Raw genomic sequence first — 57,671 nt, forward strand, 5'->3', positions numbered from 1 at the left:
TCTTCCGTTACGTGCCAGATACGCTCACACTCTGTAGCGATAGAAGGGACTAGTAGTACTTCCATTGGATAGGGTGAAGGAATGCCGGTAACTTCTCTCAATGCATACCAGATAGCATTATTCCATGCGTCCCTGAAACGAAAGTTTTGCGTCATCAGTGCAATGATACGGGCGAGATTTTGGGTATCTTTGCTGCTGAACTTTTCGTGAGCTTCGGGTTGGTATTTTGGTGCAGAATGTAGCTCTGCTTCCATGCGGTTGAATGCATTTATGTAATTGACTTTCCATTGTAATGCTTTCTTTCCCGTAAAACCCATTGCTAGTAATACAAAACCATCACGTGTAAGTTCAAACATTGGCATTTTACGTACCGCTCCATCACCACCAATAACGTCCCTGACCACCTCGTTAAAATTAACGAGGTGGTAATTTTTATCGCAGTCAGTAATAACTGACCGTATTTTTTTGAGTACGTTGTCATGTGTTTTTTGAAAGTAATTAGCTATAGCAACAGACGTTGTTACAACCTTACCGTTATGGATTACTACTTCTGGATGGAATAAAGAAAGTTGGTTGTTCATTTTTTGTCCTCTTAGATTGTTGAACCCATTAAGTATGGGTGATCGGGTGCTTCAACACCGCTAAGAGACGGCCCGTAGTTTTTCCGTAAGGTATTGTATGTTCTACACGCCACCCGATCATAAATCTAGGACATAAAAAAGCCGCATGGCTATCGGGTGCGGTATCCGCTCTTAGATGGTATGTTGAGTACCTTGTAAGAACTATAGCGCATGATTTGTTCTTTCGTCAATGGGTATTTCATATTCGTAGTTAAACGAATGATCAAGGTTATTTGGGAATTAAAAAAGAGGGTGAATTTAAACTGAGATTTCAGTCAAAATTAGGTAAAATTGGAACTCACTATGAGCGGTAACTAATTGATTTATAGTGAGTGAAATCGCTTGTTTTTACGTGTAAATGCGTATATTAAGTGAGCTATATATTTATAAGTAACTGATTTTTAGTTATTATTTATTTTTAAACCCACTATTATGTTGATTGTAGGTATGATGCCCTTTGCATTAGCATTACAAAAAACCGGTGGGATCGATTTGATTGTTAATTTACTCATGGATATTGCTGGTAGCATGGGACCAAGGATAATGCTGCTTTGCTTATTTATTGTTTGTGCAGTGACTGGATTATTTATTTCTAATACCGCAACAGCAATATTAATGGCACCGATTGCTATTGCTGTCGCTAATCATATGAATGTTTCGCCGATACCTTTTGCTATGGTGGTCAGTGTTGCTGCTTCTGCCGCGTTTATGACCCCAGTTTCTTCACCGGTTAATACCTTAATTTTGGCGCCTGGTGGCTATAAATTTAGCGATTTTGTTAAATTTGGTGTCCCTTTTACTTTTTTAGTTATGGCTATCACTATTGTTATTGTTCCTGTATTGTTTCCATTTTGACATTATCACCTATAATATGTAACAAATGGTAAGATAATGATACTGTTCATATTTTGTATGTTCTGTTAACTACTAATTTCATCTAAAGATAGACTAAATCCAGGAACAAAAACTTCAATAAAGTATTGCATTTCTTCGCTATAACGTTCAGAAAGCGTTTTTTCCAGTCGCGTTTTAGCTAAATTAAATTCGGTGTTACCCGCAGATAGCTCTTCTAAGCATTTTAAATAGGCACAAAGTGCATCAGCTTGTTTAACGATAGCCCGTTCTTCCTCAGTATGGTATTGATCATCCAAAATCGGCTGAAAATCTTGTTGTAATTCTTTTGGTAGCATAGCGATAAGTTTTTGTTGGGCGAATTTTTCAATTTTTTTATATTCGTTCGCAATTTGCGGGTTATGATATTTTATCGGTGTTGGCAAATCACCAGTGATCACTTCACTGGCGTCATGATACATGGCAAGTAATGCGATACGTTCAGGATTAATTTGACCATTAAATTTCCGATTTTTAATGCAAGCCAGTGCATGAGCGACAAAGGCAACTTGTAAACTATGCTCTGAAATATTTTCTGAACGTACATTGCGCATCAATGGCCAACGATTAATTAATTTCATACGAGAAAGATGGGCAAAAAAATAACTCATAAACTTTCCTCATGCGATTGTTATAGTGCTAAGCATTGTGAATTTATTAGATAAATAAGTAAATAATTAAATAACAAAATAGAACATCCTTAAGTAAATTAAGGATGTTCTATGGTTGGGCAACTATTGGCGATAGTTTAGCAGGAATTGGCTAAATTTATTAATTGCAGCTTCAAGCTGGCCAACATAAGGTAGGGTAACAATTCTGACGTGATCAGGCTCAGGCCAATTAAAAGCAGTTCCCTGCACTAATAAAACTTTTTCCTGTAATAGTAAATCAAGTACCATTTTTTGGTCGTTTGAGATATTGAACTTTTTAATATTAATTTTGGGAAACATATATAAAGCACCTTGCGGTTTAACACATGATACCCCAGGAATTTCATTAATTAGTTCCCAGGCCCGATTACGTTGTTCATATAATCGTCCACCGGGACAGATAAATTCGTTAATACTTTGATAACCGCCAAACGCAGTTTGGATCGCATGTTGCATAGGAACGTTAGCACAAAGCCGCATGGAAGCTAATATTTCTAAGCCTTCTATATAACTTTTGGCATTATCTTTCGGGCCACTTAGCACCATCCATCCCTGACGAAAACCAGCAACCCGATAAGTTTTTGATAAACCATTGAAAGTGATAGTTAATAGATCCGGTGCTAGTGCGGCAATTGAATGGTGCTGTGCATCATCGTAAAGTATTTTATCGTAGATCTCATCGGCAAAAATAATCAGTTGATGCTGACGGGCGATTTCGACAATCTCCATCAATAATGCTTTGCTGTAAACAGAACCAGTAGGATTATTAGGGTTAATGATGACAATGCCCCGTGTGCGCGGCGTAATTTTTTTGCGAATATCATTTAGATCGGGAAACCAGTTTTGTTCTTCATCACATCTATAGTGCACCGCTTTGCCGCCGGAAAGCGATACCGCAGCAGTCCATAACGGATAGTCAGGGGCAGGAACTAACATTTCATCGTTATTATTCAATAAGGCTTGCATTGATTGCACGATAAGTTCAGAAACACCATTACCAATAAAGATATCTTCAATATTAATGTCAAGCATTCCTCTTGCTTGATAGTGTTGCATGATTGCTTTACGAGCGGAGTAAATTCCTTTTGAATCACTGTAACCTTGTGAGTGAGTAAGGTTGCGTAGAACATCAAATAAAATTTCATCTGGCGCTTCGAAACCAAAAGGTGCAGGATTCCCGATATGAAGTTTAAGAACTTTATGGCCTTCTTCTTCAAGACGCTTGGCTTCTTTAAGAACTGGCCCTCTTATGTCGTAACATACGTTATCCAATTTATTGGATTTAGTGATTGTATTCATTTACTCGGTTTAAACCTCAATGTTAATAGTATATGAGGAAATTTTTCTGCATATTTATGTTCACACTCTACTCTTAGTTGGAAAATTTTTGAAGATACCGCTTTATCTTTGGTAGAAAAGATTGACTTGAATAATTAAACAAGGTCAAAAAAACTTTTCATCTAACTTAGTTAGATAAATAAATTCAAAAATATTATATAGGTTAGTCTTATATTTTAAACATGCGCTGATTTTTAGTAAACAAAAAATAAATCAATTAGTGTTAATGGTTTGGTAATGCATTTTTTGTTACAAACCATTGGTGGTTTCATGATAGAAATATTGTTTTTATAACATATAATTAAAGTTAATATGTTATCGCCGTATCTGAGCAAATAAAGTTTTGCTGCTGATTATCAATTTATATTTTTCCAAGCTGCATTATCTTTGACGGTTATTTTGTTGACAATAACGTATTTTTTCCCTGTTTGGAAAATCGTTATTTTGGCATAGATTTGGAATTAAAAATTATTCTAATAAAAACGAGAAGAGGAACATTCTCATTGGCATTTTGTTTATCAATATGTAAAACATGCTTATTATTAAACAATTTAAGTTAATAAAAGTGCATACACAGTAATAAATACTGCATTAATAGAAATAAATTTTAATTTGTAAGGTTTTATCTTTTATTTCTTTAACTATCAATGATTTTAATATCTATTGAATTCGTAAAAACACCAGGAATGATATAAGAGAACAAAATGATAAATTCAAATCGCCCAATTATGAATCTCGATCTTGATTTACTTAGAACTTTTGTTGCAGTTGCCGATCTTAATACATTTGCTGCAGCCGCTGCGGCTGTTTGTCGTACTCAATCAGCTGTTAGCCAACAAATGCAGCGTTTAGAGCAGTTAGTTGGCCGTGAGCTCTTTGAGCGCCATGGCCGTAATAAATTATTAACGGATCATGGTTTGCAGTTATTAGGTTATGCGCGGCAAATATTACGTGCTAATGATGATGCTTCAGCTTCACTAACGTATAATGATGCAAAAGGCGAGTTGCGAGTAGGTGTTTCTGATGACACTACCAATACTCTATTGCCATTTCTGCTTAATCGTATTGCATCAGTATATCCACGTATGGCTGTCGATATTTATATAAAACGCGCTCATCTGATTAAAAATATGTTGGATAATGGTGAAATTGATTTAGCACTCCTACCGACAGAATTGAGTCAATATCCAAGTACTCTTTTACGTTCTGCGCCAATTCTTTGGCATTGTGCACCTGATTTTCAGCATCAATTGAATGAGCCAATTCCGTTGGTTGTAATGGATGAAACCAATCCTTTTCGTGAAATAGCAATAAGTACCTTAAATGCTGCGGGTATCAAATGGCGTATTGCTTATGAAGCCGCTTCGTTATCAGCAGTGCTTGCAGCAGTTAATGCTGAAGTCGGTATCACTGCGCGTCCGTTGGAAATGCAAAATGGCGATCTAAAAATTCTAAGTGAAAGTGATGGTTTACCTCGTTTACCTGAAATTCGTTATTGGTTTTACCGTAATATTGATGAACAAAATGAGGCTATTTTAACTGTATTTGGTGCAATTAAAAATAAGAAAACACCTTATATAGTACAGCCGGTTAGCGAGATAATTAATAAAGAAATATTATAAATCTGAAGGTTAGAAAATTACGCTTTAGTCTAGGTTGTTATTTAAGTTAAATATCGCGAGCGATTCTATTATTCCAGCACTGTTTCTCTATTTTTAAATAGTTATAACAGTGCATTTTTTATTTCCCATAAAAAAGCTTATTTTATTTCGCTGACAATAGCCCAAAATATTAGTACATAAAATATTCTTTATTATTGCAATAAGGAAGGCATTGATTAACAAAAATTATTTAAATATTCTTATCAATAGTACTAAATTTTATTTTGGCAAAAATTTATTCTGCCTTAAAGAGTTTTGATTTTATCTAAAAATTAGGCTTATTTATTGATTTGTGAAAAATGATAGTCGTTAATATAATCATATAAAGTTGATTGTTTTTTGAACAACTGTATTTTTTCAACAGAATTGTGCGCATGATCAAAAAATAGCGGAAGTGATGCTGTTTTAAAACAGGTTTTTCCTGAGATAATGGTGTAGAAAAAACGAAATATCAGTTACACTAGTTACTAGCTGTGAGTATTAGTTGAATGAGCTGTCCCGTTTTAGCTAGCGATGTTTTTAATTTATAGTTTACGGTAAAAGGTACAAACAGAGCATTATTATATAAACAAAATAGTGATGAGAGGGGCAAAGTTGAAGAAAATGGATGTTTGTCTGTCTATTTTGATTTTTTCTTCTCATCTAATTATGGTTAGTGTGGTGTAATATTGCGCTAATTCAAGAGCAAAGCAATGACACCGTTTTTATTTATAATGAGTAAGCAGCGAGTATGTCTACATCTATTGAAGTATTTGCTCATCATTGGGCTTTTGCAATCTATCTTATCGGTGCTCTTGGTCTGTGTTCCTTAATGTTACTTGGTGCCTATTACCTTGGTGGTAGATCCCAAGCCAGAGCAAAGCATATCCCTTATGAATCGGGTATTAATTCTGTTGGTAGTGCCCGTTTGCGTATATCAGCCAAATTTTACTTGGTTGCAATGTTTTTTGTTATTTTCGATGTTGAAGCGTTATTCCTTTATGCGTGGGCAGTCTCAATTAAAGAAAATGGTTGGTTAGGCTTTATTGAGGCAAGTATTTTTATTTTGGTGTTATTGGTGGGCTTATTCTACTTGGTTCGTATTGGGGCACTTAATTGGACGCCAGTGCGTTCACGTCGCCATGTTACAAAACCGAGGGAAGTAATTAAAACCAACAATCGTCACCCCTAGTAAAATTGAGGCATTTAAAGATGGATTATACGCTCACTCGCATTGACTTAAATGGTGAGAATGACCGTTATCCCTTGCAAACACAACAAGTTGTCGGGGATCCATTAGAGCAGCATGTTCATCGTAGTGTTTATATGGGTAAATTAGAGCATGCTTTACATAATATGGTAAATTGGGGCAGAAAAAATTCTCTCTGGCCGTACAATTTTGGCCTTTCCTGTTGTTATGTTGAAATGGTGACCTCTTTCACGGCTGTGCATGATGTTGCTCGGTTTGGTGCTGAGGTACTACGGGCATCACCGCGACAAGCTGATTTTATGGTTGTTGCCGGAACCTGTTTTACTAAGATGGCACCTGTTATTCAACGACTTTATGATCAAATGTTAGCGCCTAAATGGGTGATTTCGATGGGAGCTTGTGCTAACTCGGGGGGTATGTACGATATTTATTCTGTTGTTCAGGGCGTTGATAAATTTCTTCCTGTTGACGTCTATATACCTGGTTGTCCACCACGCCCGGAAGCTTATATGCAAGCTTTATTATTATTACAAGAATCTATTGGTAAAGAACGTCGCCCATTATCATGGGTAGTCGGTGACCAGGGTGTTTATCGCGCGAATATGCAATCTGAAAAAGAGAGTAAACGTGGTGAAAGGATAGCGGTCAAAACGCTACGAACACCCGATGAAATATAAGGCTTTAAAATAAGCTATTCAGCGTAACAGAAGCAATGTGTTGCGGTCGTAATAAACCTGATCAAGCGTTGTGGTGCAGAATGATAACAGATCAGATAACGCAAGAGAGTGTCAGGCCAGTATGGCAAACTTATGATCATTGCGATGATCCCATAATTTTGGCACTGCGTAACCAATTTAGTCCTGATGCTTTCACCATTCAATCAACTCGTACGGGAATGTTGGTCATCTGGATCAAACGTGAACAACTTCTTGCCGTAGTTGAGTTTTTGAAAAAGCAGCCTAAACCTTATGTGATGCTGTTTGACTTACATGGGGTTGATGAGCGGCAAAGAGTATATCGGCAAGGTTTACCTGAAGCTGATTTTTCCGTTTTTTACCATCTCATTTCCATTGAGCGTAACCGCGATATTATGTTGAAAGTGGCGCTTAGTGAGAAAGATCTTAATATTCCATCTCTAGTGTCTTTATTTCCCAATGCTAATTGGTATGAACGTGAAGTATGGGATATGTTTGGCATAACATTCAATGGCCATCCAAATTTGCGCCGGTTATTAATGCCAATGACCTGGCAAGGACACCCGTTATGTAAAGATTATCCGGCCAGAGCCACTGAATTTGATCCTTTTGTTTTAACCAAACAAAAACTTGATTTAGAGATGGAGTCACTGACCTTTAAACCAGAAGAATGGGGGATGACGAGAGGCAATGAACATGAGGATTTTATGTTCTTGAATCTGGGTCCTAATCATCCTTCATCTCATGGCGCTTTTCGGATTGTACTGCAACTAGATGGTGAAGAGATTATCGACTGTGTACCGGATATTGGTTACCACCATCGGGGTGCAGAGAAAATGGGCGAGCGCCAATCCTGGCACAGTTATATTCCTTACACTGACCGCATTGAGTATTTAGGTGGTTGTGTTAATGAAATGCCTTATGTCTTAGCGGTAGAAAAGCTGGCAGGTATTGATGTACCTGATCGCGTTAAGACTATCCGTGTCATGTTGTCAGAGTTATTTCGTATTAACAGCCATTTACTCTATATCAGTACTTTTATTCAGGATGTCGGTGCAATGACACCGGTTTTCTTTGCTTTTACTGATCGGCAAAAAATATATGACATTATTGAAGCGATCACCGGTTTCCGTATGCATCCAGCTTGGTTTCGAATCGGAGGTGTTGCCCATGATTTACCACAAGGTTGGCAGAAACTGTTGCAGGAATTTCTTGATTGGATGCCAAAGCGTCTCGATTCTTATGTAAAGGCTGCATTGCAAAATAGTATTCTTAAAGGGCGTTCAGTGGGTGTAGCCGCTTATACAACTAAAGAAGCATTAGATTGGGGGGTTACAGGCGCTGGATTAAGGGCGACGGGCCTTAATTTCGACATCCGTAAATGGCGACCCTATTCAGGTTATGAAAACTTTGAATTTGAGGTTCCAATCGGCAACAACGGCGATTGTTATGATCGTGTGATGTTAAAAGTAGAAGAGCTACGGCAAAGCCTGCATATTCTTAAGCAATGCTTAAATAATATGCCGACCGGACCATTTAAAGCCGATCATCCACTCACGACTCCGCCACCGAAAGAGCGCACATTACAACATATTGAAACCATGATTAACCATTTTCTACAAGTTTCATGGGGGCCAGTTATGCCTGCAAATGAGGCTTTTCAGATGATTGAAGCAACAAAAGGGATCAATAGTTACTATCTTACCAGTGATGGTAATACGATGAGCTATCGCACACGCGTTCGCACACCAAGTTTTGCTCATTTACAGCAAATTCCTGCGGTGATCAGAGGCAGCCTGGTGTCTGATCTTATTGTCTACCTTGGTAGTATTGATTTTGTCATGTCAGATGTGGATCGTTAATAATGCAAGATGAATTTAATCCAAATCAACAGCAGAAGCGGCTCGATGTCGCTAATAGGATAGAGTCTCACACCAAATATGATTTTGCTTTGACCGAAGAAGAGCAAGAAGCGATTGAGCAAGAAAAACATCACTATGAAGATCCCAGAGCCGCTTCAATTGAAGCATTGAAAATTGTGCAAAATAAGCGCGGTTGGGTGGAAGATGGTGCTATTTATGCAATTGCCAATCTGTTAGGTATTCCTGCTAGTGATGTAGAAGGCGTAGCGACCTTCTACAGTCAAATTTATCGTCAACCTGTTGGTCGCCATATTATCCGTTATTGTGACAGCGTGGTTTGTCATATTACCGGTTATCAAGGTATTGAGAGTGAAATTATCAAGTTATTACAGATTGCGCCCGGACAAACAACCGCCGATGGCCGTTTTACCTTATTACCAACTTGTTGTCTGGGTAACTGTGACAAAGGTCCTACTATGATGATTGATGAGGATACGCATAGTCATGTCAAGCCATCTGATATTCAACGGTTATTGGAGCAGTATCCATGACAACCCAGCGACAAATTACCCGTAATAAGCAGACCCATCCATTAACTTGGCGTTTACGTGAAGATCAGCAGCCCGTCTGGTTAGAGGAATACTTAAGTAAAAATGGTTACCAAGGCGCTAAAAACGCCCTGTCAAGCATGTCGCCAGATCAGGTGGTTAGCTTGGTTAAAGATGCTGGTCTTAAAGGTCGTGGTGGTGCTGGCTTTTCTACCGGTCTTAAATGGAGTTTAATGCCGAAAGATGACAGCATGAATATCCGTTATCTACTTTGCAATGCTGATGAAATGGAGCCAGGAACTTATAAAGATCGTCTTTTAATGGAACAGCTACCGCATTTGTTGATCGAGGGAATGCTAATTGGCGCTTATGCATTGAAAGCATATCGTGGTTATATTTTTTTACGTGGTGAGTATATTGAGGCAGCCAAACATTTACGTAAAGCGATTGAGGAGGCGAAAGCAGCGGGTTTATTAGGTAAAAATATTCTGGCTAGCGGTTTTGATTTTGAGCTTTTTGTGCATACCGGTGCTGGGCGTTATATTTGTGGTGAAGAAACAGCGCTAATTAATTCCCTTGAAGGACGCCGAGCAAATCCGCGTTCAAAACCGCCTTTTCCGGCAACATCCGGTGTTTGGGGTAAACCAACTTGCGTCAATAATGTGGAAACGCTCTGTAATGTGCCGGCGATTATTACACATGGTAAAGAGTGGTATCTGGGCCTTAGCGAAGGTAAAAGCAAAGATGCTGGAACGAAGCTGATGGGATTTTCTGGCCGGGTCAATAATCCCGGCTTGTGGGAATTACCTTTTGGTATCACTGCACGTGAAATCCTAGAAGATTATGCAGGTGGCATGCGTGCAGGTTTAACGCTTAAAGCCTGGCAACCAGGCGGAGCAGGTACCGATTTTCTAACGGAAGCGCATCTTGATTTAGCCATGGATTTCGACACTATTGCTAAAGCTGGCAGCCGTTTAGGTACCGCACTGGCCATGGCGGTTGATCATGAAATTAATATGGTTGCTTTAACCCGCAATCTAGAGCAATTTTTTGCCCGCGAATCGTGTGGTTGGTGTACACCGTGTCGTGATGGCCTACCTTGGAGTGTAAAAATTTTACAGGCGTTAGAGCGTGGTGAGGGGCAACCAGGTGATATTGAAACATTAGAGCAACTTTGTCGTTTTCTTGGGCCAGGTAAAACTTTTTGTGCCCATGCCCCCGGTGCGGTTGAACCTTTGCAGAGTGCTATCAAATATTTTCGTGCTGAATTTGAAGCTGGCATCAGCCAACAAAATTTGGCCAACTTGAGTCCAATTGCAGGTATTCAGCCAAATTTGTTAAAGCAGCGTTGGTGATAACCTACGCTAAGCTAAATAAAAAAGTATTTAAGTCGACTGAATTTTTGATTAACGCCTGCTAACAAGCAGGCCATTAGGAAGCATGCTGACTATGGCTACAATATATGTAGACGGCAAACGATATGATGTTAATGGGGCTGAAAATCTATTACAGGCCTGTCTCTCTCTGGGGCTGGATATCCCTTACTTTTGCTGGCATCCAGCGTTAGGCAGTGTTGGTGCTTGCCGTCAATGTGCAGTTAAGCAATATCAAAATGCAGACGACACCCCTGGTCGTCTAGTAATGTCCTGTATGACACCGGCTTCTGATGGAACCTATATTTCCATTGACGATGATGAAGCCAAGCAGTTTCGTGCAAGTGTTGTTGAGTGGTTGATGACAAACCATCCACATGATTGCCCGGTTTGTGAGGAAGGCGGCAATTGTCATTTACAAGATATGACAGTGATGACTGGTCATACCATGCGTAAATATCGTTTTACCAAACGAACCCATCATAATCAGGATCTAGGCCCATTTATTGGTCACGAAATGAATCGCTGTATTGCTTGCTATCGCTGTGTCCGTTATTACAAAGATTATGCTGATGGCACGGATCTAGGTGTTTATAGCGCACATAATCATGTCTATTTCGGCCGCGTAGAAGACGGTACGTTAGAGAGTGAATTTGCGGGTAATTTAGTTGAGATCTGTCCTACGGGTGTTTTTACTGATAAAACCCATTCTGAACGTTACAATCGCAAGTGGGATATGCAATTTGCACCAGGAATATGTCAACAGTGTAGTATCGGTTGTAACACTAGCCCTGGTGAACGTTATGGTGAATTACGTCGGATTGAAAACCGTTACAACGGTATGATCAATCACTATTTTTTATGTGATCGTGGCCGTTTTGGTTATGGTTATGTTAATCGTAAAGATCGTCCCCGCCAGCCTCAATTAGCTAAAAAAGGAAAACGACACACTATTTCGGCAGTAGAGGCGATGCAAACGGGGGCGAAAATTTTACGCCAAGCAAAAAAGACTATTGGTATTGGGTCGCCACGAGCCAGTATCGAGAGCAATTATGCATTGCGAGCACTGGTTGGCGAAGAAAACTTTTATTCCGGTATTTCCACAGCACAGCAGCGTCGTCTCGAATTAATGGTCAACATTTTGCAAAAGGGTGGCGTCTATACGCCGACATTGCGCGAAATTGAAAATTACGATGCGGTGCTGGTTTTGGGAGAAGATTTAACTCAAACTGGGGCGCGTATTGCATTAGCGGTTCGTCAGGCGGTGAAAGGTAAAGCCAAAGCAATGGCTGCAGCACAAAAAGTGGCAGATTGGCAAATCGCCGCCGTGTTAAATATAGGCCAACATGCTAAATATCCCCTATTTATCACCAGTATAGATGATAGCCGGTTAGATGATGTTGCGGCATTTAGTTATCGGGCACCGGTTGATGACCAAGCTCGCTTTGGTTTTGCTATTGCTCACGCTTTGGACAGTAAAGCGCCAGCCGTCAGTGATTTGCCGGCGGATCTCAAAACGAAAGCAAAATTAGTTGCTGCAGCTTTATTGCAGGCCAAAAAGCCGCTTATTATTAGTGGCAGCAATGCCGGTTGTGATGCACTTATTCAGGCCGCGGCTAATATTGCCTTTGCATTAACAATGAATAATGTGGCAGCAGGAATTACCTATATTGCCGCTGAAGCGAATAGTTTTGGCTTGGCTTTGATGAATGCTAAGCCGTTAGATATGGCAATCGAGCGTATTGCATCCGGTGAGGTTGATACCGCCGTTGTTATGGAAAATGATCTTTATCGCCATAGTGATGTTGACAGCGTTAATAATGCTTTGGGTAAGCTTAATAAATTGATTGTCGCAGATCATCAGCGTACCGCTATTATGGATCATGCCGATCTTATTTTACCCGCCGCCAGTTTTGCTGAAAGCTCTGGAACGTTAATTAATAATGAAGGCCGTGCACAACGTTATTTTCAGGTGTTTGATCCGACTTATTATCAACCTAATATTGCCATCAATGAAAGTTGGCGTTGGTTCCATTCATTGCAGGCAGAGTTTGAAACACGTCAGATAGACTGGTCACAATTAGATCACGTGATCAAAGCCTGTGTAACAGCTATGCCTCAGTTTACTGCGATTGTTGATGCGGCACCTAATGCGACATTTCGTATTCGGGGGCAAAAACTAGCGCGCTCTCCTCAACGTTATAGTGGCCGTACCGCAATATTGGCTGATATTTCAGTTAGTGAACCTGGTCAGCCACGTGATATTGATACGCCATTTGCTTTTTCGATGGAAGGTAATAACAGCCCCATGGCTAAACGCCAACAAATTCCATTTGCTTGGTCGCCAGGCTGGAATTCACCTCAAGCATGGAATAAGTTTCAAGCTGAAGTCGGCGGGCCATTACGTTTTGGTGATCCGGGTATCCGATTATTTAATTCGACCGATAGCCGCCTAGATTATTTTACTGCTATTCCGCTGGCGTGGCAGCGGCAAGATAACCAATGGACGGTTGCCCCTTACTATCATTTATTTGGTAGTGATGAAACCTCACAGCGCGCGGAGGCAATACAACAACGTATGCTAGAGGCTTATATTATGCTCAATATTCAAGATGCTGAAAATCTAGCGGTGAAAGTTGGTGCCATGCTTGAATTCAGTTATGGTGAGCAAGTTTATCGATTGCCAGTTCGTCTCAGCTATCATTTGGCTCCAGGGCAGATTGGCTTACCGCTTGGTATGCCCGGCATTGCGCCAACGATGGCAGGTGTTGCTGTGAAAAATTTACGGAGGGCAACATAATGACGCTGTTTTCTGCCGAAATCACTGCTGCGATTATTGCTGTTATACAAGCAATAGTTATTTTGCTGGTAGTGGTTATCTGTGGCGCTTTAATGAGTTTTGGCGAACGTCGCTTATTGGCACTGTTCCAGAATCGATATGGACCTAATCGGGTAGGGTGGGGTGGTTCATTACAGATTGTGGCTGATATGATAAAAATGCTATTTAAAGAAGATTGGATCCCACAATTTTCAGATAAGCGCATTTTCATGTTGGCACCGGTAATTGCTTTTTGCTCCATGTTATTGGTGTTTGCTATTATTCCAGTTAGCGCAACTTGGTATGTTGCCGATCTTAACATCGGTCTGCTGTTTTTTTTCATGATGGCTGGATTAGCGGTTTATTCAGTACTATTTGCGGGTTGGGCAAGTAATAATAAATACTCTTTATTAGGCGCGATGCGCGCTTCTGCTCAGACCTTAAGTTATGAAGTCTTTTTGGGACTTTCATTAATGGGAGTCGTCGCTCGCGCCGGCTCCTTTAACTTAATGGATATTGTCAATTCACAAGTAGGACTATGGAATATTATTCCACAATTTTTCGGCTTTTTAACCTTTGTCATTGCTGGCGTTGCAGTTTGTCACCGTCATCCATTTGATCAACCTGAATCAGAGCAAGAACTGGCTGATGGCTATCATATTGAATATTCTGGTATGAAATTTGGTCTATTTTTCGTCGGTGAATATATCAGTATTGTCACGGTTTCCGCATTAATTGTGACCTTATTTTTTGGCGGCTGGCTTGGCCCATTTTTACCTGGTTTTATTTGGTTAGCCTTAAAAACCGCCTTCTTCATGGTGATGTTTATTCTGGTTCGCGCCTCGTTACCACGTCCGCGTTATGATCAAGTGATGGCTTTTGGTTGGAAAGTGTGTTTGCCATTGACGTTGATCAATCTGTTAGTAACCGCAGCGGTTATTCTATGCAACGCTTAATAAGGGAGGATTGAGCCATGACATTAAAAGAGTTAGTGGTTGGTTTAGCCACCCAGATACGTAGTATTTGTATGATTGGCCTACATGCTTTTCATAAACGTGAAACCAAAATGTATCCGGAAGAACCGGTTTATTTACCTCCCCGCTATCGTGGGCGAATTGTATTAACCCGTGATCCTGATGGTAAAGAGCGTTGTGTGGCTTGCAATTTATGTGCGGTAGTTTGTCCAGTAGGTTGCATTTCACTACAAAAAGCGGAACAGCCAGATGGCCGTTGGTATCCAGAATTTTTCCAGATTAATTTTTCCCGTTGTATTTTTTGCGGTTTATGTGAAGAGGCTTGTCCGACTACTGCTATCCAGCTAACGCCGGATTTTGAAATGGGCGAATATAAACGCCAAGATTTGGTTTATGAAAAACAGGATTTGTTGATTTCAGGGCCAGGTAAATATCCAGATTATAATTTTTATCACAAAACGGGTATGGCGATTAATGGTAAAGATAAAGGTGAAGCAGATAATGAAGTTAAGCCAATTAATGTCAAAGATTTGTTGCCTTAAGGAGCGATGTTTATGGAGTTTACATTTTATGTCGCCGGATTGGTTGCTATTTTGGCGACGCTAAGGGTAATAACACATACCAATCCAGTTCATGCGCTGTTGTATCTGATCGTTTCCCTGTTAGCTTTATCAATTGTTTTCTTCTCGGTTGGATCCTATTTTGCTGGTGCCTTAGAGATTATCGTTTATGCCGGTGCGATCATGGTGCTGTTTGTGTTTGTTGTCATGATGCTCAATTTAGGTAAATCAGTCGTTGAGCAGGAGCGTGCCTGGCTACAACCCAAAGCATGGCTTGGCCCAGCTATTCTTTCAGCCATTTTACTTGGCGTTATTGTTTATGCCATCGTGGCCATAAAACATAGCCAGATCAAAGGCGAGATGATCAGCGCTATGGCGGTTGGCATAAGTTTATTTGGTCCTTATGTGTTAGCTGTTGAACTGGTTTCTTTATTGTTAATGGCGGGTCTTGTCGTGGCATTTCATATCGGGCGTGAAAAGCGGCTTCATGCTGTTGATAGTCATTCTGAGGTGGAGGAACAAGTATGATCCTTCTGCAACATGGTTTAATTTTAGCGGCGATTTTATTTGTTTTAGGTTTAACTTGTTTGCTGATCCGGCGCAATCTTCTCTTTATGTTAATTGGATTAGAAATAATGATTAATTCAGCTGCATTGGCTTTTGTGGTGGCTGGTAGTTATTGGGGACAAGCTGATGGCCAAGTGATGTATATTCTAACAATTAGTTTGGCTGCCGCAGAAGCAAGTATAGGATTGGCGTTGTTATTGCAACTTCATCGTCATCGCCAGAACCTTAATATTGATGAAGTCAGTGAGATGCGCGGATGAATTTACTCTATTTAACCATTTTGCTGCCACTATTGGGATTTCTACTGCTCGCATTTTCTCGCGGACGTTGGTCAGAAAATTTGTCCGCTACCATCGGGGTTGGTTCGATAGGTTTGGCAGCATTGATAACATTTTGGCTAGCGATTGATTTTTATGCTAATAATGCTGATGGTGGCTATGTTTATCGTCAGACGTTGTGGAATTGGATAGCAGTAGGTAACTTCAACATTCCTATTACACTGGTGCTTGATGGTTTATCATTAACCATGTTAGCGGTTGTGACCGGCGTCGGCTTTTTAATTCATCTATACGCCTCTTGGTATATGCGTGGTGAAGAAGGTTATTCACGCTTTTTTGCTTATACCAATTTGTTTATTGCAAGTATGGTTGTTCTCGTGTTGGCTGACAACATGATGCTAATGTATCTTGGTTGGGAAGGCGTCGGTTTATGCAGTTATTTGCTAATTGGTTTTTATTATACCAATCCAGAAAATGGCAAAGCAGCTATGAAGGCTTTTTTTGTCACACGTATTGGTGATGTATTTTTAGCCATTGGCATGTTTATTCTCTATAACCAATTTGGCACACTGAATTTCCAGCAATTAAGCATATTAGTACCACAGCAAATTAGCGCTGGTTCGCCCCTTATCAATTGGGCAACCTTAATGATCCTTGGCGGTGCTGTTGGTAAATCTGCTCAATTACCTTTGCAGACTTGGTTAGCCGATGCAATGGCCGGTCCAACCCCAGTATCGGCACTTATTCATGCAGCAACCATGGTCACTGCAGGGGTTTATTTAATTGCCCGCACGCATATTTTGTTCTTGATGGCGCCGGAAATATTGCACTTAGTCGCTATTATTGGTGCGGTTACCCTAATATTGGCTGGATTTGCGGCCTTAGTACAAACCGATATCAAACGTGTATTAGCTTATTCGACAATGAGTCAAATAGGTTATATGTTTTTAGCTTTAGGTGTTCAGGCTTGGGATGCGGCTATTTTTCATTTGATGACCCACGCGTTTTTTAAAGCTTTACTCTTTTTATCCGCTGGTTCAGTAATTGTTGCCTGTCACCATGAACAAAATATATTTAAAATGGGTGGCTTACGTAAAACGCTACCCTTTGTTTATGCTTGCTTTTTAATCGGTGGCGGGGCGTTAGCGGCAATACCACTAGTCACTGCAGGTTTTTATAGTAAAGACGATATCTTATGGGGAGCTGCTCGGCAAGGCGAAACTGTTTTATTGTGGGCTGGCATAATTGGTGCATTTATGACCGCTTTCTATACCTTCCGTATGATTTTTATTGTCTTTCATGGCAAAAAACAGGCTAAAGCTCAAGCTGTTGGGGGGATTAGTCATACCCTGCCGTTAGCGGTATTAGCCGTATTATCCACGGTGGTTGGTGCATTGATTGTGCAACCTTTAGCCGGTATATTCCCTATCAGTGAAACAATCAATGAGTCAGGTAAAGTTAGGCTAGAAATAGTTTCAGCGATTGTTGCATTACTCGGACTGGCACTAGCGATATTTCTCTATCTAGGTAAACGTAAGGTTGTTAAATTCATTGCCAAAAGTGCGGCAGGACGTTTTTTTACTGCTTGGTGGTATCAGGCATGGGGGTTTGACCAACTTTATAACCTTATTTTTATAAAACCCTTTAAAGTAATTGCTCAATTATTGGCAAATGATCCTGTCAATTCATTAATGAATATTCCAGCTGTGATGTCACGTTGGGGCAATAGAGGCTTAACTTTTAGCCAGAATGGGCAGATCCGTTGGTATTTGGCTTCTATGGGGTTAGGGGCAGTGTTGATGTTAGCACTGTTACTTCTGGTTTAATTAAGGGACACATTGCGCCATGCTATTACCTTGGCTAATACTTCTTCCCTTCATCGGTGGTGTGCTATGCTGGCAGTCCGAACGATTTAATCAACGGGCGCCACGCTATTTGGCACTGCTTGTGATGGGGTTAACACTACTCCTCTCTGTACTACTTTGGTTACAGGGAAATTATTCGTTGACTAACACTTTGGCATTACCCCAATGGCAGGCGATCTTTTTTATGCCATGGATCACGCCATTAGGTATTAATATTGCCTTGGCCATTGATGGTTTATCATTACTAATGATAGTGCTAACGGCTATCATGGGAATTTTTTCGGTATTGAGTTCGTGGAGTGAAAATCAACCAAACCAAGGTGCTTATCACTTTCATTTAATGTGGATTCTAGCTGGCGTGATGGGAATTTTCCTGGCGGTGGATCTGTTTTTGTTTTTTTTCTTCTGGGAAATGATGCTGATCCCAATGTATTTTCTGATTGCTAATTGGGGGCATAAAGGCTCGGAAGAACGTGCACATGTCAATGCAGCTAGTAAGTTTTTTATTTATACCCAAGCAAGCGGTCTGATTATGTTGGTGGCAATTGTTGCATTAGCATTAATTCATTATCAATCAACGGGTAATTGGTCATTTGCCTATCACGATCTGTTAAATACCAAAATGTCAGCGCTGACGCAGTATTTATTAATGCTGAGTTTTTTTATTGCATTTGCGGTGAAGATGCCTTTGGTACCTTTTCATGGCTGGATGGCAGACACACAAGAACAATCGCCAACAGCTGGCTCCGTTGATATATCTGGTATCATGCTTAAAACGGCAGCTTATGGTTTATTGCGTTTCACATTACCGCTCTTTCCGACCGCATCGATTCAATTTACCCCTATCGCGATGACACTTGGCGTGATCAGCATATTTTATGGTGCATGGTTAGCATTCAAACAGACAGATATCAAACGCCTGGTGGCTTATAGCAGTTTGTCGCATATGGGCTTTGTTACCGTCGCTATTTATGCCGGTTCTATCCTGGCTTACCAAGGAGCAGTGTTACAAATGATTGCTAATGGCTTATCAGGTGCGGCTTTAATAATTATTAGTGGTCAACTTTATGAACGTACTGGAACCCGTGATATGCGCATGATGGGAGGATTATGGAAACGGATCATGTGGCTACCTGCACTATCACTGTTTTTTGCCGTGGCAACGTTGGGCATGCCGGGTACCGGAAATTTTGTTGGTGAATTTATGATCCTATTTGGTACTTTTGGGCAATTTAAATTGGTGACAACAATTATGGTATTCGGTGTGGTATTTGCGTCGATCTATGCACTTTGGATGATGCAACAGGTCTATTATGGCACCACAAAATCAGAAAAAGTACTACCCGCTTTAAATGGTCGCGAGATGTTGGTTTTAGTGACATTAGCATTGTTATTAGTGGTATTAGGTTTTTATCCGCAACCCGTATTAGATACTTCAAAAAATGTGATGGAATCGCTGCACAGTTTGTATTCTATTTCGTTTTCAACCTTAAGGCCATAATTCGTCATGACCATAACTTTTGAACAATTGATCGCATTGTCTCCACTTTTGATCGTTGGGCTATTAGTGGTGATTGTGATGTTATCCATTGCCTGGCGGCGTCATCATTTACTCAATGCCATATTAACAATAGCCGGTTTTATTATTGCTCTTTTGGCCTGCTGCTTAATTGGCGATAAATTACCGCTTGAAGTCACCCCATTAATCTATGTAGATAAATATTCACTCTTTTATAGCGCACTGATTTTGCTTGCTGGTATTGGCACAGCAATTTATGCCTATGGATGGCTTACAAGATACCCGGATAACAAAGAAGAGTTTTATTTATTATTAAGTATTGCGGTAGCTGGTGGGATCTTGTTAGCAATGGCCAACCATTTAGCAACCTTATTCATTGGTATTGAATTAATTTCATTGCCATTATTTGGCTTGGTCGGCTATGCCTTTACCCAGAAGCGTTCATTAGAAGCTAGCATTAAATATATGTTGCTATCCGCCGCCGCCTCTGCATTTTTATTGTTCGGTATGGCATTACTTTATGCTGAATCCGGCAGTTTGCTATTTGCCAAATTAGGTTTAAGCCTAAATGAGCATATTATTCACTATCCAGTCATTATGGTTGGTGTTGGCATGATGTTGGTCGGCATTGGTTTTAAACTCTCTTTTGTACCTTTTCAATTGTGGACACCGGATGTTTATCAAGGTGCGCCTGCACCGGTGGCAACATTTTTAGCAACAGCTAGCAAGATCGCCATTTTCGCAGTTTTAATGCGTTTACTAATGACATCAGCGATAGCAGAAAGTCAGGCATTATTGTTAGTACTTAGCATTATTGCCATGGCTTCTATTCTGTTTGGTAATTTAATGGCCATCTCGCAACAGAGTATTAAGCGGCTGTTAGGTTACTCATCTATTGCCCATATGGGATATTTGCTATTGCCGTTAATTGCGTTACAGACTGATAGTGTTGCCGCACAAATTACCGTCGCAATTTATTTTATGGGGTATTTATTGGCCAGTTTAGGTGCTTTTGGTGTTGTCAGCATTCTCTCAAGCCCCTACTGTGGTGATGATAAAGACGATATTAATGCTTATCGGGGATTATATTGGCGCCAACCGGTGTTGGCGATTATTTTGACCATTATGATGCTGTCGTTAGCGGGCATACCAATTACCCTAGGTTTTATTGGTAAATTTTATCTCATCATTACTGCTATTAATGCCGAATTATGGTGGTTAACGGCAGTCGTGATTATCGGTAGTGCGATGGGGTTATACTATTATTTACGTTTTATGGCTATTTTATATAGCCGTGAGCCGCTAACTAATGGCCAACCGCACAAACAATTAAATGTTAATTTAGCCACTTTATTTGCGTTATTGTGTGCTGTTATTACAATTTTATTGGGAATATGGCCATAACCTTTGTTTGAGATTGCACTTGCTGCTTTGGCGGCATAATTATCAGTATGCGTTAATAGCCCAGCGTTAATATCGCTGGGTTTTTTATGATTGAGATTGTTAATAGCAAAAATTTAATAATAGTTTGCTAAAGCAACAAATAGCAGAATAAATACATGATTAGCCAATTGGTTTAATAAAATGATTTATTGGAGTCAAGAGGATAGTAATAGTGGTTAATATTAGCGAGTTCATGGCAAGTGTTTATCAATTTTTATCTGAACGACAAATCGATGGGACAAGTGGGCAACAATATCAATTTCCTTTACCCGCTGATATTAAATTTCCTGCTTTAGACTGGCTAGCCAGTCAGCAATTTTATCCTCAATTTTATTGGCATCATCGCGATGGTCACGAAGAAGTGGCTTTACTCGGTGAGGTAAAACATTTTACTAATATTGTCGATGCTGAACAATTTTTACAGCAACAACCCGCTACCACAACCATGCGTATCTGGGGATTGAATGCTTGGCAGCCACTGCCTAATAATGAATATTATGCTGGTTTTGTTGGTGTTGAGAGCTATTTATTCATACCGCGGCTCGAGTTTCGTTATGGTCAGGGAAAGTGGATATTAGCTATCAATATTATTGATCAACAAGATCTGCCGCACGCCCTGCAATTTTTATCTGGATTGCAATCAGTTAAACCCATTTCTCCACTTAATAGCAGTATTAAGCGAGTTCAACATCTGCCTGAATACCCACAGTGGCGAGATTTAACCACTCAGGCAATACAACTGATTAATAGTGGGGTTATGGATAAAGTGGTGATTGCCCGCCAAACGGATATTTAATTAACAAAACCATTAAATGCGGCCAGTCTGATGTTGGCAAGTAAAGCGGTTAACCGTCAATGTTACCATTTTATGCTGTCGTTTAACCCTCAACATACCTTTTTATCATCAACGCCAGAGCGTCTTTATTATCGTGAATTTCAACAACTTTATACTGAAGCATTAGCTGGAACGGTAGTCAATTCATCAGATCAGTCAGTCAGGCAAGCCCATTCGGATTGGTTAATGAATGATGATAAAAATCAGCATGAAAATCGACTGGTCGTAGAGGATATTTGTCAAAGATTACAAAATAATTGTGAAAGGATTAGTATTTCCTCACCTGATATTATTTTGTTACGTAAAATTCAGCATTTGCGTCGTCTTATTCATGTCACGCTACGTGATGCTAGTGATAGTGACTGTTTATACCTTTTACAGCCGACAGCGGCGGTTGCGGGTGTGCCAAGAAAAATAGCGAAGCATTTTCTACAGCAAAATGAGCCTATTTGCCGTGGTTGGTATGCAGGTAGTGCCGGCTATCTATCACTAAATCAAAGTGAATTTGTTGTAGCGTTACGTTGTGCACATATAAATGACACTCGTCTTCGACTTTATGCCGGTGCCGGTATCGTTAACGATTCAGATCCATGGCAAGAATGGCTTGAAGTGGAAAATAAGGTTGCAGGTTTACAAACATTACTAAATACGGAAACATTTTGTTGTGAAAGTTGATTTTTACAACAAAAATAATTTTTTAGCGTCATTTTATTGAACTGGAATAAGGAAAATAACGTAATTTCACTTAAAATTGCTATTATTTTATTTCTTATTTCTGCTTTGAGTAAAGTATGTCGCATAGTGTTTTTAACCGTCAATGGGCGCAAGTCATTCTGGAAGCATTAACACGACATGGATTAAGCCATGTTTGCATTGCGCCAGGTTCTCGCTCGACACCATTGACATTAGCCGCCGCGGCAAATAGTAAGTTAATTTGTCATACTCACTATGATGAACGTGGATTAGGCTATTTTGCTCTGGGCTTGGCAAAAGTGGTTAGCAAACCGGTGGCTGTTATTGTCACTTCTGGTACCGCAGTGGCTAACTTATATCCCGCTTTAATTGAAGCCGGCTTAACGGGTGAAAATATCATTTTTTTAACTGCCGATCGGCCAGCAGAATTAATTGATTGTGGTGCTAATCAAGCGATTCGGCAAACTGCTATTTTTGCTGATCATCCAGCACAAACATTAACATTACCCAGTCCCACCCAAGATATCAGTGCGCAATGGTTGATTAGTACCATTGACAATGCAATGAATAATCTTTCCCATGGCGCTGTGCATATCAATTGCCCATTTGCTGAACCTTTATATGGTCAAGCTTCAGCACAAATTGACTGGCAAAATTCATTGGCTAGTTGGTGGCAATCTTCTACACCCTGGTTGAGCGGTGGTGGCTGTCACTCGTTAGCATTGGTAACAAATTGGCATGTTTGGCGACAGAAAAAAGGTCTAGTGATCGCGGGCAGAATGCGACCTGATGAGGGAGCGCAAGTTGCACAATGGGCAGAAATGTTAGGTTGGTCAATAATTAGTGATGTTTTATCACAAACGGGACAACCCTTACCCTGCGCCGATCTTTGGTTATCCATAACAGCAGTGAAAAACATTTTGCAAAATGCCCAATTAGTCGTCCAATTTGGCTCAAGTTTAACCAGTAAACGTTTATTAGAATGGCAAGCACAATGTCAACCTGAAGAATATTGGATTATTGATCCTATTCCTGGTCGGTTAGATCCGGCTAATCATCGTGGTAAGCGATTGGTTAGTTCAGTGTCTAACTGGTTAATTGGCCATCCGGCAATAACTTGTTTACCTTGGGCGAACGAATTGATTGCTATTGTTAATAGCGTTTATAGCGGCGTCAGGAAACAATTGGATCAACAATTTTCAGAAGCCGCCATTGCGCATCAACTGGCACAATTGTTACCGATAAACGGGCAACTTTTTGTTGGTAATAGCTTGATTGTCAGATTGATTGATGCTCTCTGCCAATTACCGGCAAATTATCCAATCTATAGCAATCGTGGAGCTAGTGGCATTGATGGTTTGATTGCTACCCTAGCCGGTGTGCACGCGGCCAATGCGAAGCCTACGCTAGGCATCATCGGCGATATTTCGGCGCTTTATGACTTAAATAGTCTGAATTTATTACGTGCTTGCTTGGCACCCACGGTGTTGATTGTAGTGAATAATAATGGTGGCCAAATCTTCTCTATGCTACCTACCCCTGAAGCGGAAAGAGAACGTTTTTATTGCATGCCTCATCAGTTGCAATTTAAGCATGCGGCTGCCATGTTTGGTCTATCTTACGCGGCCCCGTCAAATTGGCATGAGTTGAAAGATACCATCAATGATTATTGGCAGCACGGTGGTAAGGCGTTGATGATTGAATTGTTAGTAGCAGGTGATGAAGGGGCAAAAACACTCAATCAACTTGTTAATCAGATGATGCAATTATGATGTTATATACTCGACGATACCATGAAAAATGTGCTGGAACATGGTTAGTTTGGTTACATGGTTTACTTGGCGAAGGCGGCGAATGGCTACCTATTATTGAACAATGCAACAATCATCCATCACTGACAATTGATTTACCGGGCCACGGGCGTTCACCATATATTCAACTGACAGATTTTTCTCACTTAAGTCGGTTAATTGAACAGGCAATTCAAGCTAATCAAATTGACAGTTATTATCTAATTGGCTATTCGTTGGGTGGTAGGATTGCTATGTATTACGCTTGTCAGTCTCAACCTACTAAATTGAAAGCATTAATTGTTGAGGGGGCCAATGTTGGTTTAAAACAGCCCACTGAGCGCCTGCTACGTTTAAAGCATGATCAGTCTTGGGCAAAACGCTTTCGATGTGAGCCTATGGATAATGTCTTATCCGATTGGTATCAGCAAGCCGTCTTTCATGACTTATCTGTCGAGCAACGACAACAATTAATAGCTGAGCGCAGGAATAATTGCGGCGAATATGTTGCCCATTTATTGGAAACGACTTCATTAGGTAAACAACCTTTTTTAGTCAATAAATTATTACAGCGAAACTACCCTTTCAGCTACCTCTGCGGTGAGTATGACGAAAAGTTTTGCGCTATCTCACAACAATTCTCGTTACCACTTATTCGGATACCTGAGGCTGGGCATAATGCCCATCGTAGTAATCCTATTGCTTATGCTAAAGCAGTGGAGCGTTTTTTAAATTTTCTGACGGAAGGAATTGAATATGCAGTGTCTGAATAAAGAACAACCTTATGCTGCTGCACAATGGCATGATCATTCGGCCCAAGTTGAAGATATTCTTTATCATAAAACTAAAGATGGGATTGCTAAAATTACTATCAATCGTCCCCATGTGCGTAATGCATTTCGGCCGCAAACCGTCAAAGAGATGATCCAAGCATTATCTGATGCCCGTTACGATAATGCGATAGGTTGTATTATTTTAACCGGCCAGGGAGAAAAAGCCTTTTGTGCCGGCGGTGATCAAAAAATTCGTGGTGATTATGGTGGCTATCGAGATGATAATGGCGTCCATCATTTAAATATTTTAGATTTTCAACGCCAAATTCGAACCTGTCCAAAGCCGATTGTTGCTATGGTTGCCGGTTATGCGATTGGCGGTGGACATGTATTACATATGATGTGTGATTTAACCATTGCTGCTGACAATGCCATATTTGGGCAAACTGGGCCTAAGGTGGGTTCATTTGATGGTGGTTGGGGCGCTTCTTATATGGCGCGTATTGTTGGACAAAAAAAAGCGCGCGAAATTTGGTTCTTATGTCGTCAATATGATGCCCGGTCAGCATTGGATATGGGATTGGTAAATCAGGTTGTACCTTATGCTGAACTTGAGTGTGAAACAGTAGGTTGGTGCAGAGAGATACTAAAAAACAGCCCAATGGCACTACGCTGTTTGAAAGCCGCGCTGAATGCGGATTGCGACGGCCAGGCAGGTTTACAAGAGTTAGCCGGTAATGCCACGATGTTGTTTTACATGACTGAGGAAGGTCAGGAAGGCAGAAATGCTTTTAATGAAAAACGGCAACCGGAATTTTCAACCTTTGAGCGTAATCCATAATGCGTAAGGCGGCAATATATCAATTTAGTTTACCAATGGAAACGGGGATCATATTACGGCAGCAACGATTAAAAACCCGTGATGGCTTTCTTATTCATTTACAAGAAAATGGTTCTCAAGGTTGGGGGGAAATTTCACCTTTACCGCAGTTTAGTGTTGAAACACTAGAAACGGCTCGATTGGCACTGCAAACCCGTTTACGTGATTGGTGTCAGGGGGCAACAATAGAAGAATGCGATATCCCATCAGTGGCTTTTGGACTTAGTTGTGCACAGGCTGAATTAATGGCCGAATTACCAGAAATCACCCATTATCCAAAAGCTCCCCTTTGCACCGGTGATCTGGATGAGCTTATTTTACAATTAAATGCTGCTAACAGTGAAAAAGTGGCTAAGGTTAAGGTTGGGTTTTATGAATCAGTGCGGGATGGGATGGTAGTTAATTTACTACTTGATGCTGTTCCTTGCTTGCGTTTACGCTTGGATGCTAATCGAAGTTGGAATCAATCCCAAGCGGCCGCATTTGCCAAGTATATTAAACCTGCTAATCGCGCTAGAATTGATTTTATTGAAGAGCCTTGTAAAACCATGCTTGACTCGTTGGCTTTTGCTCAACAAACGGGGATCGCCATTGCTTGGGATGAAAGTGTGCGTGAGCCGGGCTTTCAACTTAAAAAGCAGCCGGGCGTTAGCACCATCATTGTTAAACCCACCTTACTAGGTAGCTTAAATCGTTGTAAGCAACTTATTCATGACGCTCAGGCTTTGGGATTAGAGACCGTGATTAGTTCTAGTCTAGAAAGTAGTTTTGGCTTAACCCAATTAGCGCGAATAGCAAACTGGTTAACACCAGAAAGCGTGCCAGGATTAGATACCTTGTCTCTACACCAGGCTCAACTTGTCCGTCAATGGCCTGAAAGTTCGTTACCGCTAATCGGATTAAATGAATTAGCACAAATATGGCAACATGAATGACATTTAATCAATGGCCCTGGCTTTATTAGGCTGAACAATCACCGACTGACATTGCACTGATAACCGAGAATAGACAATATTGCTGGCGTCAATTGGTGGTAAAAATTAATACTATTGCCGCCCATTTTCAACGTCAGCTGTTTGCTCCCCAGCAGATGACTATCATGCTTAGGGGTAAAAATAGTCTTTCTTTGCTGTTATGTCAGTTGGCATTATTACAATTGGGTGCTCGGATTTTGCCCCTCAATCCACAACTGCCAGAGAGCACAGTAACAGAATTAACTGCCAGTTTGGCGATTGATTGTATGATTGACTTTACTGATAAGCCGTTGTTTTTGCCGCATGTAAAATTGCTAGATTATCGAGCAGCTACAATAAAATCAGCTAATTATCAATATGATATCACTAGCGCAGTGCCTTTTATGTCATTGTTGCCTGCGACATTAATACTAACCTCAGGTTCGACCGGTTTAGCGAAAGCGGTAGTACATAATATTGCCGCTCATCTCAATAGTGCAAAGGGAGTGCTTACGTTATTGCCATTTCAGCGTAAGGATTGCTGGTTGCTTTCGTTACCGCTTTTTCATGTCTCAGGCCAGGGAATTGTTTGGCGGTGGTTATTTCGCGGTGCTAGGTTAGCAATAAAAGCCACCCGTGAATTACCTCATGCATTACAGCAATGTAGCCACGCTTCTTTAGTGCCTACTCAATTATGGCGTTTATTGCAGATAAAAAATGTTGAGCAAAAAGCCAGTTTGCAAAACGTGTTATTAGGCGGCGCGATGATCCCGCACGAACTAGTTGCTGCGGCAAAACAGCATGGCATCCGCTGTTGGTTAGGTTATGGTATGACAGAAACAGCTTCCACCGTTTGCGCTAAACCAGCAGATAGCGGTAAGGGTGTCGGTTTACCTTTAACCGGCAAGTCGCTTCGTTTAGTCAATAGTGAAATTCATATTCAAGCTGACAGTTTGGCATTAGGCTATTGGTGGCAGGGCAAAGTGCTACCATTAGCATTAGCTAATGGTTGGTTTGCTAGCCGTGATAAAGGGGCATTTACGGCAGTAGAATGGCAAATTTTAGGTCGATTGGATAATCAATTTTTTAGTGGCGGGGAAGGGATTCAACCCGAAGATATTGAAGCTATCATAAATAGCCATCCCGATATTAAACAGAGTTTTGTTATGCCAATACCCGATAAAGAATTTGGTCACCGCCCAGTTGTGGTTATTGAGTCTGATAATAAACAACTGGTAACCAGTTTAAATCAGTGGCTAGATCCTCAGCTAGCCGCTTTTCAACGGCCTATTGCTTATTATTTATTGCCTAGAATGTTAACACAGAATGCCGGCATTAAGCTTTCCCGTCACAATATCCACCAATGGCTTTTACAGCATCATCATAATAATAAACGGATTTAAACTAGTATAGCGTTGGCTCTAAGGCGATGAGGAGATCTTTGGGTAAATCCATTTTTTAGCCAGTCATTAATGTAAAAATGATTTGGAGAGGTTTTAGCCTCTCCTTGACTACTAAAGCGTTTTATTTATGGTGTTTTTTTCGCTGTTTTTCTAATGCTTTTTCAACCCCTTTACCATATTTAGGGTGTACCTTATAAAATAACGCAACCTGCCGCTGCTGAGTTTCAATTGATGCTTCAACTAATTCACTGGCGATCCTTTCAAACATACGTTTATGTTCATGTTTACTGAGCAATTCAAAAAGTGCGCGAGGCTGGCTATAATAATCATCATCTTCGCGATGATTCCAGTGATCGGCTGCTCCCGTCAACGTTAATGGCGGTTCTTTAAATTGCGGCTGTTCTTGAAATAGGCCGGCGCTATTCGGCTCGTAAGTCACTCCGTTGCCGCTATTACCATCCACTCGCATAGCGCCATCACGGTGATAGTTATGAAATGGACAAGTGGCAAGAGGCTTATTGACTGGGATCTGAAAATTATTGACACCTAAACGATAACGATGGGCATCTCCATAAGAGAATAGCCGGCCTTGTAACATTTTATCCGGTGAAAAACTAATCCCTGGCACAATATTAGCTGGGCTAAAGGCGGCTTGTTCCACATCAGCAAAGTAGTTATCAGGATTGCGGTTTAATTCAAATTCACCCACATCGATTAATGGACAATCTTTATGTCGCCATACTTTAGTCAAATCAAATGGATTGTAGGGTAATTTAGCAGCATCGGCTTCAGGCATGACTTGGATTTGCAATTTCCAACGCGGATAATTTTTGTTTTTAATGGCATCAAACAGATCCCGTTGCGAACTTTCACGATCTTTACCGACAATTTTTTCTGCTTCGTCATCCATTAAATTTTCAATGCCTTGTTGGCACCGAAAATGAAATTTAACCCAGAATCGCTCATTTTTTTCATTAATGAAACTATAGGTGTGACTACCGAAACCGTGCATATGACGGTAAGATTTGGGGATACCTCGGTCACTCATATCGATAGTTAATTGATGAAGAGATTCAGGCAAATGTGAGAAAAAATCCCACTTATAAGCAGGGTTACGTAAATTAGTGCGCGGATCCCGTTTTACAACATGGTTAAGATCGGGAAATTTTAATGGATCACGTAAATAAAAAACCGGTGTATTGTTACCCACTAAATCCCAATTACCCTCTTCGGTGTAAAACTTTAAGGCAAAACCCCGAATATCTCGTTCTGCATCAGCAGCGCCCCGTTCGCCAGCAACGGTAGAAAAACGGATAAATAATTTGGTTTCTTTACCTATTTGAGAGAAGATTTTTGCCCGCGTATATTGGCTAATATCATGGGTAACGGTAAAAGTACCAAATGCACCTGAGCCTTTAGCGTGCATACGGCGTTCAGGTATAACTTCACGGTCAAAGTGTGCCAATTTTTCTAAAAACCAAACATCTTGTAACAGCATTGGGCCTCGAGGGCCTGCGGTGATAACGTTATTATTATCAACGACGGGTGAGCCTGCAGAGGTCGTAAGACCTTCTTTTTTCTCCATTACACATCTCCAGTTTTTTTGAAATAGAAAAATGTATTTAAAAACAATTAGCAGGTGTTACATAATTTCATTAATCTTATTAAAGTTATATCAAATGAATTATCTAAGCCAATAAGATATATAGCCAATCAAAAATACCTATTGCTGCGATATATCTGAGTCAAAAATATTTTTTACAAAAAAATAATAATAATTCGCAAGAAAATGAAATATATTGTCGATATTTTAGTAACCAGAATAATTAATGACTTAGGATAACTATTTTGATGAAAAGGTTTTTATTACCCGTAACAGTTGGATGTTTTTTATTCTCAGGCCATTCTAATGCCGCTTCTGTCAGTGCACAAGTAGGAAAAGATTTTACTGAACTTACGGCTGGTATTGGTAGCAAAGGGGCAGGCCTGGGCATAAATGGCAATTGGACACGTAGTGATCATGATGGTCAAGTAGCCAGTTTAGGCGCGACTTTTGGTTTACCTTTGGGGCCTTTTAGCGCTTATATTGGTGGAAAAGCTTATTATTTATCACCGCAGGATAATAATAACGGTTTTGCCTTTGCTGCTGGTGTTGGCGCTAATTGGCAGATTATGCCATCATTGGCTTTATATGGGGAAATTTATGGCTCACCGCGTGATTTTACTTCAGGTAATTATGCTTATCAGGAAGCGGATGTTGGCATCAAATATGAAGTGATTAAACCACTAGCCATTAATTTGGGTTATCGTTTCATTAAAGTACAAGGTAAGCATCATCATCCTAATAATACTATTGCTGATGGTTTTTATCTTGGTGCAGGCGTCAGTTTTTAGCTGCTTCAATGTTTGCACCATATAGTTTATGGTGCTTTCCCTTATATTAAAGCGTGTTATCCCACAGCAGGTAAAATGTCAATAACAATGGCGATCTGTATTAAAATCATAGCAATACCACAAATCAATACTACCAGTAACGCGGCTGTTCCACCTTTAACTCGATAACGATTAGTTTTGTCAGTTTCAATCTTTCTGACCCGCATAACCATCAGCGCGGGTAGGATGAGTGCTAAGATAGATAAAGCGACGGCAGCATAAGTTAAGGCTTTAACAAAACTGCTAAAAAAAAGTGCACAGATTAGTGGTGGCAGGAAGGTTAATAATCCACTTTGTAAGCGACCAAATGCGCTATTTTTACGTTTAAACATATCGGCCAAATAGTCAAATAAACCCAATGTGACCCCCAAAAAAGAGGTTGCCAACGCCAGATCCATAAATAGGTTAACCGCAATAGTAACTTGTGAATTGGCAACGATATCATTAATTGCAATGAGTAATCCGTTTAAACCGGACTGGGCAGCTAAAATACCGATAAAGGTGTTTTGGGGGATAGCTCCTAAGGTGGCTATTTGCCATAAAATATAAGCGAATAATGGGATCGCACTGCCAATAATAAAAATTTTACGTAACTTTTTGATATCCCCATTCATATAGCTTACCAGGCTAGGAATACTGCCGTGAAAACCAAAAGAAGTAAAAATAACCGGGATGGCTGATAAGACTAAACCTTTTTCTACTGGCATAGCGGTGAGATTGGTATTTTTTACGTGTGGCATCATAACGACTAGCATGATGAGCAGAAAAACAATTTTAGCGATAAACAGCATGCGATTTATCAAATCGACAGAATGCGTACCAATACAGACAATCGTACCTCCAATAAGAGTGAATAAAATAATAGCACAATTGATGTTAATATTTATTCCAATCCAAGATGAAAGACTATTCGCGAGCAAAATACCTGCTCCGCCGATATAAGCCGTCGCTAATGCATACATCAGTAGTAGCATACTTAAACTGGTTATCACTTTTCCCGGTAAACCAAGATACCGTTTGGCAATAGAGCCTAAACCTAAATATGAAGGATTGTATTGATATACTTCGACTAACAGTAGCGCGGTATAACTCATTAAAGCCCATAGCCCAATTAGCATAAGCGCTATCATGGGAAAGCCAACGCCTGATGCGGCAAGCGGCATCGCTAACATACCTGCACCAATTGTTGTGCCAGCAACAATCAAAATACTACCCAGTGTGGGATTTTTCACAAGTGATCCTGAGTTTTATCGCTAAGTTTATTATAGCGGCAGAGTAAATGATTGCTTAGTGTGTGTCAAATTAATATTACATTATTTGGAACTTTATGTTTACATTGTGAGATTGAGTATTGGTGAATTGAATAATGATCAGGCATAATATAAAAATTCGATTAGTGAGTGATAGTTAAGCTAATTTTATACCAATCATTGGAATTTTAGTTATGAAAGAAAATATTTATGATCAGGATGATTTTTTTATCGCCTATAGCCAATTTCCGCGTTCTGTTGATGGATTGGATGCCGCCGGCGAATGGCCTGCATTGCAACGTTTATTACCTAATTTTCAAGGTAAATCAGTATTGGATTTAGGCTGTGGTTATGGCTGGCATTGTATATATGCAGCACAACAGGGTGCGATAAAAGTGATTGGCACAGATATTTCGCAGAAAATGTTAAAGGTGGCAAAAGAAAAAAATCCCTTTCCTACAATCATTGAATATCGGCAACAAGCGATAGAGGATATGCAATTTGCCAATGCTAGCTTTGATGTAGTCGTCAGTTCGTTAGCGTTACATTATGTCGCCGATTTTGCGCAAATATGCCACAAAATCCACGCTTGTTTAACAGAAAAAGGCCAGTTTATATTTTCGCTCGAGCACCCGGTTTTTACTGCTCATGGTTCCCAAGATTGGTGTTATGATCATTCCGGCGCTAAGCTTCATTGGCCTGTAGATAACTATTTTAGCGAAGGGGCTCGTCAGGCAGAATTTCTCGGTCATAAAGTGACTAAATACCATAAAACTTTAACAACTTATTTAACCAGTTTATTAACGGCTGGATTTTCAATTGAACAACTTATTGAGCCTCAGCCGGCTGATTATCTGTTAGATAAAATTGCTGGCATGAGGGATGAACTACGGCGTCCGATGATGTTACTGGTGGTTGCTAAAAAAGCGTAAATAGTTTTACTGTTAGCGTCTGATGCTGTTATTAATCACTATCAATATCAATATCGCTAAGGGGTTGGCAACAGCAGGCTAATATCTCATTTTTATCAATGAATGCAATCGGTTTATGACGATATCTCACTTTCCCTTTGCATAGACGAAGCCGGCAGGCACCACAAAAGCCTTCTCGACATTGAAATTCAATCTGAATTTTACTCTGTTCAAGGGCATCAAGTAGACTAGTATGCTGTTCGGTATGAAAAGGAATTTGTCTACCCTGCGCGTTGCGCAGGGTAATTTTATAGCTAGCCATAACAGTTATAACTCAAAACTACGTAGTTCATCGGTATCAACCTGAGCATCAATTTGCCCTACTAAATAGGAGCTCACTTCCACTTCTTGTGGTGCTACCTGAACATTATCAGAAACTAACCAGGCGTTGATCCATGGAATAGGATTAGAGCGAGTTTCAAAAGGTAATTTTAATCCAACCGCCTGCATGCGAATATTGGTAATATATTCAATATATTGACATAAAATATCTTTATTAAGACCGATCATTGAACCACCAGAGAATAGATACTCTGCCCACTCCTTTTCCTGTTCAGCGGCTTGAACAAACAATTGATAGCATGCTTCTTCACACTCTTTGGCAATCATAGCCATTTCAGGATCATCTTGACCGGAACGCATTAGATTTAACATATGCTGAGTGCCTGTGAGATGCAGTGCTTCATCACGTGCAATTAATTTGATAATTTTAGCGTTTCCTTCCATCAATTCGCGTTCAGCAAAGGCGAATGAGCAAGCAAAACTGACATAAAAGCGAATAGCTTCTAACGCATTAACACTCATTAGACATAAATAGAGTTGTTTTTTTAGCTCATGTAAAGAAATGATTACATTTTTATCATTAATGGTATGATTGCCTTCACCTAACATATGGTAATAGCTGGTCATCTCAATTAAATCATCATAATAACCTGAGATATCTTTTGCCCGCTTTAAAATTTCGTTATTAGTTACAATATCGTCAAAAATAATTGATGGGTCATTAACAATATTACGAATAATATGGGTGTAGGAACGCGAATGAATAGTTTCTGAAAATGACCAGGTTTCTACCCAGGTTTCAAGTTCAGGAATGGAAATAAGGGGCAGCAGTGCTACATTAGGACTACGTCCTTGAATAGAATCTAATAGTGTTTGATATTTTAAATTACTGATGAAAATGTGTTTTTCATGTTCAGGTAGCGCTTGATAATCAATACGATCACGAGAAACATCAATTTCTTCTGGGCGCCAGAAAAAAGAGAGTTGTTTTTCAATCAACTGTTCAAAAATAGGATATTTTTGCTGATCATAACGCGCAACATTGACCGGCTGCCCAAAGAACATAGGTTCTTGCAATTGATCATTTTTGGTTTGCGAAAATGTTGTATATTGGTATTCCATACGTCCTCACGTTAAATCTTACAAGCTCCGCCGTCACAATCGCTATCAGCAGATTCAATAACCTCTTCAAGATCGGCTTGGGTATCTTCTGCGCCATCACGGGTATTATGGTAATAAAGCGTTTTTACTCCATATTTATAAGCGAGTAATAAATCTTTCAGTAGCTGGTTCATTGGAACTTTATTATTTGGGAAACGGGTTGGATCATAATTAGTGTTAGCAGAAATAGATTGATCAATAAATTTTTGCATAATACCAACCAACTGCAAATAACCGTCATTGTTGGGCATTTGCCATAATAATTCATAATCATTTTTCAAGCGTTCGTATTCGGGAACTACTTGGCGCAAAATTCCATCTTTTGATGCTTTAATGCTGATATAACCGCGCGGTGGTTCAATGCCATTGGTGGCATTAGATATTTGGGAAGATGTTTCTGATGGCATCAATGCGGAAAGCGTTGAGTTACGCAAACCATATTGCTTGATATTTTTGCGTAAAGTTTGCCAATCATAGTGCAGTGGTTCAGATGTTAGTGCATCTAATGATTTTTTATAACTATCAATCGGCAAAATACCTTTTGCATAAGTGGTATCGTTAAACCATGGGCAAGCACCTTGCTCTTTTGCCAGTTCATTGGATGCTTTCAATAAATAATATTGGATCGCTTCAAAGGTTTTGTGGGTTAGATTATTGGCACTACCATCGGAGTAGCGAACCCCCTGTTTTGCTAAATAATAAGCATAATTAATGACACCAATACCTAAAGTACGACGACCCATAGAGCCTTTTTGCGCCGCAATAATCGGATAGTTTTGATAATCGAGGAGTGAATCTAATGCACGCACGGCCAATATCGCTAACTCTTCCAATTCATCTAATGAGCTAATGGCGCCTAAATTAAAGGCGGAAAGAGTACAAAGTGCAATTTCACCCTTTTCATCGTTAATATCATTTAGTGGTCGGGTTGGCAAGGCGATTTCTAGACAGAGATTTGATTGGCGAATTGGTGCAACATTAGGATCAAATGGGCTATGGGTATTACAGTGATCGACATTTTGAATATAGATGCGACCCGTAGAGGCTCGCTCTTGCATCATAAGTGAAAACAGATCGAGCGCTTTCACACGTTTCTGGCGTATGCTTGCGTCTTGTTCATATTTTAAATATAAACGTTCAAATTCATTTTGATCAGCGAAAAATGCTTCGTATAAGCCGGCAACATCAGAAGGGCTAAATAGGGTAATTTCTTCACCTTTGATGAGACGTTCATACATGAGTTTATTAATTTGTACGCCATAGTCCAGATGACGAACACGATTGCCTTCAACGCCACGATTATTTTTCAAAACCAATAAGCTTTCAACCTCTAAATGCCAGAGAGGGTAAAATAGCGTAGCGGCACCACCACGTACGCCGCCTTGAGAACAAGATTTTACCGCGGTTTGGAAATGTTTATAGAAAGGAATACAGCCGGTATGAAACGCTTCACCTCCCCGAATTGGACTACCTAGCGCGCGAATATGACCGGCATTAATACCAATACCGGCTCGTTGAGAAACATATTTCACAATCGCGCTGGAGGTGGCATTAATTGAATCGAGGCTATCACCACATTCAATTAATACGCATGAACTAAATTGGCGGGTTGGCGTGCGTACCCCTGCCATAATCGGGGTAGGTAGTGAAATTTTAAAAGTGGAAATTGCATCATAAAAGCGATGAATATAGTTTAACCGCGTCTCTTTTGGGTAGCGTGAAAAAAGGCAAGCTGCAACAAGAATATAAAGAAACTGAGCGCTTTCATAAATTTCACCGCTTACCCGGTTTTGCACCAAGTATTTGCCTTCTAATTGTTTAACTGCCGCGTAGGAAAAATTCATGTCACGCCAGTGATCTAGAAAACTATCCATCTGCTCGAATTCTTCTGCTGAATAATCTGTGAGCAGATGTTTATCATATTTACCTATATTAACCATATGTAAAACATGCTGATATAATGCAGGTGGTTCAAATTGGCCATAGGCTTTTTTACGTAGATGGAAAATAGCTAATCGCGCTGCAAGATATTGGTAATCAGGTGTATCAGCTGAAATAAGATCTGCCGCCGCTTTGATCATGGTTTCATGAATATCGGAAGTTTTGATGCCATCATAAAATTGGATCTGAGAACGTAATTCCACTTGTGAAACGGATACATCTTTTAGCCCTTCAGCTGCCCAGGTAATGACTTTATGGATTTTATCAAGATCAATACGTTCTTTATGTCCATCACGTTTAGTGACTAACAGACTTTGGTTCATGAGTAGATACACCTAAAATTAACTAGCTAAATATTTATTGATCACTACCCTCGAGGATTAATAACAAAAATACAAAACGGCGTGCTGTTAAATCGCTTATTAAGTTTGTATTATGAACTAAACAGGAGAGTAGTAAACACAATATATAGTGTTTGATTGCGTTTATACTAACAAGATAATGGTATTTGCTACTTTTATCAAGTGTATAAACAATGGGGTTTTTAGCAATTATCCAGCGCTGAATTTTGCCAATTAGCCGATAACTCTGTGTGATAATAGGAGAATATTATAATTTATGTTACCAGCAATGGTGAAAAATAAATTCGTAATGACCAACTGATTGCTGTTTTATTCAGCAAATGTTAACAATTTTTGGTACTGGATAAATGCAACATATAATTAACATCAACATTCGATCCTAAGAAAAATTTATCGCTGATAGGATTATAGTGTAATCCAGTGATATGTTGTTCTTGTAAAGATGTTTTATCTACCCAATTGAGTAGTTCTGAAGGTCGAATAAATTTTTTCACATCATGCGTACCCTTGGGAACCATTTTCAAAATATATTCAGCGGCAATGATTGCTAATAACCAGGCTTTTTTATTACGATTAATTGTAGAAAAAAATACATGGCCGCCTGGTTTGACTAATGTTGCACATGATTGAACTATTGACTCAGGATCAGGCACATGCTCCAGCATTTCCATGCAGGTGACAATATCGTAAGTTTTAGGGTATTTTTCTGCATGGCTTTCAGCGGTTTCTTGTAGATAGTTAATTTGCACATTGCTTTCTAATGCATGGAGCTTGGCGACTTCAAGTGGCTCTGTGGCCATATCAATTCCAGTTACCAGGGCACCTTCTTTCGCCATGCTTTCTGATAAGATCCCACCGCCGCAACCGATATCGAGAACTTTTTTACCAAACAGGCCATCAGCATGTTGCAAGATATAATTTAAACGTAATGGATTAATCCGATGAAGTGGTTGGAATTCACTCGTTTGATCCCACCAACGAGTGGCAACAGAGCTAAATTTGTCGATTTCAGCTAGATCAACATTGGCCTGACTGAGCGAATTTTTGTTATTCATCAGAAAATTTACTCCTTAATTTTTTTATTAACATAGACTGTATAGTGGCATTAGGTCATTATACATGTTTTATTGATCATTATGCGTTTCCTGTTTTTATAAAATGGCGATTTTGTGGTATAATTTTACTCCTTAATGAATAAGGAGTATGAGGGACAGTGGCTCCATGAGTGACATAGCAAGAGAAATTACCCCAGTCAATATCGAAGAGGAGCTGAAAAGCTCTTATTTGGATTATGCGATGTCTGTAATTGTTGGACGCGCCCTTCCAGATGTACGAGATGGATTAAAACCTGTTCACCGTCGCGTATTATATGCGATGAATGTGTTAGGTAATGATTGGAATAAACCTTACAAAAAATCAGCCCGTGTAGTCGGTGACGTCATTGGTAAATACCATCCTCATGGTGATAGTGCTGTTTATGATGCGATAGTTCGTCTGGCACAACCTTTTTCAATGCGCTATATGCTAGTTGATGGGCAAGGTAATTTTGGCTCTGTTGATGGCGACTCTGCTGCTGCCATGCGTTATACCGAAGTACGCATGGCAAAAATTGCCCATGAGCTGTTGGAGGATTTAGATAAGGAAACTGTCGATTTTATCCCTAACTATGATGGTACAGAGCAGATCCCTGATGTTATGCCAACACGGATCCCAAACTTGTTGGTTAACGGTTCTTCAGGTATTGCTGTTGGCATGGCTACCAATATTCCACCTCATAATCTTAGTGAAGTTATTGATGGCTGTTTGGCTTATATCGATGATGAAAATATTAGTATTGAAGGATTACTGGAGTATATTCCAGGTCCTGACTTTCCAACCGCAGCGATTATTAATGGTCGCCGTGGTATCATCGACGCGTACCGGACTGGGCGTGGCAAAGTCTATATTCGTGCACGTGCCAACATTGAAGTTGATGATAAAAATGGACGTGAAACAATTATTGTCAACGAAATCCCTTATCAGGTTAATAAAGCCCGGTTAATTGAAAAAATTGCTGAATTGGTTAAAGACAAGCGTGTTGAGGGAATTAGCGCATTGCGTGATGAGTCTGATAAAGATGGCATGCGTATTGTGATTGAAGTAAAACGGGATGCAGTGGCCGAAGTGGTACTAAATAATTTGTATTCCCTTACCCAACTTCAAGTCTCATTTGGCATTAATATGGTCGCCTTATGTGATGGTCAACCTAGACTTTTAAACTTAAAAGAAATTCTTGAAGCTTTTGTTCGCCACCGTAGAGAAGTGGTCACTCGGCGGACTATTTTTGAATTGCGTAAAGCGCGTGAGCGTGCTCATATATTGGAAGCGCTTGCTGTTGCATTAGCAAATATTGATCCGATTATTGAACTTATCCGCCAAGCATCGACGCCTCATGAAGCGAAATTGGCCTTGATTGCTCGTCCTTGGCAATTAGGTAATGTTTCTGCCATGTTGGCAAGCGCCGGTGATAATGCAGCTCGTCCTGAGTGGCTCGAACCTCAATACGGTGTGCGAGATGGTCAATATTATTTGACTGAACCGCAAGCTCAGGCAATTCTTGATTTGCGTTTGCAAAAATTAACCAGCTTAGAGCATGACAAAATATTAGATGAATATCGTGAGCTGTTAAAACAGATTGCAGCATTACTCTATATATTAACTAGTCCAGAACGTTTAATGGAAGTTATTCGTGAAGAGCTGGAAGCTGTTAAAGAACAGTATCGTGGTGTTCGTCGCACGGAAATTACTGAAAATAGCGCAGATATTAATATTGAAGATTTAATTAACCAGGAAGATGTAGTCGTTACCTTATCACATCAAGGGTATGTTAAATATCAGCCACTCTCTGATTACGAAGCACAGCGACGTGGAGGTAAAGGTAAGTCGGCAGCGCGAATTAAAGAAGAAGATTTTATTGAGCGTTTGTTAGTTGCCAATACCCATGACACAATTCTATGCTTCTCGAGCCGTGGCCGGCTCTATTGGATGAAAGTTTACCAGTTACCGGAAGCTAGCCGCGGTGCGCGTGGACGCCCAATAGTCAATTTATTACCATTAGAACAAAATGAACGGATTACCGCAATCTTACCGGTACGTGAATTTGATGATGGTCATTATGTATTTATGGCGACGGCAAGTGGCACGGTTAAAAAGACTTCACTAAAAGATTTTAGTCGTCCTAGAAGCGCCGGGATCATTGCCGTTAACCTTAATGAAGGTGATGAATTGATTGGTGTTGATTTAACCGCGGGAAAAAATGAGGTAATGCTTTTCTCTGCTGGGGGTAAGGTAGTTCGTTTTGCAGAAAATGCGGTTCGTCCGATGGGGCGCACTGCTACGGGTGTTCGAGGTATTAAGTTAAAAGCAGGGGATAAGGTTGTTTCATTGATTGTACCTCGTGGTGAAGGTGATATTTTAACCGTTACAGAAAATGGTTATGGTAAACGAACCGAGCAGAGTGAGTATCCAACAAAATCCCGGGCTACCCAAGGTGTTATTTCCATTAAAGTTAGTGAACGTAATGGTAATGTAATTGGGGCGATTCAGGTAGAAAAAACTGATCAAATTATGATGATCACTGATGCTGGCACCTTGGTGCGTACCCGAGTTGCAGAGGTTAGTATTGTCGGAAGAAATACTCAGGGTGTCACTTTGATTCGTACTGCTGAAGATGAAAAAGTAGTTGGTTTACAGCGTGTTGTTGATCCTGAAGAAGAGGAAGATGATAACCAAATATTGCCAGAAGATACAATTAGAATAAAAGCAGAGCCTGATATTAATAACATAGAAAATCTTACGCTGAATGAATGATCGATTAGCTTTGTCTGTGCGGGCACTTTAGGTGCCCGTTTTTACGATTTATGTCAATTCACTATTAGTGATAACTTTTTATTATTTCGCTTATCGTATATGCTTTACCATTAATACACTTCTTTTATAGTTAGGACAGTGTTTGAGATATATATCTTCATTTAGAACGTCATTAAAAATTTCTCGCTATTTGTTCCGTACTCTCGGCGTTATGCTGTGGATAATGGGAGCAGTAATAACACTTTTTTATCTATTTAATATTTTTAATAAAGTTAAATCTAATATACATCAACAGTATATATCCACTTATGACAGTATGGTTGAATATGTGAATTACACAGATAAAACCCTAAGGTCAATCCAATATATGGTAGATAGCCATATCGAAAAATTAGCGCTAGATCCCAATTATATGCCCGTGTTGCCGAAACAACTTAATTTCACCTATTTACCCCTCACGGCAGATGCCGATTGTAGCAAATTGCACGAAACATCAAAGAATTACATAGTTGCATTTAATCAATTATTCTCCTTTTGGCGAAATAATATTGTGCCACCACAAGGCTTAAAAACAGTTTTTATTGTTGGCCCAGAAAGTAATTGTATGATTGATTTAGCTATCCGAAACAGTACTACCAGTCTCCAGTCGTTAAAAAAAATAATCCATGAAAATATGCGAACTTATATGAGTTTGAGAGCACAAGGAAGAGAGCAAAATATTTATTGGATCACGCCAGCCTCGGGAACTGATAATGGCTCTTTCTACATATTAGCGCCTATTTATGATAAAGGGACTTTGATTGGTTTAATTGGTTTAGAACGTTCAATACGACTGGAGCAGTTTAATTTACGTTATGAAAGACCCATTAGTACCTTTGTCTTAAATACAAATAATAGATTAGTATTGCATTTTCCTTATGATAGCAATTTAAGATCTGATGATTATGTTTATAAATTAGAAAACTTTCATTTTGGTTATGATAATGATTTTAGTCGATTAATTTATAAAAATCGCTTACTACCTTCGCTATTAAGTGTGGTTTTCTCTGTGCCTATTAGTGATATTCTTAATGAGTTTAAGCTGTCAATTATAAACGGCATACTCTTAAATATAATCTCATTTATTTTAATCACTTTTTTGATCTGGCTATTAGAAAGGAAGATGTTATTACCGGCAGAAAATAATGCCATACGTTTAGAAGAACATGAACAATTTAATCATAAAATAGTAGCGTCAGCGCCGGTTGGTATCATTATTTTACGCCTGGTTGATGGTGTTAATATATTGAGTAATGAACTTGCCCATGATTATTTTCGATTATTAAGTCATGATGATAAAAGCCGTATCCTATCAATTATCCAAGATAAATCTAGTAGCTATATTGATGTTGTTACCACCAGTCATACTCATTTACAAATAAGTTATGTTATTTCACGCTATCAAAATAAGGAAGTCGCTATTTGTGTTCTGGTTGATATTAGTGCTCGCGTTCAGATGGAAAAATCTTTACATAATATGGCACAGGCATCAGAGCAAGCTAACCAGGCCAAATCAATGTTCCTAGCTACAGTGAGTCATGAACTACGAACTCCACTTTATGGCATCATCGGTAATTTAGAACTATTACAATCTTATGAATTACCCATTCAAGCAGATCGTCTATTGGCGACAATGGATCACTCTTCATCATTATTATTAAAAATAATTAATGATATTTTAGATTTTTCAAAAATTGAATCTAAGCAACTTAATATTGATCCGGCACCATTTAATTGTCGTGAAGTTTTCTCATTTATTATTTCTAATTATATTCCTCTAATAGGCAAAAAGGGTCTTTCCATTTATTACAATATCGATCCTAATGTACCCGACATCATTAATGCTGATTCGGTTCGAGTACAGCAAATTATTTCTAATATTTTAAGTAATGCGATTAAATTTACAAAAACTGGTTTTATTCTTTTAAATATTTTTATAAAAGATTTTTATATTTATATTGAAATTAGGGATACTGGAATTGGCATACCTGATAATATATTAATGCAACTTTTTGATCCTTTCTTTCAAATTAAAGTTAATAATGAAAGTTTTTCCCAGGGAACCGGTTTGGGCTTACCTATTTGTGAAAAATTAATTAACTTAATGGATGGTGATATTGAAGTTAACAGTCAAGTTGGTATAGGTAGTAGCTTTACGGTCAGGTTGCCTTTATTTGATAGTGAATATGTAACTTATAGACAGCCAGAATATCGGCAAAATTTTAGTATTGGTTTGTATTTTTTTAATCATCATCTGCGATCTTATCTTCAAACTTATTTAAACTACAATGGCTTTAATCTAACGACAGTTTGGGATGAACACAGTAAAGGTAAAATATATGATTTGATTATCACCGATTCTGAAAGCTTAGTGACAGAAAGTAAATTTATGCTTAGGCTATTTTCAACTTTTATCGGTGAACCGCAGGAATATGCGAAAAATGATTGGTTTCATAATACTTACCAACTTGATAAATTAGCTAATTTTATTGATCAATTAGTGATGGAAAATAGTGAGCACGAAGCTGCTAATCAATCTTCAATAATGTCGCTACCAGATAAAAAATTATGTTTTCTTACGGTATTGATTGTTGATGATCATCCGATTAACCGAAGTTTACTAGCCGATCAACTGAAATCAATAGGCTTTAATATAGCACTTGCTGAAGATGGGCTAATTGCTTTGGATTATATTCGACAAAATAATATAGATATTGTTTTGACAGATGTGAATATGCCTAATCTGGATGGCTATGGTTTGACAAAGTTAATTCGAGAAGAAGGTTATGCGATACCTATCGTTGCTTTAACTGCAAATGCAATGGCAGAAGAAAAACAGCGTTGCTTAAGTGTTGGAATGGATGATTGTCTATCCAAACCGGTTACATTAAAAAAATTAAAGCAATCGCTGATGAAGTGTTGCGATGCTAGCATGTTAACAACACAAGAAAATAATAATTAAGGACTATTTTAAAATTCAACTGGTTATTAATTTATAAAACAGAATGGAAAACCGATTAATCTTATTCATTACCTATAAAATTAGGATCAATCAGTTTTTTATTTACTATCACATTACTAGTTAATTTCTTTCTCTATTGTGACTGAAGAAAGATAATTTAATAATGCTATATCATTTTCAACACCAAGTTTTAGCATAGCCGACTTTTTTTGGCTACTAATTGTTTTAATACTTCGATTAAGTTTTTTTGCAATTTCGGTGACTAAAAAGCCTTCCGCAAATAGGCGCAACACTTCACTTTCTTTTGGTGATAAACGTTTATCGCCATAACCATTAGCATTAACTTTCTCCAATAATTTCGACACATTTTCAGGAGTGAATTTTTTTCCTTTCTGTAAGGCTGCTAATGCCTTTGGTAAATCTGCAGGTGCACCTTGTTTCAAAACGATGCCTTCGATATCTAAATCTAATACAGCACTTAATATTGCAGGATTATTATTCATGGTAAGGACAATGATTGATAGGTTAGGGTAATGGCGTTTAATATATTTAATTAATGTAATTCCATCACCGTATTTATCACCAGGCATCGAAAGATCAGTAATTAGAATATCTGCATTAAGTTTAGCTATATTATTGATAAGAGATGTGGAGTCTTCAAATTGACCAACCAAATTAATTCCCTCGATTTGCTCAAGAGATTTTCTTATACCAAATAGTACAATAGGATGATCATCAGCGATAATGACATTAAGGTTATTCATTTTATTGGTTACCCTCTGGCATTAGTTTTTTGATAAAGATATCAATATCTCTAATGCTATTTAAAATCTCAAATTCATTATTATCTGCTATGTGCTGTTCTAATTGTTCACATGCTTTTTTAAGAAGCTCGAAGTTTAGCATAGCAAAAACACCTTTTAGTCTATGTGCTGTATCTTTTAGTTTTTTTAAGTTACCTTTTTCTTGGTTAGTATACAGCTTATTAATATCTATAGGTACTGTAGTAAGGAATAAATTACGATAGTCACTATCAGAAAGCTCTTTTTTATAATCCTCAAGGATTATAGGGTCTGAATTATTGTTATGATTGATGATAGTAAATATTGATTTATCTGTTGATTCTTGCTCTGCAATCAAATTATCTTCAATTAAGATAGAAATTGCGTTAATAAGCTCATCATTAAAGTTGAAATTACATTTTATCAAATTTTGTTTTACTACTCTATGATTAATAATATTATCGACAAGATAAATTGTCGGTTTATCATATTCTGTTTTATGATCAGTTATAAATAAATCATAGGATGAGTGACAATTATTTTTGCCTATATCAGAATAATGAGCTCCATAACTCATTAAATGCTGCTGAGTAATTTTATGGATTTCAGGATTTCTAATATCAAGCAGTATATTAACACCATCAAGAAGAGGTAATAGCTTAGAACTTTGTTCATTTTCTAATTCTAAGGGCAATGTCACAGTATAATGAGAACCAATTCCAACTTTGCTTTTTATGAAAAATTCACCTTTCATACGGTAACATAGCTGATGACAGAGATAAAATGTCATTCCTGAATTGGATAGGGTGCCATCATTATTTGTGGAGCTAGCAAAAGGCATGTGAATATTTGCCAGATCCATTGCATTAAGTCCGATACCGCTATCAATGATTTCAAAGGATAGACGTTTAGTTTCATAGTTCACAATAACAGTAATTTTACCAAAATTAGTTGTATTGATTGAATAACTCAATAAAAGTAAAATAATTTTAAATAAAGCGTTATTATTTGAGGTGATATATTGTTCATAATTTAAATTATTATGATAGTAAAGTGAAAGACCTTTATTAATAATCAGTGATATTTTTTCTTTTAGTATCTTATTCATCATCTCAGCGATTGAGACTGGTTTAAATTCATTTGGCTGCTCTAACTTCCATTCACCAGATTCAATGGTATTAAGTAGAGCAATATTATCTATCCAGTTAACGATATAATGTATTCTAATTAATGATTCATTAATTAAATATTTTATGTTGTGATTATCAGAAGCTTCTTTTAGTTGGCAAATAAGACTATTAATTTCTATGATGGGAGTTTGGATCTCCTTACACATATTCGACAGCATCGAGCGTCGGACTTGAATATTTTTTTCATATTCATGTTTAGCCATTAGTAATTTTTTATTTGTTAATGCTTCTTTATCTTGATCATGAATAAAAAACATATAAGTATTATCTAATAATTGATTATTTATTAATTTTATTTCATAGATAGTATCTTCAATTGAAATTTGAATGGCGCCATGATGCTGGATTGCCATATCACGAATACGTATCAAATCCATATGGGGTAAAAGCAATTCAGCTATCCCATTACTCATAATTTTGCGATTAGTAGAGAAATTATAAAGTAGGAAACCAATAGGAATGTTTGAAATAATATAGTTGCTAATTGTGTTTGTAATTTGTATTTCGTGGAACATATTTTGATTAGGGGCAATAAAACGCGTCCTAATGTGTAAACTGCCAACAATAGAAATAGTCGTAAAAAAACAAATGGCGATTATGGCCCATAAGTTATTATATAAAAGATCCCATAAAACATCCTTTATTGGTAATTGATAGACTAACAGATAAGTTGTTCCAGGAATAGGTTGGGTAAATTGTAGTGAAAGGCCATTAAATTCAATATCAACTAGGTTGCCATTGTTGTGCATTATTTCATTTGAAAAAGCAATTGATAAATATTCAGGATTTATATTTTTTGACAGTAATAAATTTATTGGTAATTCAAAAGTTATGATAGTGGTTAATTGGCCTGGTGAGTTAAACATGGTACGGTAAGTATAATAATATGAATTATCAGGGCGTGTACGATGAATGTCGGACAAGCTTTCACGTTTGTCTATTGCCGATGATAATGTCAACATTTCAGAGCGTTTTTCTTCTGCAGTTAAAGTTAAATAACTCTCTTTATAGCGTATCTCAGGTTTTAGTATCGAATGGGTAGTTACCAATAAAAGTGTATTATCAGGACCATTAAGATAGTACATCGAACTATATTCATTTTTAGCGCCCCATATTATGCCCATATAGTTAGATAATTTATATGCCAGATTGATATTCGTATTATTTTGCCGACCAAAAATAATTGCATCGACATGTCGCTCATAGTTATTGATCCAAAAAATATCAGGGCGCAATTTTATTGGTAAGGGGGTATCACTCTTAGTTTCATCTTCACCATCGTTAGCAATATAATAGAGTTGACTTGCGTAATAACGGTAATCTTCAATTTCATATTCAAGTTGTTTAGTGATGTTACTCATTGCATTTTGACTATTATTGATCCAATTATGAAAGTAATTGTAGGCAAATAAACATAACAATAATACAAGCGAGCTGATAAACATTATAAAAAAGCGAGTTAGTGATGAAAGTTGTAAAGTTGGTTGATTATAATCCATTGGTAGAAGAGGCGCCTTTTTATTAAACAAGAAAAAAATCAGGGTATTGACTACTAATTAAACAATTCTGTCTTATTATTTTAACAGGTAATTTCGCATAGTATAATTTTAGTGATCAAACTTTGAACAAATGATAAAAAAAATAATTTTTTTTCTCTCAAGGTCTAGACAAGGTCATCACATTTCGCCATAATTCCGCGCCATGGAAGGATGGCCGAGCGGTCGAAGGCAGCGGTCTTGAAAACCGCCGATGGGAAACCATCCTAGAGTTCGAATCTCTATCCTTCCGCCAAATTTCGCCGGCTTAGCTCAGTTGGTAGAGCAACTGACTTGTAATCAGTAGGTCACCAGTTCGACTCCGGTAGCCGGCACCAAATAAGTTAAAAGCTATCCAGTGTATCCCACAGCACCTTATGTTGGCTGGGATATTTCTGGGGTGCTTTTATAGCATTAATATCTATTTATTGCCGATATCTGTTGGGTAGATAGGCACATCTGTGAGATATTTCGTTTGATATCAATCCTAATCTCTATGAGGGAAATGTGTAGTTGATGTTTAAACTAGCAGATCGATATCTTAAAATCATTTGAGTAAAAGTGTTTAATATTTTAATTTGATTTTAGGCAGTATGTTAAACAATCCCTATTTTTACCTTGTCACCACAGCACAATGATTGAGACTAATATAAATGATATCGTTATAATCAACTATAGCAATTTCATTGTTTACTTTGGTTCGTAGTTAGATATTTATATCATTGTCATCAACAAGACCGTCTTTGTCCCAACAAAATCTTTCTCCCATTTTGTCATCAAAATGACATGCTGTAAAAAAACCATTTTTGTTATATATATATTTATCCACCGCTTTATCGCTAGTGGTTACATCAGCAAATGAATATGACTGAATAAGAGGTAAAGAAATAATAGATAATATTTTCAAGCTATTTTTCATTATTTTTCCTTGGTTTTTTAGGCTAATAATAAACAAAATAAGTTTATCAACAATACATTAATAATATCAATTAATTTTAAATAATTTTATTGCTCTTATCTATGAGATAATATTACTAGAGTTTTATATTAATTATTATTTGCTTGGTGTTAGAAAATATCACAAATTTAGACAAGTGAAGTTTTATATTTAATATGATTAATGTTATCATCGTAAATATTAATGTGAAAAATGATATTAATATTCAGCATAGTATTAAAATTAGTTACTTTATATGGAAATTGAATGTGGCTTTTTATTCACAAAAGTTAGAAATTCAAAAATGATTAAGCCATAGTATATTAGTAATTGGATTAGTTAAAATATAATTAAAACTTCTTGTACTTATTAATTTATAATATATGGAAATATGTTTTAGATTTTTTTAAATCAAATCAAATCAAATCAAATCAATTTAATTTATTATATAAAATTTTAAACAATAATTTTGTGAAAATTAAATTATTTTTTAAATCTAATGGCTTGTCGTTTTTTTACTTTAACTATTTGAATTTTTTATAATATTGTTACCTATAATGTTGCTTTTATACTTAGCATTAATCACTCATAGGATATATTATTGTTGTGTTTTATGATTGATCTAATATTGTTATTCCACGACGAAAATAGAAATCATTAATCCTATATTTTAATTAGATTAAGTGTTTCTTTTTTCTTCTTTTGCTGCCGAATTATTAATACTATTGTAGAGTTTAAAATCAAACCAAGAGATATGAGAAATTTCATCAGTAGAAACAACAATATTTAAATCTTTTATTTTATCAGGATATACATTTGTAAATTCTAACAACATAGTATCTTTGTCTCGATAGCCTGACATAACAGGAAAGAAAGAGATATATTTATTTGGTTGTTCTTTTTCGTTTGGATCAGATAATCCGCTGATAATACCAATGTAAACTTTTTTTGAAGAGAGGTTTATCAATACAGGACGTTTAGGTGTTGACTCTAAAGCATCAAGTAACATGCAGTCGATACTACCATTTGATAATGTTTTTCTCAGTACTCTCGCATTTTTAGCTTGGTATATTTTATTGTAAGTTGCTAAATGTTTTTTGCTGTAAAAGTAACCAAGTAGATAGTTTTTTATCCAAACAATAAAAACGTATATCCATGAAAATAAAATTGATGTGACTGATAATAATGTTAACAATGCATAGATATGATCATTTCTTTCATCACCAGTTAGGATAAAATTTTTTGCAATCAGATCTATCAAATGAAAATTTGGCAAAAAGAATTTAATTAATACGGCAATTATTGTGGAACAAAAAAGGCAAAAAGTACCGTAAGTAGCTACTTTTAGGTATAAAAGTTGCCCATCGTGCCTGTGTAATCTAAAGTAGTGGTAGGGATTTTGGACTATCATAATATAGCCGCTAACTAAAATGGGAATAAGAAGTAATGCTAACAAGCTATTTCCCTGTACACGTTTTTTTCTGTTTTACTATCAAGCTAGCCATCTTTTGCATTTCTTTTACTTCGGGTAATGCTGCAATTTCATTAGAAGGAATATAAGCGGCACCACTTTTGTCAACACGTACGAATGCAGAAATTTTATCATTTTGTCTTTTGCTCGTTTTCTGATGATCATTCGGAAAGTATCTGGTAATCCAATTCCGCAATGTTGACATAATAACCACCTATGAACATAGACTTTTTATCAGTTAATTGATTGCTTGTTTGATGGTTTGAGCATCAAACAATATTATATACTTTTTGTTGTCAATTTGTATACAGTCCATCCTCTTATGGTAGTTAAATTTATCGCAGCGTATTATCTTCTATCATATTAATAATGATTTCCTATGTTAAAGAGAAATCCTGAAAAATAACTATTGATTTTGTTTTATAATCATATAAAAAGATGATACAGCTAGCGGCAATTGAGTCAAATACGTTTGGACTATCTCACATGTAAGAGTAATAAATTGAATTTCGATCAAATGGCGATATTAAATAAATTTTGCGCTATCTTTGAAAAATAGTCACGACTTTTGAAAAATTTCTACTATTATTTTTTAGTGAATCTAATAAAAATGGTTAGTGTAGAATCAATGGCTTAAATGAAAAGACTATAATTCATATTTATAATTTTCAGCTACTTAGCTTGCTGGTCTATTCATTGTTATGCAATAAGAAAATAATATGCCTATTATGTCAGGTTTTAGCTAATCTTTCCCTAGCTATTAGAGTAGCTAAGCTAACATGAGAGTGATATTGATGCTACCTATATCGCAGTCGATAATTTTATATCAGACAATTGTTTTATTTTATCAGTCATCGTTGTGAACAGAACTTTTCTTATCTTTTTAGTTGCCAAATTGTCAAATTTATCAGGTTTTGCTCGGATGTTATTATAAAGCTTTTCTAGTGAACAATTTTTATTTTTTGTCATCAGGTCAGTACAATTACATTTTTTGTCATTTAGAGTATTAAGCTGTGATGAATATCATACTAATTAGTTTTTAGATCAATATTCGAGCAAATTTGTGTTATGTTTCGTTATTCGCTGCAATTGATTGGCTTTATATTTTAGTTATTTGTCTTACATCATTATTTTTTCCTGTGTGTTTTGGCCAGCTTAGCTGGCTTTTTTTTCAACTTTCTATGGTGATGTTGTGCGTTTAATTACAGTATGTTTAGCAAAAACAAGCGATAAATTTAACCCATTGCTCATCTGATTATCAATGTCTCAGCAGGGTTATTTTTAATCAAAATTTATTACTCATTCAATTAGCAAGGAAATTTTTTGACAATTTTACCCCTGATAAATTTCAGGCACAAAAAAACCAATCATAACTGATTGGTTTTCTTGGTAAAAGCTGGTCGGCATGAGAGGATTTGAACCTCCGACCCCCGACACCCCATGACGGTGCGCTACCAGGCTGCGCTACATGCCGATATAGGCTCGCTATACTACCGTTTTTTTGGTTAAAATCAATAGCAAATGCTACGACTGCTTGATTTTTAAGCATTAATTAATATTGAAGCGGGTAGATTCGGCAAAAGCTTTTAGTAGCTGGGTCAAATCAGGTTTTTCTCCTGTTATTTTGCTACCTTTATCATCAAAGATATAAACCTCTCCATTTTGATGAAGATAAAGAGTTTTATTGGAATAATTCATAATCAGCACCTGTTCATCACCTGATAAGACCCAGGGTTGGTTACGTTTAGGGGTAAAGAGATCCTCACCTTGAGAATAGTCTTCTGGTGAATTATCAACATAAAGTAAACGTTGCATTAAGGTAGTCATAATATCTTGATGACTGGTTAACTTATTAATTTGTTGTGGCGGGGNATTGGGCCAATATACCCATAAAGGCACTTTCATTTGTTTAAGGTTGAATTTACCGTTAGTGAGCCATTTTGTTGTTGCATGTGTTTCTGTATTGCCACTATGGTTCGCCGTAATGACGATAACGGTATTGTGTAACATATTTTTTTGTTTTAACGCATCAAGAATACGTTTAATTTCATAATCTAATTGTACTTTATTGTCACTTTGCGACTGATGGTTATCAAAACCATTAATATTAAGGAAAGAGAACCATTTGGCATTAATTTCTATGTTATTTAGCCATTCAAGCCACTCACTGGTAGTTTGATAATCATTACCACTAGTATTTTCGGGTAACGAATAATCGGCCAAAATTGCATGACGAAAGAGGGGGGAGCTAAAGCCATCCGATGAAAACAGACCAAATTGGTAGTTGTGATATTTTAATGCTTCAATTAAAGCAGAGGGTTTTCTGCTATTAAGAATACTATCTAAATAATTAGGTGATAAACCATAGAATAGACCAAATAGCGCGCGTTGATTTTGAATACCTGCACTGAGGTGCTGATCGAATTGTGTACTGATTGCTTTAACAGTATTTAATATTGGCATACCCTCAATGGTATCTTGATAGCCAAGGTTATTAACCACAAGCAGCAATAAATTATATTTTGGTACTTGTTTTTGGTAGCTAAGTGGTTTAAGTGGATATTCAATAGACAGTGCAGAAGGGTTGCCTTCTTGTTGTATCTTGCGTTGATATTCAGCTTGATCGAGATAACCGTAACGTTCAAGAAATTTTCGTGCTGTCATTGGATGAGATAACGGGTAATTAGTGCGTTGCATTGTTATTGGACGATAAAAATTTGCATCAGCCCAAATATACATTAAATGCGAAGCAACAAATGCCGAGATAAAGATACCAACCAAGGGTTTAGTGAATCGTTGACGGTTTAGACTACGTAATTTTTGCCAACTCCAGGTAGCAAATAACATCTCAATTAAGAAAATGACCGGCACACAAATAAACATCAGTTGCCATTCTCGTGCCATTTCGCCGTTTTTAGGATTTATTAATAATTCCCATAGTAGCGGCGTTAAATGAAGGTTATAGCGCGAAAAAAAAGCGATATCAAAAATGAGAAAAGTCAGTATGGTTGTCGTAATAATAGTATATAGAAATCTTAATAGTCGCTGTGAACCGACAATAAAAGTAATAGGAAAGATAATTAAAAGATAGCAAGCAAAAATAACAAAGCTAAAATGCCCAAGCCAACTAACAATGGCATAAATACGGCCGAATAGCGTACTCGGCCAATCAAAAACAAACAGATATCGGCTGCTTAATACTAAACTGAGTACTATATTAAATAACGTAAACCAGTGTCCCCAGCTTATCATTTGGGAGACTTTTTCACGATAGTTTCGAGAGTTGGTCACCATGTTTTTAATTTTATCTGCTAAATTAGTGGATGTTTTCTTCATTAACGGAAGAAAGTAACGCTTGAGCGAAAGATTCTGCGATAGTTTTACGCTGAGTCAGTGTAACAGCTGTATTAATTAAATTTGTTACCATGTTACCTAATACTATCAATGATAGATTAGTGGGTGCTTTATGTTTTTCTAGCACCTTAACTAATTCTAGGAGTAGATGTTCAATTTGCTCATCACTATAACGGGATGATTGTGGCATAATAAAAATCCTGAATGAATAAAGCTTTATATTTTAGCGTATTGTTACGTTTTTTGCTGTAGCTGTTTTGTCTAATTAACAGGATAATTTCATTTAGTAATATTTTAAATTAACCCGTTTCCATAAGTTATAAATCTTATTATATGCCCATAATACAAAAATGTTATATCAATAGATACCAATTTGACCGCGGGAAAAGGTTATCGATGTTTGAATACCATTGATCTTTATGCCATAAAGAAAATAAGGAGTAAATGGTGAGTCTGGATATTTGCCAGATTGCTTTACATCAGTTGATTAAACGTGATGAACAAACACTAGAGGTTGTACTACGTGATTCTTTATTAGGCACGGATAATATCGTGCAAGAAATGATGGCAGAATTGCATCGAATTTATAGCGTTAAAAGTAAAGCCTTTGCCACTTTTAATCAAGCGAGCGAATTAGCTGAAGCCTTAGTTTCTTTAAGAAAAGGAGATGAAAACTTTTTGGGATTTAGCCGTGCGGCTACAATTCGTTTGCGTGATGAATTGGCAAAATATCCATTTGCAGAAGGTGGTGTGGTACTGTTTTGTCAATATCGTTATTTAGCGGTAGATTACTTATTAATAGCCATATTAAATAGCTGTAATAGTATGTTTGTTAATGATAATTTAGAGTTAAACACTACGCATTATCTTGATATTCCGCATGTTGATATTGTTGCTCGCATAGACTTGACTGAATGGGAAACAAATCCTGCTTCCGAACGTTATTTAACTTTTTTAAAAGGACGAGTTGGGCGTAAAGTTTCTGATTTTTTTATGGATTTTCTATCAGCTAGCGAAGGCATGAATACTAAAATACAGAATAAAGGATTACTGCAAGCCGTAAATGATTATTGTGACTCTTCTGAGTTAAACCAGGCAGCAACGCAGGAATATCGACAGCAAGTTTATCGCTATTGTAATGAGCAACAACAAGCCGGAGAAGAAATTGAATTAAAGAGTTTATCAAAAGAGTTACCCGTTTTAGGAGAGCAGAATTTTGCTGAATTTACTCAACAAAATGGCTATCAATTGGCAGAAAGTTTTCCAGCAGATCGTACGACTCTCAAACAATTAACCAAATATTCAGGTAGTGGTGGTGGCTTGACCATTAACTTTGATGCTTTGTTGTTGGATGAGCGTGTTTTTTGGGATCCGGCAACGGATACTTTAACAATTAAAGGCACACCACCAAACTTACGTGAACAATTAGAGCGTAGTAAAAAAAGCCGTTGATGATGTTGAAAAACAAATAACGCCGCAAAGGCGGCGTCTCAATTATGAATTATGCGTCTGAAATAAAAGGATTTATTTCTATCGATGTCCACATATCGACCACATCTAAAAATACCGCTTTAATTAAAGCGGTATTTTATATCAATAATCTGTTCAGCTACTTGATGACACATACTGCACATTGTTGTGATGTTTTTATGATGAAAAAAGGCGTTAAAATCATCCACTGTGATCGTTTTTAATTTCTCGATTAAAATATGCTTTTTTTTATCCTCATTTGAAAAAATCATCATAATTCACCGATAAAAATAAATATCCAAGTCCACCACCACAAACTCAACAATGGCCAAATCAAAAATTCCCAATTCCATTTTGTGCTTTCTTTTTGTTTATCTAATTTCTGTGACGAAAGGGCTAATTTTTTATTTTTTCTTTGGCTATCTTCTAACAACAAGATAAAACCAAGACCTTTTTTCATGTCTTCCTTTGTAGAAAAATCATCAAACCGAAGGGTTGCATATCGTCCTCTCAGCACCCTTAGAGCAATAAAAAAGTAAGTAAAAGCGAGTTTAGCGCGTTTTTTAAATGAAGCATGACTACAGAAGACTATTTGCATGGGAATAACCTTCTAAACGGCGAGTGACATTTGTTGCTCGGTGCAATGTGGGGTAACGGGGTCAATCTTACCCGGTGTTGAAATAAAGCGGGTTAAGCTCTCGTGGCTGACAAAGGTGGCGCCACAATTAATGTTGTGACATTGGTTATAACGTTCACGGGTGTTTTCTGAAATCTGGTGGGAACTTCGCGTATGGGCCGCATGACCACAAAGGGGGCAATTCATCATAATGACATTCTCCTTTTTTCAGCTATTTTACCAGCAAGTTAGTGACTTTTCATCTCTAAATCGGTGATTTTTACTTCCATTTCAATCGAGGTAGTAAAGCCTTTGTCATTGAGATTATGGGTCACTTTCACCACAATCCAGTCGGCGTTATCGATTTGGGGTTTAAAGCCCCGGACGTTAATCGGGGTTTCCGGGTAAATATCGGCCCGTCCTTTGGCTAACTGAATCGAAAAACTGGCGATACCGCGTTGAATTTTTGCCCAGGTGGCTTTTGCCGCCCGTGCCGCATTGGCACGATTGGCGTAGGTGTGTGAAAGCACCAGTACATTGCCGTCCTCACCGATAAAATAATCGCCCTGTTTGTTTTTTGTTGACGCAGAAGGCTTTTTGCGCGCGATTTTAACGGTGTGGGTTTTTTCAGGCTGCTGGGTGTTCAGCCAACTGGCAATCACCCCCGTATAGGCGCTGCGGTCTGCCAGTGAAAACGAATAATTATCCCCGTCTTTTCGACTCAAGGTCAGGGGCGGTATCCCTTTACCCGAGGCGGTTTGACTTTTCCCCTGTTGCAAAAATAACAGCTGGTCATTTTTCACCGTCGCCAGTGCGCCTTCCTGCTGACCTAGTCGGGTTAAAAACGCGCCGTCCGATTCGTTTGTCTGGTCGATATGAGCAATTCGGATAGGTTTAAGCGCCGCATCAATACAGGGGGTTAACTGATTGCGACCAGCAAGGGTGGTCACAATTTCTTCCAGCGTTTTATTGTGATATGAGGCTTCACGTCGCGTGTTGAGGGTCGCGCGAAAATCAGCGCTTCGCGCACGTAATGTCAGACGGTCAGGCGCGCCACTGTATTCGATTTCATCAACAATGAATTTCCCCTTCGGGATGAGACTTTCGTTTTTCCAGCCCAGTGCCAGGGTCAGCGTTTCCCCGCGTCGCGGTAAGGCCAGTTTGCCGTCACTATCATCCAGCTCAATGTCTAGCTGGTCGGCTTCAAATCCCCGATTATCGGTCAGCGTCAGTGACATCAATCGGCCTTCAATCAGCGGATTAATATTTTTACTGCCGGCTGTTAGCGCAAACGCCGGGATATTTTCCGTGTTGAAAAAGGGCATTAGAAAAGCCCCTTAATTTGGTCATTTAAATCACCAAACTTCGCCGAGAGCGAATCATCGACCCGTTTTAATTTAAGGGTAAATTCAATCTTACGGGGTGCGCCATCGGCAAAAAAAAGACTTTTGCTTTGGCTGATTTCTTCTATCACGAACATCCCGTAAATATTGCCTTCACCATCTAGAAACGGCCAGGCTTTACCGCTTTCCGCCATCGCTTCGAGCGCAATCATGGATAATCTGCCACCTGTCAATTCCGGATAAAGTGCCCCTGATAGGGTGATATCGTCATTATCCAGCCCAATAAACTGAAAGGCAGGTCGGATACCTAATCGGCTGTTAAACCCATAGCGCCAGCGCCGATTGATTTGCAGTGTCTGATAGGGCGCAGTTTTAAGCTGAAACACAAACAGTCCCAATGTGGCCATCGGCATATTAATATTCCTCAGGGTTGTCGCTAAACCGTCCCCGTTGTTGCGCCTGTTGCTGGCGTTGAAGCTTAAGAAGTTGTCGGCTCACTTCCTGTGCGATATCGTGCGCAGAATGGTTGGGGGCGGCATTAATGGTAATGTGAATTGTTGACTGGGCGCTCGTGTGCGGTGTCCGGATAACCGCCGCGTCGGTTTTATCAGCCACAAAAGGGTGGATGGGCTGGTTGGCGTAAGCATTACTCAATGTCAGCGCGGCAGCGGCAAAGGCCGCCGTATGGCGACGACTTAGTACATGCGCAGGGCCGGTAACAATTTCAGGGCCGTTCTCGCCAACAATCCCCGCCGTTCCGCGACGGATAACACCACCCTTATCAAACAGTCCTGCGCCTTTGATACCGGCATTTAACACCGTCAAGGATTGGTTCGCGCGTAAGGTTTTGGTTTCGTCAGAGACCATCCAATCGGGTAACAAATCGGTGACGGTGTTTTTAATCTCGGTAAACAGCGATTTTAACTGTTGCCATTTTTCCATCACGCCAGTTTTCAGGTTATCAATCAGTTCACTGCCAAAGTTTTTAATACTGTTCTTGATTTTTTGACAGCCGTCGGCAAAAAAACGATACGTTTTTCCCCATAAATTTTTGAAAAAGGGGGCGATATTATCCCAATAGCGATAAATCAGTAGCGCGGCGACCGCAATCGCCGTGATAGCTAACACAATCGGGTTGGTGAGTAGCACGGCTGTTAAGCGGATCAAGCCGGCACTTAACAGGCTTAACCCCAGTCTAACCGCCGCCAATGGCCCAGTCAGTGCCGCCATGGCTAATGTCATGACGCCCCCAATGGTGATCAGTGCCGCAAACCCCGCGATGGCCACGCCAAAATAGCGGGTCATTGTGGGGTGAGATTTGAAAAAATCCGCTAATTTACTCAATTGCTGGTTAAGCATTTCCAACCCCTGGGTATAAAGCGGTAACAGATTATTTCCCATCTCACGGTATAAGTCCGCTTTTTTGGCTTCCAGTTCAATTTGTTGCCCCTGGGCGGTTTTTTTTCCTTCGGCAATCAGCTGCTCAAGGCCATAAGCGGCATTGCCGGCCTTGATTTGTTTCTCAATGTTGGCATGTTCGCGATA

General features: G+C 38.4%; 46 protein-coding genes, 3 tRNA genes and 3 pseudogenes (1 of these 52 running past the window's edge). 30 read left to right on the forward strand and 22 right to left on the reverse strand.

Annotated elements, in window-relative coordinates:
• Positions 1–581 (reverse strand): Rha family transcriptional regulator (locus H1X92_RS08760; protein ID WP_180559781.1); only part of this gene is annotated, 581 nt, incomplete at its 3' end.
• Between the two features lie 462 nt (positions 582–1,043).
• Between H1X92_RS08760 and H1X92_RS08765 the strand changes: the two are divergent.
• Positions 1,044–1,475, forward strand: a pseudogene (locus H1X92_RS08765) (SLC13 family permease); the annotation flags it as partial.
• 65 nt (positions 1,476–1,540) lie between these two features.
• On the opposite strand, the gene yfbR reads toward H1X92_RS08765, so the two are convergent.
• Positions 1,541–2,122 carry a 5'-deoxynucleotidase gene (yfbR, locus tag H1X92_RS08770; RefSeq protein WP_180559783.1) on the reverse strand — a complete coding sequence of 194 codons (582 nt, stop codon included), beginning with the start codon at positions 2,120–2,122 and terminating at the stop codon, positions 1,541–1,543.
• 123 nt (positions 2,123–2,245) lie between these two features.
• Positions 2,246–3,460: a pyridoxal phosphate-dependent aminotransferase gene (locus H1X92_RS08775; RefSeq protein ID WP_180559784.1), complete on the reverse strand. Its 1,215-nt coding sequence runs from the start codon at positions 3,458–3,460 to the stop codon at positions 2,246–2,248.
• 743 nt (positions 3,461–4,203) lie between these two features.
• Between H1X92_RS08775 and H1X92_RS08780 the strand changes: the two genes are divergently transcribed.
• The 21 genes and pseudogenes from H1X92_RS08780 to menE all read left to right on the forward strand — a co-directional run.
• The gene (locus H1X92_RS08780; RefSeq protein WP_180559785.1) at positions 4,204–5,121 is read left to right on the forward strand and encodes a LysR substrate-binding domain-containing protein; all 918 of its coding nucleotides are present in this window, start codon (positions 4,204–4,206) and stop codon (positions 5,119–5,121) included.
• A 769-nt stretch (positions 5,122–5,890) separates the two neighbouring features.
• The gene (locus tag H1X92_RS08785) at positions 5,891–6,331 is read left to right on the forward strand and encodes an NADH-quinone oxidoreductase subunit A (RefSeq protein ID WP_180559786.1); all 441 of its coding nucleotides are present in this window, start codon (positions 5,891–5,893) and stop codon (positions 6,329–6,331) included.
• A gap of 20 nt (positions 6,332–6,351) precedes the next feature.
• Complete coding sequence (locus H1X92_RS08790) at positions 6,352–7,026, forward strand: NuoB/complex I 20 kDa subunit family protein (RefSeq protein WP_180559787.1); 675 nt, start codon at positions 6,352–6,354, stop codon at positions 7,024–7,026.
• Between the two features lie 80 nt (positions 7,027–7,106).
• Positions 7,107–8,906, forward strand: a complete 1,800-nt coding sequence (gene nuoC / locus H1X92_RS08795) for an NADH-quinone oxidoreductase subunit C/D (protein ID WP_370520682.1) — start codon at positions 7,107–7,109, stop codon at positions 8,904–8,906.
• Positions 8,907–8,908: 2 nt separating this feature from the next.
• The gene (gene nuoE, locus H1X92_RS08800; protein ID WP_180559788.1) at positions 8,909–9,457 is read left to right on the forward strand and encodes an NADH-quinone oxidoreductase subunit NuoE; all 549 of its coding nucleotides are present in this window, start codon (positions 8,909–8,911) and stop codon (positions 9,455–9,457) included.
• A complete protein-coding gene (gene nuoF, locus H1X92_RS08805) occupies positions 9,454–10,809 on the forward strand; it encodes an NADH-quinone oxidoreductase subunit NuoF (RefSeq protein ID WP_180559789.1) in 1,356 nt (451 codons plus the stop codon). Before nuoE ends, nuoF begins: the two co-directional genes overlap by 4 nt.
• Before the next feature lie 85 nt (positions 10,810–10,894).
• Entirely contained in the window at positions 10,895–13,627 is a 2,733-nt protein-coding gene (nuoG, locus tag H1X92_RS08810) for an NADH-quinone oxidoreductase subunit NuoG (RefSeq protein WP_180559790.1), read from the forward strand.
• The gene (nuoH, locus tag H1X92_RS08815) at positions 13,627–14,601 is read left to right on the forward strand and encodes an NADH-quinone oxidoreductase subunit NuoH (protein WP_180559791.1); all 975 of its coding nucleotides are present in this window, start codon (positions 13,627–13,629) and stop codon (positions 14,599–14,601) included. Before nuoG ends, nuoH begins: the two co-directional genes overlap by 1 nt.
• 17 nt (positions 14,602–14,618) lie before the next feature.
• Entirely contained in the window at positions 14,619–15,161 is a 543-nt protein-coding gene (nuoI, locus tag H1X92_RS08820) for an NADH-quinone oxidoreductase subunit NuoI (RefSeq protein ID WP_180559792.1), read from the forward strand.
• 12 nt (positions 15,162–15,173) lie between these two features.
• On the forward strand, positions 15,174–15,707 hold the full coding sequence (nuoJ, locus tag H1X92_RS08825; RefSeq protein WP_180559793.1) for an NADH-quinone oxidoreductase subunit J: 534 nt from the start codon (positions 15,174–15,176) through the stop codon (positions 15,705–15,707).
• Entirely contained in the window at positions 15,704–16,006 is a 303-nt protein-coding gene (gene nuoK, locus H1X92_RS08830; protein ID WP_180559794.1) for an NADH-quinone oxidoreductase subunit NuoK, read from the forward strand. The genes nuoJ and nuoK overlap by 4 nt, the downstream gene beginning before the upstream one ends.
• Positions 16,003–17,850 (forward strand): NADH-quinone oxidoreductase subunit L, encoded by a 1,848-nt coding sequence (nuoL, locus tag H1X92_RS08835; protein WP_180559795.1) that lies wholly within the window; start codon positions 16,003–16,005, stop codon positions 17,848–17,850. The genes nuoK and nuoL overlap by 4 nt, the downstream gene beginning before the upstream one ends.
• 19 nt (positions 17,851–17,869) lie before the next feature.
• A complete protein-coding gene (gene nuoM, locus H1X92_RS08840) occupies positions 17,870–19,390 on the forward strand; it encodes an NADH-quinone oxidoreductase subunit M (protein ID WP_180559796.1) in 1,521 nt (506 codons plus the stop codon).
• A gap of 6 nt (positions 19,391–19,396) precedes the next feature.
• Positions 19,397–20,812 (forward strand): NADH-quinone oxidoreductase subunit NuoN, encoded by a 1,416-nt coding sequence (nuoN, locus tag H1X92_RS08845; RefSeq protein WP_180559797.1) that lies wholly within the window; start codon positions 19,397–19,399, stop codon positions 20,810–20,812.
• Between the two features lie 232 nt (positions 20,813–21,044).
• Complete coding sequence (locus tag H1X92_RS16320) at positions 21,045–21,647, forward strand: hypothetical protein (RefSeq protein ID WP_233458148.1); 603 nt, start codon at positions 21,045–21,047, stop codon at positions 21,645–21,647.
• Between the two features lie 18 nt (positions 21,648–21,665).
• Positions 21,666–22,361: pseudogene (locus H1X92_RS16325) on the forward strand (isochorismate synthase); the annotation flags it as partial.
• Positions 22,362–22,477: 116 nt separating this feature from the next.
• A complete protein-coding gene (menD, locus tag H1X92_RS08855) occupies positions 22,478–24,151 on the forward strand; it encodes a 2-succinyl-5-enolpyruvyl-6-hydroxy-3-cyclohexene-1-carboxylic-acid synthase (RefSeq protein WP_180559798.1) in 1,674 nt (557 codons plus the stop codon).
• Positions 24,148–24,942, forward strand: a complete 795-nt coding sequence (menH, locus tag H1X92_RS08860; RefSeq protein WP_180559799.1) for a 2-succinyl-6-hydroxy-2,4-cyclohexadiene-1-carboxylate synthase — start codon at positions 24,148–24,150, stop codon at positions 24,940–24,942. Before menD ends, menH begins: the two co-directional genes overlap by 4 nt.
• The gene (menB, locus tag H1X92_RS08865; RefSeq protein ID WP_180559800.1) at positions 24,926–25,783 is read left to right on the forward strand and encodes a 1,4-dihydroxy-2-naphthoyl-CoA synthase; all 858 of its coding nucleotides are present in this window, start codon (positions 24,926–24,928) and stop codon (positions 25,781–25,783) included. Before menH ends, menB begins: the two co-directional genes overlap by 17 nt.
• Complete coding sequence (gene menC, locus H1X92_RS08870) at positions 25,783–26,757, forward strand: o-succinylbenzoate synthase (RefSeq protein ID WP_180559801.1); 975 nt, start codon at positions 25,783–25,785, stop codon at positions 26,755–26,757. Before menB ends, menC begins: the two co-directional genes overlap by 1 nt.
• 41 nt (positions 26,758–26,798) lie before the next feature.
• A pseudogene (menE, locus tag H1X92_RS08875) lies at positions 26,799–28,178 on the forward strand (o-succinylbenzoate--CoA ligase); the annotation flags it as partial.
• A gap of 121 nt (positions 28,179–28,299) precedes the next feature.
• Here the strand turns inward: menE and H1X92_RS08880 are convergent.
• Complete coding sequence (locus tag H1X92_RS08880; protein WP_180559802.1) at positions 28,300–29,763, reverse strand: catalase; 1,464 nt, start codon at positions 29,761–29,763, stop codon at positions 28,300–28,302.
• A 266-nt stretch (positions 29,764–30,029) separates the two neighbouring features.
• Between H1X92_RS08880 and H1X92_RS08885 the strand changes: the two genes are divergently transcribed.
• Positions 30,030–30,572, forward strand: a complete 543-nt coding sequence (locus H1X92_RS08885) for a YfaZ family outer membrane protein (RefSeq protein WP_180559803.1) — start codon at positions 30,030–30,032, stop codon at positions 30,570–30,572.
• Positions 30,573–30,628: 56 nt separating this feature from the next.
• Here the strand turns inward: H1X92_RS08885 and tyrP are convergent, their stop codons facing one another.
• Entirely contained in the window at positions 30,629–31,843 is a 1,215-nt protein-coding gene (gene tyrP, locus H1X92_RS08890; RefSeq protein WP_180559804.1) for a tyrosine transporter TyrP, read from the reverse strand.
• Positions 31,844–32,055: 212 nt separating this feature from the next.
• On the opposite strand from tyrP, the gene H1X92_RS08895 reads away from it, so the two are divergent.
• Entirely contained in the window at positions 32,056–32,793 is a 738-nt protein-coding gene (locus tag H1X92_RS08895) for a class I SAM-dependent methyltransferase (protein WP_180559805.1), read from the forward strand.
• A gap of 31 nt (positions 32,794–32,824) precedes the next feature.
• Here H1X92_RS08895 and yfaE read toward each other — a convergent pair whose 3' ends face one another.
• The 4 genes from yfaE to ubiG all read right to left on the reverse strand — a co-directional run bounded on the left by yfaE (position 32,825) and on the right by ubiG (position 37,633).
• Positions 32,825–33,094, reverse strand: a complete 270-nt coding sequence (gene yfaE / locus H1X92_RS08900) for a class I ribonucleotide reductase maintenance protein YfaE (RefSeq protein ID WP_180559806.1) — start codon at positions 33,092–33,094, stop codon at positions 32,825–32,827.
• 5 nt (positions 33,095–33,099) lie between these two features.
• A complete protein-coding gene (gene nrdB / locus H1X92_RS08905; RefSeq protein WP_180559807.1) occupies positions 33,100–34,236 on the reverse strand; it encodes a class Ia ribonucleoside-diphosphate reductase subunit beta in 1,137 nt (378 codons plus the stop codon).
• Between the two features lie 11 nt (positions 34,237–34,247).
• The gene (nrdA, locus tag H1X92_RS08910; RefSeq protein ID WP_180559808.1) at positions 34,248–36,539 is read right to left on the reverse strand and encodes a class 1a ribonucleoside-diphosphate reductase subunit alpha; all 2,292 of its coding nucleotides are present in this window, start codon (positions 36,537–36,539) and stop codon (positions 34,248–34,250) included.
• Between the two features lie 362 nt (positions 36,540–36,901).
• On the reverse strand, positions 36,902–37,633 hold the full coding sequence (gene ubiG, locus H1X92_RS08915) for a bifunctional 2-polyprenyl-6-hydroxyphenol methylase/3-demethylubiquinol 3-O-methyltransferase UbiG (protein ID WP_180559809.1): 732 nt from the start codon (positions 37,631–37,633) through the stop codon (positions 36,902–36,904).
• Between the two features lie 166 nt (positions 37,634–37,799).
• On the opposite strand from ubiG, the gene gyrA reads away from it, so the two are divergent.
• Both gyrA and rcsC read left to right on the forward strand, forming a co-directional pair.
• Entirely contained in the window at positions 37,800–40,427 is a 2,628-nt protein-coding gene (gyrA, locus tag H1X92_RS08920; protein ID WP_180559810.1) for a DNA topoisomerase (ATP-hydrolyzing) subunit A, read from the forward strand.
• A gap of 142 nt (positions 40,428–40,569) precedes the next feature.
• The gene (rcsC, locus tag H1X92_RS08925; protein WP_180559811.1) at positions 40,570–43,428 is read left to right on the forward strand and encodes a two-component system sensor histidine kinase RcsC; all 2,859 of its coding nucleotides are present in this window, start codon (positions 40,570–40,572) and stop codon (positions 43,426–43,428) included.
• Between the two features lie 116 nt (positions 43,429–43,544).
• On the opposite strand, the gene rcsB is transcribed toward rcsC, so the two are convergent.
• On the reverse strand, positions 43,545–44,192 hold the full coding sequence (gene rcsB, locus H1X92_RS08930) for a response regulator transcription factor RcsB (protein ID WP_180559812.1): 648 nt from the start codon (positions 44,190–44,192) through the stop codon (positions 43,545–43,547).
• A gap of 1 nt (position 44,193) precedes the next feature.
• On the reverse strand, positions 44,194–46,899 hold the full coding sequence (rcsD, locus tag H1X92_RS08935; protein ID WP_180559813.1) for a phosphotransferase RcsD: 2,706 nt from the start codon (positions 46,897–46,899) through the stop codon (positions 44,194–44,196).
• A gap of 204 nt (positions 46,900–47,103) precedes the next feature.
• Here rcsD and H1X92_RS08940 point away from each other — a divergent pair.
• Positions 47,104–47,191: transfer RNA gene (locus H1X92_RS08940), tRNA-Ser, on the forward strand.
• Between the two features lie 6 nt (positions 47,192–47,197).
• Positions 47,198–47,273: transfer RNA gene (locus H1X92_RS08945), tRNA-Thr, on the forward strand.
• Between the two features lie 368 nt (positions 47,274–47,641).
• Here H1X92_RS08945 and H1X92_RS08950 read toward each other — a convergent pair.
• The 6 genes from H1X92_RS08950 to H1X92_RS08975 form a co-directional block, all read right to left on the reverse strand.
• Positions 47,642–47,854, reverse strand: a complete 213-nt coding sequence (locus H1X92_RS08950) for a hypothetical protein (RefSeq protein ID WP_180559814.1) — start codon at positions 47,852–47,854, stop codon at positions 47,642–47,644.
• 697 nt (positions 47,855–48,551) lie between these two features.
• Positions 48,552–49,328 (reverse strand): hypothetical protein, encoded by a 777-nt coding sequence (locus H1X92_RS08955; RefSeq protein WP_180559815.1) that lies wholly within the window; start codon positions 49,326–49,328, stop codon positions 48,552–48,554.
• A 1-nt stretch (position 49,329) separates the two neighbouring features.
• The gene (locus tag H1X92_RS08960; protein WP_180559780.1) at positions 49,330–49,548 is read right to left on the reverse strand and encodes a hypothetical protein; all 219 of its coding nucleotides are present in this window, start codon (positions 49,546–49,548) and stop codon (positions 49,330–49,332) included.
• Positions 49,549–50,740: 1,192 nt separating this feature from the next.
• A tRNA-Pro gene (locus tag H1X92_RS08965) sits at positions 50,741–50,817 on the reverse strand.
• Positions 50,818–50,891: 74 nt separating this feature from the next.
• Positions 50,892–52,637, reverse strand: a complete 1,746-nt coding sequence (yejM, locus tag H1X92_RS08970) for an LPS biosynthesis-modulating metalloenzyme YejM (protein WP_180559837.1) — start codon at positions 52,635–52,637, stop codon at positions 50,892–50,894.
• Between the two features lie 22 nt (positions 52,638–52,659).
• The gene (locus tag H1X92_RS08975) at positions 52,660–52,887 is read right to left on the reverse strand and encodes a DUF1414 domain-containing protein (protein ID WP_180559816.1); all 228 of its coding nucleotides are present in this window, start codon (positions 52,885–52,887) and stop codon (positions 52,660–52,662) included.
• 257 nt (positions 52,888–53,144) lie between these two features.
• Between H1X92_RS08975 and yejK the strand changes: the two genes are divergently transcribed.
• Both yejK and H1X92_RS08985 read left to right on the forward strand, forming a co-directional pair.
• A complete protein-coding gene (gene yejK, locus H1X92_RS08980) occupies positions 53,145–54,149 on the forward strand; it encodes a nucleoid-associated protein YejK (RefSeq protein ID WP_180559838.1) in 1,005 nt (334 codons plus the stop codon).
• A gap of 44 nt (positions 54,150–54,193) precedes the next feature.
• On the forward strand, positions 54,194–54,391 hold the full coding sequence (locus H1X92_RS08985; protein ID WP_180559817.1) for a hypothetical protein: 198 nt from the start codon (positions 54,194–54,196) through the stop codon (positions 54,389–54,391).
• Between the two features lie 47 nt (positions 54,392–54,438).
• Here H1X92_RS08985 and H1X92_RS08990 read toward each other — a convergent pair whose 3' ends face one another.
• The 5 genes in view from H1X92_RS08990 to H1X92_RS09010 are tightly spaced (at most 38 nt apart) and all read right to left on the reverse strand, a layout consistent with a single transcriptional unit that may run on beyond the window.
• Positions 54,439–54,765: a hypothetical protein gene (locus tag H1X92_RS08990; RefSeq protein WP_180559818.1), complete on the reverse strand. Its 327-nt coding sequence runs from the start codon at positions 54,763–54,765 to the stop codon at positions 54,439–54,441.
• A gap of 12 nt (positions 54,766–54,777) precedes the next feature.
• The gene (locus H1X92_RS08995; protein WP_180559819.1) at positions 54,778–54,993 is read right to left on the reverse strand and encodes an ogr/Delta-like zinc finger family protein; all 216 of its coding nucleotides are present in this window, start codon (positions 54,991–54,993) and stop codon (positions 54,778–54,780) included.
• 38 nt (positions 54,994–55,031) lie between these two features.
• Positions 55,032–56,108, reverse strand: a complete 1,077-nt coding sequence (locus H1X92_RS09000) for a phage late control D family protein (protein WP_180559820.1) — start codon at positions 56,106–56,108, stop codon at positions 55,032–55,034.
• Complete coding sequence (locus tag H1X92_RS09005; RefSeq protein WP_180559821.1) at positions 56,108–56,539, reverse strand: phage tail protein; 432 nt, start codon at positions 56,537–56,539, stop codon at positions 56,108–56,110. The genes H1X92_RS09000 and H1X92_RS09005 overlap by 1 nt, the downstream gene beginning before the upstream one ends.
• A gap of 1 nt (position 56,540) precedes the next feature.
• A protein-coding gene (locus tag H1X92_RS09010) for a phage tail tape measure protein (RefSeq protein WP_180559822.1) crosses the window boundary here: on the reverse strand, positions 56,541–57,671 show its end. It continues 1,455 nt past the right edge of the window; only the last 1,131 of its 2,586 coding nucleotides appear in the window; its start codon lies off the right edge, out of view — the gene reads right to left on this strand; the stop codon is at positions 56,541–56,543.

This window comes from Arsenophonus endosymbiont of Apis mellifera (genome assembly GCF_903968575.1).
Classification (GTDB): Bacteria; Pseudomonadota; Gammaproteobacteria; order Enterobacterales; family Enterobacteriaceae; genus Arsenophonus; species Arsenophonus apicola.

Coding starts and splice junctions, on each gene's coding strand:
- yfbR (WP_180559783.1), bottom strand. CDS start 2,122: ATGAGTTATTTTTTTGCCCATCTTTCTCGTATGAAATTAATTAATCGT.
- H1X92_RS08775 (WP_180559784.1), bottom strand. CDS start 3,460: ATGAATACAATCACTAAATCCAATAAATTGGATAACGTATGTTACGAC.
- H1X92_RS08780 (WP_180559785.1), top strand. CDS start 4,204: ATGATAAATTCAAATCGCCCAATTATGAATCTCGATCTTGATTTACTT.
- H1X92_RS08785 (WP_180559786.1), top strand. CDS start 5,891: ATGTCTACATCTATTGAAGTATTTGCTCATCATTGGGCTTTTGCAATC.
- H1X92_RS08790 (WP_180559787.1), top strand. CDS start 6,352: ATGGATTATACGCTCACTCGCATTGACTTAAATGGTGAGAATGACCGT.
- nuoC (WP_370520682.1), top strand. CDS start 7,107: ATGATAACAGATCAGATAACGCAAGAGAGTGTCAGGCCAGTATGGCAA.
- nuoE (WP_180559788.1), top strand. CDS start 8,909: ATGCAAGATGAATTTAATCCAAATCAACAGCAGAAGCGGCTCGATGTC.
- nuoF (WP_180559789.1), top strand. CDS start 9,454: ATGACAACCCAGCGACAAATTACCCGTAATAAGCAGACCCATCCATTA.
- nuoG (WP_180559790.1), top strand. CDS start 10,895: ATGCTGACTATGGCTACAATATATGTAGACGGCAAACGATATGATGTT.
- nuoH (WP_180559791.1), top strand. CDS start 13,627: ATGACGCTGTTTTCTGCCGAAATCACTGCTGCGATTATTGCTGTTATA.
- nuoI (WP_180559792.1), top strand. CDS start 14,619: ATGACATTAAAAGAGTTAGTGGTTGGTTTAGCCACCCAGATACGTAGT.
- nuoJ (WP_180559793.1), top strand. CDS start 15,174: ATGGAGTTTACATTTTATGTCGCCGGATTGGTTGCTATTTTGGCGACG.
- nuoK (WP_180559794.1), top strand. CDS start 15,704: ATGATCCTTCTGCAACATGGTTTAATTTTAGCGGCGATTTTATTTGTT.
- nuoL (WP_180559795.1), top strand. CDS start 16,003: ATGAATTTACTCTATTTAACCATTTTGCTGCCACTATTGGGATTTCTA.
- nuoM (WP_180559796.1), top strand. CDS start 17,870: ATGCTATTACCTTGGCTAATACTTCTTCCCTTCATCGGTGGTGTGCTA.
- nuoN (WP_180559797.1), top strand. CDS start 19,397: ATGACCATAACTTTTGAACAATTGATCGCATTGTCTCCACTTTTGATC.
- H1X92_RS16320 (WP_233458148.1), top strand. CDS start 21,045: ATGGCAAGTGTTTATCAATTTTTATCTGAACGACAAATCGATGGGACA.
- menD (WP_180559798.1), top strand. CDS start 22,478: ATGTCGCATAGTGTTTTTAACCGTCAATGGGCGCAAGTCATTCTGGAA.
- menH (WP_180559799.1), top strand. CDS start 24,148: ATGATGTTATATACTCGACGATACCATGAAAAATGTGCTGGAACATGG.
- menB (WP_180559800.1), top strand. CDS start 24,926: ATGCAGTGTCTGAATAAAGAACAACCTTATGCTGCTGCACAATGGCAT.
- menC (WP_180559801.1), top strand. CDS start 25,783: ATGCGTAAGGCGGCAATATATCAATTTAGTTTACCAATGGAAACGGGG.
- H1X92_RS08880 (WP_180559802.1), bottom strand. CDS start 29,763: ATGGAGAAAAAAGAAGGTCTTACGACCTCTGCAGGCTCACCCGTCGTT.
- H1X92_RS08885 (WP_180559803.1), top strand. CDS start 30,030: ATGAAAAGGTTTTTATTACCCGTAACAGTTGGATGTTTTTTATTCTCA.
- H1X92_RS08895 (WP_180559805.1), top strand. CDS start 32,056: ATGAAAGAAAATATTTATGATCAGGATGATTTTTTTATCGCCTATAGC.
- yfaE (WP_180559806.1), bottom strand. CDS start 33,094: ATGGCTAGCTATAAAATTACCCTGCGCAACGCGCAGGGTAGACAAATT.
- nrdB (WP_180559807.1), bottom strand. CDS start 34,236: ATGGAATACCAATATACAACATTTTCGCAAACCAAAAATGATCAATTG.
- nrdA (WP_180559808.1), bottom strand. CDS start 36,539: ATGAACCAAAGTCTGTTAGTCACTAAACGTGATGGACATAAAGAACGT.
- ubiG (WP_180559809.1), bottom strand. CDS start 37,633: ATGAATAACAAAAATTCGCTCAGTCAGGCCAATGTTGATCTAGCTGAA.
- gyrA (WP_180559810.1), top strand. CDS start 37,800: ATGAGTGACATAGCAAGAGAAATTACCCCAGTCAATATCGAAGAGGAG.
- rcsB (WP_180559812.1), bottom strand. CDS start 44,192: ATGAATAACCTTAATGTCATTATCGCTGATGATCATCCTATTGTACTA.
- rcsD (WP_180559813.1), bottom strand. CDS start 46,899: ATGGATTATAATCAACCAACTTTACAACTTTCATCACTAACTCGCTTT.
- H1X92_RS08950 (WP_180559814.1), bottom strand. CDS start 47,854: ATGAAAAATAGCTTGAAAATATTATCTATTATTTCTTTACCTCTTATT.
- H1X92_RS08960 (WP_180559780.1), bottom strand. CDS start 49,548: ATGTCAACATTGCGGAATTGGATTACCAGATACTTTCCGAATGATCAT.
- H1X92_RS08975 (WP_180559816.1), bottom strand. CDS start 52,887: ATGCCACAATCATCCCGTTATAGTGATGAGCAAATTGAACATCTACTC.
- H1X92_RS08985 (WP_180559817.1), top strand. CDS start 54,194: ATGAATTATGCGTCTGAAATAAAAGGATTTATTTCTATCGATGTCCAC.
- H1X92_RS08990 (WP_180559818.1), bottom strand. CDS start 54,765: ATGCAAATAGTCTTCTGTAGTCATGCTTCATTTAAAAAACGCGCTAAA.
- H1X92_RS08995 (WP_180559819.1), bottom strand. CDS start 54,993: ATGATGAATTGCCCCCTTTGTGGTCATGCGGCCCATACGCGAAGTTCC.
- H1X92_RS09000 (WP_180559820.1), bottom strand. CDS start 56,108: ATGCCCTTTTTCAACACGGAAAATATCCCGGCGTTTGCGCTAACAGCC.
- H1X92_RS09005 (WP_180559821.1), bottom strand. CDS start 56,539: ATGCCGATGGCCACATTGGGACTGTTTGTGTTTCAGCTTAAAACTGCG.